Here is a 57671-nt window from a genome sequence, read left to right as displayed (position 1 = left end):
CTGTGTTTGCGCGATCAGTACGCCCTCGCGCAGAGAATATTGTACCGGTGTCTGGCGGCGCACCGCGTCGAAACCACTTTGTGCTGGCAGGATCACCAGGCTGGCAGCATAGCCACTTTCCAGACCGTAACCTTGCAGATTCATAGTGCGGGCGCTGTAGGTGGTGATGAGCTTCAGCCCGTCATTAATTTGCTGATATCCCATCAGCTGACAGACATGCAGCCCCATGTGCAGTACCTGCAACATATTGGCGGTGCCGAGCGGATACCACGGGTCAAACACATCATCATGGCCGAAACAGACGTTGATCCCCGCCTCCAGCATTTCTTTCACACGCGTAATACCGCGGCGTTTCGGATAGGTGTCAAACCGTCCCTGCAGGTGGATATTGACCAGCGGATTGGCGACAAAGTTGATACCTGACATTTTCAGCAAGCGGAATAAACGCGAAGTGTACGCGCCGTTATAGGAATGCATCGCGGTGGTATGGCTGGCGGTAACGCGAGCGCCCATGTTTTCACGCAGGGCCAGCGCGGCCACAGTTTCGACAAAACGCGACTGCTCATCGTCAATTTCATCGCAATGGACGTCGATCAGCTTGTCGTATTTTTTCGCCAGTTCGAAGGTTTTATGCAGCGATTCCACACCGTATTCGCGGGTGAACTCGAAATGGGGAATCGCACCGACGACGTCAGCGCCCAGCTTCAGCGCCTCTTCCAGCAAGGCTTCGCCGTTCGGGTACGACATGATGCCTTCCTGCGGAAACGCCACAATTTGCAGCGTGACCCACGGCGCGACTTCAGCTTTCACTTCCAGCATGGCTTTGAGTGCCGTCAGCGTCGGATCAGACACATCCACATGGGTGCGCACATGCTGGATGCCGTTGGCTATCTGCCACTTTAGCGTCTGCCAGGCGCGCTGTTTGACGTCTTCATGCGACAACAGCGCCTTGCGTTCTGCCCAGCGTTCAATGCCTTCAAATAACGTACCGGACTGATTCCAGGCTGGCTGACCGGCGGTTTGAGTGGTATCGAGATGAATGTGCGGCTCGATAAAAGGAGGGATTGCCAACCCCCCTTCAGCATCCAGGATATGCTCGCCATAGTCGGCATTATCCCATTGAGGGACAATCTGGCGTATCACGCCGCCTTCGATATCTATCTGCCACAACCCTTCCCGGTCAGGCAACCGTACATTTTTCACGGTACGCAAAAGAGTTTTCGTCACGCGTTACCTCATCATTTTTAGTAAGACTGCGTTGTCGGTGATGTTAAAGCCAATCTTAGAACAATAGCCTGAAAGTGTTTATAAATCGAAAGGTTACGCAAAAACCCAATAAAATCAGTCAAATACCCCCTAAGGAGTATATTGGAACTGGCTTGATTTGCATCAATACCCCCTGTTACGCGCGGGTTATGTTTAGCCTCAGAAAATCAATATTGAGGCAATTATGAGCAAAGTCAGAATCGCGATTATTGGCAACGGCATGGTCGGCCATCGCTTTATCGAAGATTTACTGGATAAAGCAGAACCGGGCCAGTTCGATATCACGGTATTTTGTGAAGAGCCGCGCGTGGCCTATGACCGCGTCCATCTTTCCTCTTATTTTTCACATCATACTGCCGAAGAACTGTCGCTGGTTCGCGAAGGATTCTACGAAAAACATAACGTCAATGTGCTGATTGGCGAACGGGCGATTACGCTCAACCGCAGTGAAAAAGTCATTCATTCCAGCAGCGGCCGCACGGTGTATTACGACAAACTGATTATCGCCACCGGCTCCTACCCGTGGGTGCCGCCGATCGCGGGTTCTGACAGTCAGGATTGCTTCGTTTACCGCACCATTGAAGACTTACATGCCATCGAATCCTGCGCCCGTCGTAGCAAACGCGGTGCCGTGGTCGGCGGCGGTTTACTCGGCCTTGAAGCCGCCGGTGCATTGAAAAACCTCGGGGTTGAAACCCACGTGGTAGAATTCGCCCCCGGCCTGATGGCGGAACAACTCGATACGCAGGGCGGCAGCCAGCTACGCCAGAAAATCGAAAGCATGGGCGTACGCGTCCACACCGCCAAAAATACTCAACAGATTGTTCAGGGCGGCACGTCTGCCCGTAAAACGATGGAGTTCGCCGATGGCACCTTCCTTGAAGTCGATTTCATCGTATTCTCCACCGGTATCCGTCCGCAGGACAAACTGGCGCGCCAGTGTGATTTAGAGATCGCTCCGCGCGGTGGCATTGTGATTAACGACCAGTGCCAGACCAGTGACCCGGATGTGTACGCCATCGGCGAATGTGCTTCGTGGAATCAGCGTACTTTCGGTCTGGTGGCACCGGGCTACAAAATGGCGCAGGTCACCGCTGATCATTTACTCGGTCGCGATAACGCCTTCACCGGCGCAGACATGAGCGCCAAACTGAAACTGTTAGGCGTGGATGTGGCCGGTATCGGCGACGCGCATGCCCGCACGCCGGGCGCACGCAGCTACGTTTATCTGGATGAAACCAAAGCGTTGTACAAACGCCTGGTGGTCAGCGAAGACAATAAAACGCTGCTCGGTGCCGTGCTGGTCGGTGATACCAGCGATTACGGCAATCTGCTGCAACTGGTGCTGAACAGTATTCCACTGCCGGAAAATCCCGATGCGCTGATCCTGCCCGCTCACGCAGGCAGCGGTGGCGCGGTGATTGGCACCGATGCCCTGCCGGAAAGCGCGCAAATCTGTTCGTGTTTTGACGTCACCAAAGGCGATATCATCAAAGCGGTTCAGGGCGGTTGTCACACCGTGGCGGCACTGAAATCGGCGACCAAAGCCGGTACCGGTTGCGGCGGCTGTATCCCGCTGGTAACGCAGGTGCTAAATGCTGAACTCAGCAAACAAGGCATCGAAGTTAACCATCATCTGTGCGAACACTTCGCCTATTCGCGCCAGGAGCTTTATCACCTGATCCGCGTGGAAGGTATCCGCTCATTCGACGACTTGCTGAATAAATACGGCAAAGGCTACGGTTGTGAAGTCTGTAAACCGACCGTCGGATCGCTGCTGGCTTCCTGCTGGAACGATTACGTGCTGAAACCGCAGCACACGCCATTGCAGGATACCAACGATGTGTTCCTTGCTAACATGCAAAAAGACGGTACCTATTCCGTTATACCGCGCTCGCCGGGCGGTGAAATCACACCGCAAGGCTTGCAGGCAATTGGTGAAATCGCAGCTGAATACAATCTCTACACCAAAATTACCGGCTCGCAGCGTATCGGCATGTTCGGCGCGCAAAAGGACGATTTACCCGCCATCTGGCAGAAACTGATTAACGCCGGCTTCGAAACCGGTCAGGCCTATGCCAAAGCCCTGCGTATGGCAAAAACCTGCGTCGGCAGCACCTGGTGCCGTTACGGCGTGGGCGACAGCCTCGGTTTCGGCATCAGCCTGGAAAACCGCTACAAAGGCATCCGCACGCCCCACAAAATGAAATTTGGCGTGTCCGGTTGTACCCGTGAATGCTCGGAAGCACAGGGCAAAGACGTGGGGATTATCGCCACGGAAAACGGCTGGAACCTGTATGTCTGCGGCAACGGCGGCATGAAACCACGGCACGGTGATTTACTGGCCGCCGATCTGGATAACGACACCCTGCTGCGTTATCTCGACCGTTTCATGATGTTCTACATCCGCACTGCCGATAAACTGCAACGTACCTCGGTCTGGATGGACAATCTCGAAGGCGGTATCGACTACCTGCGTAAAGTCATCATCGATAACAAACTGGGACTTAACGACCAGCTTGAAGCCGAACTGACACGCCTGCGCGACTCAGCGGTTTGTGAATGGCAGGAAACGCTGAACGATCCGGCGGCGCAAACCCGCTTCAGTCACTTTATCAACAGCAGCCAGCGTGACCCGAACGTGCAGTTCGTCGGTGAGCGTCAGCAACATCGTCCGGCGCGTCCTGACGAACGTATCCCGGTAAGACAAATCGCCGACGGGGAGGAAGTATTATGAGCCAATGGTTAACGCTTTGTTCTGTCGACCAGATCCTGCCTGCATGCGGTGTTTGCGCACTGGCAGGCGATCAGCAGGTCGCGCTGTTTCGTCCTTATGCTGATGAGCAGATTTTTGCGCTGTCGAACATCGACCCTTTCGCACAGGCCAGCGTGCTGTCACGCGGGATTATCGCTGAACATCAGGGCGAGCTTTGGGTAGCCAGTCCGCTGAAAAAACAGCATTTCCGCCTGACCGACGGTGTCTGCATGGAAGACGAGCAGTATTCGATTCCGGCTTACGAGGTCCGCGTACAGGACGGAAATGTGGAAATCAACACCGCCAGGCTTCGGGCTGAAATCGGCTAAACGCCGCGCCTTCCACGCCGCCTCCGGGCGGCGTTATTATTCATTCCAAAGAACGCTATTTCAAAGAACGCCGCCTCAGAGAATATTATCTATGGATTACCTGCCCCTTTTTTGTCAGTTAAAAAACAGAGCCTGCTTACTGGTCGGTGCCGGTGATGTTGCAGAGCGTAAAGCGCGTTTGCTGCTGGAAGCTGGCGCAAAACTAACGGTGAACGCCCTCACCTTTACGCCGCAATTTCAGATCTGGGCAGATGAAGGCAAAGTCCGCCTGTTACGCGGTGAATTTTCACCGCTGCTGGTGGATGAAAAATGGCTGGTGATCGCTGCGACCGATTCCGATCTGGTGAATCAGGAAGTCAGCGAAGCCGCAGATCACCGCCGCGTGTTCTGCAACGTGGTCGATGCGCCGGAAAGTGCCAGCGTGATCATGCCGTCGATCATTGACCGTTCTCCGCTGATGATCGCGGTGTCTTCCGGCGGTAATGCGCCGGTACTCGCGCGTTTGCTGCGCGAACGTCTGGAATCCATTCTGCCGCAGCATCTGGGCAAACTGGCACAGGTCGCGGGCGGATTGCGGGCGCGGGTAAAAACACATTTTCCTGATGCTTCTGAGCGCCGTCGCTGGTGGGAAAAACTGTTTAATCATCATCGCCTGGCGCAGTCGCTGGCGAACAATGACAACGCGCAAAGCCACGAATATCTTGAAGGGTTATTCCGCGAGCCCGTGGATAAACATGGCGAAGTGATTCTGGTCGGCGCCGGACCGGGCGATGCCGGATTACTGACGCTCAAAGGCTTGCAACAGATGCAACTGGCCGACGTGGTGGTTTACGACCGGCTGGTTTCTGACAGCGTGCTTAATCTGGCACGTCGCGACGCGGAGCGGATTTTCGTGGGCAAACGTGCCGGACACCATTGTGTGCCGCAGGAGCGCATCAATGAAATCCTGCTGGAACAGGCGCAGATGGGCAAACGCGTTGTCCGTCTCAAAGGGGGCGATCCGTTTATCTTTGGTCGTGGCGGCGAAGAACTGGAAGCACTGAAAGCCGCAGGCATCGCGTTCTCCGTGGTGCCGGGCATCACGGCGGCCTCCGGTTGTTCCGCTTACAGCGGTATTCCGCTGACCCACCGCGACCACGCGCAAAGCGTGCGGCTGATCACCGGCCATGCGAAGCAGGATGGAGTTTTAGACTGGGCCTGCATGGCGCAAACTCAGCAAACACTGGTGTTTTATATGGGGCTTACGCAGGCCGGAGAGATCCAGCGCCGGTTGCTGGAGAATGGCCTGGCAGCAGAAACGCCTGTCGCACTGGTAGAAAACGGCACCAGCCAGCAACAACGAGTGGTGACAGGGAAGCTCACAGAGCTCGAAAATCTGGCGAAAAAGGTGCAAAGCCCCAGTCTGATTATTGTCGGCAGCGTGGTGAGCTTACGTCAGAAACTCAACTGGTTTGCCAGCGAAACCGTAGCGATGCCATCGGATTGAGCACAGCGGTTTACTGAGGATCTGAAAGCAAAAAACCACGTCCAAAGACGTGGTTTTGATTTAACGGCCAAAGCAGAAATTAGGGAAGAGTAACGAAGCCAATAGCTTCGTAGGCCTTCTTCAGCGTCACGCTGGCACGGGCACGGGCTTTCTCAGCCCCTTCTTTCATGACCTGTTGCAGATAAGCTTCGTCACTGCGGAAGCGGTTAAAACGTTCCTGCACTTCAGTGAGCATGCCTGAAACCGCTTCAGCAACGGCACCTTTCAGATGACCATACATCTGGCCTTCAAATTCAGCTTCCAGCTCAGGAATGGCTTTGCCCGTCACACCAGAAAGGATATCCAGCAGGTTAGAAACGCCTGGTTTGTTTTTAATATCGTAACGGATGACAGGCGGCTCTTCAGAATCCGTCATCGCGCTTTTAATTTTTTTGGTCACCGCTTTCGGATCTTCCAGCAGGCCAATCACGTTTTTACGGTTGTCATCCGACTTTGACATCTTCTTGGTCGGTTCCTGCAATGACATCACGCGTGCACCGGATTTCGGAATGAACGGCTCCGGCACGGTAAACACATCGCCATAAAGCGCGTTGAAACGTGCGGCGATATCGCGGCTCAGTTCCAGATGTTGTTTCTGGTCTTCACCAACCGGCACCTGATTGGTCTGGTACAGCAGAATATCCGCCGCCATCAGCACCGGATAATCAAACAGGCCAGCAGTGATGCTTTCGCTGTTGGAGGTTTCATAGCGCGCTGATTTGTCTTTAAACTGCGTCATACGACCCAGCTCACCGAAATAGGTGTAGCAATTCAGCGCCCAGCTTAGCTGACTATGTTCAGGAACATGAGACTGCACGAAGATGGTACTTTTCTTCGGATCAATGCCGACCGCCAGATACAGCGCCAGCGTGTCCAGCGTCGCTTTGCGCAGCTTTTCCGCATCCTGACGCACGGTGATCGCGTGCAAATCGACGATGCAGTAAATGCATTCGTAATCGTCCTGCATTTTGACCCATTGACGCAGCGCACCCATGTAGTTGCCAATGGTCAATTCGCCTGAGGGCTGTGCGCCACTAAATACGATGGGTTTACTCATTTTATGCTTCCTGATCTTTTAAAGATAACAGCCCTAAAGTGGGCAAAAGGTCGGCGAAATTATCCAGTACGCGATCGGGTTTGGTCAGCGCGATAGTTTCACCGTAGTTATAGCCGTAAGTCATGCCCACACACGGACAACCAGCGGCCTGCGCAGCATGAATATCATTGCGAGAATCACCGACAAAAACCATTTCACTGGCGCGCAATCCGAGCAGTGCCAGGGTCATGTAGACCGGTGCCGGATGCGGTTTTTTCGCCACGACATCGTCGCCGCCAATCACGACCGTGAAATAGCTGTCGATACCCAACGATTGCAACAAAGGCGCGATGAAAGGCGTGGGTTTGTTGGTCACCAGCCCCATTGGCAGCCCGGCTGCGGCCAGTGCAGCCAGCGTCTCTTTGACTTGCGGGTATAAACGGCTGCCACCTGCGGCAGTATCGGCATAATAGTGATCGAATTTATCGCGCACTTTCTGCAGAAACTCTGGCGACAAATCACCTTCGGCCCAGCGAACGGCACGTTCAACCATCACGTCAGCACCATTGCCAATCCAGGTACTGAGACGCTCAACGCCTGCGACAGGTAAATTGAAATCACGCAGCGCCATATCCATGGCTTCAGAGAGACCCGGCGCGCTGTCGACCAGCGTACCGTCGAGGTCAAAACCTAAACCGCGGGCGGCGAGAATTTCAGTCATGTGAGACCTTAGCCAGTTCACTGCGCATATGGTCAATCACCGTGCGGTAATCCGGCTGATTGAAGATAGCGGAACCGGCGACAAACATATCTGCACCGGCAGCGGCGATTTCGCCGATATTGTCGGCTTTCACACCACCGTCTACTTCCAGACGAATGTCATAACCGCTGGCATCAATAATCTTGCGAACCTGACGCAGTTTATCCAGTGTGCCCGGAATAAACGACTGCCCGCCGAAGCCAGGATTCACCGACATCAGCAGGATCACGTCGAGTTTATCCATCACGTATTCGAGATAGCTCAGGGAGGTTGCCGGGTTAAACACCAGACCGGCTTTACAGCCATGGCTTTTAATCAGCTGCAGGGAGCGGTCAACATGCTCGGACGCTTCGGGATGGAAAGTAATGTAAGAGGCACCGGCTTCGGCAAAATCCGGGATCAGACGATCAACCGGTTTGACCATCAGGTGAACATCGATCGGCGCGGTAATGCCGTAGTTACGCAGTGATTTAAGAATGGCTGGCCCCATCGTCAGATTGGGGACGTAGTGGTTGTCCATCACATCAAAATGGACCACATCTCCGCCCGCTTCCAGAGCTTTCGCTGTGTCTTCGCCCAAACGGGCAAAGTCAGCAGACAGAATGGACGGTGCAATCAAAAACTGTTTCATCCGCTTCTCCAAACGATAGGTTTATCCGATGATCACCGCTTGGCCGGTAATCAGCGATATAGCGCTAAAAGTTCATTCACCATGCTGCGCTGGGCAACTTTACTGCTGATAGTGCGACGCGCTGACACGCGGTGCAGCTGTTTCGCCTGTGCATACCATTCCAGCGTAAGTGGTGTTTCGTGGTTGGAAATCAGCACCGGCACATCGTTCTCATTGGAAAGCTGATACGCCAGACGAGCCAGATTACGCTGATCATCCATGCTAAAACTGTTGGTGTGGTACGCCGTAAAATTTGCTGTCGCAGAAAGCGGGGCATAAGGCGGATCACAATAAACCACCGAGCCAGACTGCGCTTTCAGCAACGTGTCCTGATAATGCTCACACACGAATACTGCATTCTTCGCTTTTTCAGCAAACCAGTAGAGTTCTTCTTCAGGAAAATAAGGCTTTTTATAACGCCCGAAAGGCACATTAAACGCGCCACTGAGATTATAACGACACAGGCCGTTGTAACAATGGCGGTTAAGATAGAGGAAAAGTACCGAGCGACGATAAGTATCGCTGCTGGCATTAAACTCAGCCCTCAGGCCGTAAAAACGATCTGATTCGTTAAACTCTGGCGTAAAAAGCACGTGAGCATCACGCACAAATTCTTCAGTGCGTGTCTTCACAATGTTGTAGAGATTGATCAGGTCGCTATTGATGTCCGCCAGAATATAAGCGTCATACTCGGTATTCAAAAATACGGAGCCCGCGCCAACAAAAGGCTCAATCAGACAATCTCCCACCGGAAGATGACGTTTGATGTCATCAATCAGCGGGTATTTGCCGCCAGCCCACTTCAAAAACGCGCGGTTCTTCTTCATGCCGTCAGTTAGCTACTTATATACAATTCACAGCCGCGGATTGTATCCTGTTTTTAGACAGCAAATCGCGTTGAGATCAGTTTCATTTTTTCAGGTCTTGCTGTACCTGATGTACAGGCTTGACCCACGGTTTTTTCGCCTGAACTTCCGCAGGCAAGCTGGAAATAGCACGTTTGGCTTCTGCAGAAGAAGCGTAGTTACCACTCACCAGTACAAACCACGGCTTCCCGTCGCGGGCGGTCTGATAAACCAGATAATTTTTCAGGCCCTGCTGTTTTGCAAACGCATTCAGTGTATTGGACTGAGAAGCGCCGCTCAGTTGCAGGGTAAAGTGCGTACCTGGCGCAGACTTAATGGCAGATGTGCTGCCAGAAGCTGTTGCCGGTGCAGAGGCAACCGGAGCAGGTGACGCGGAGGATTTGGTTGCCGGCGTTTTCGCGGTATGCGACGCCGTTGCTGATGTCTTATGCTCAGCCTGTTTCGAGGTATGAGCAGGCTGCGCATTACGCGAAGACTGTGCCGGACGTACATGGGTGGCTGACGGCTGAGAACCTGCCGGCGCCTGAGTATGAGCTGAACCGTTGACGGTCGCTGGTGCGGTCGGCAAAGAAGTCAGTGACTGAGCCGCAGGTGCCATACTGCCTTGTGCCACGCCATCGACCTGATTTTGCTGGGAAGAAAGCGCATCGCTCATATCACCCGGCAAATCGACACGTTCTTTCGCCTGACCATTATTGGGAACAGGCTCGGCTTCGGTTGGTGTCGGGGAAACTGGCGGTAAACCGATACTCTTCGGTTGCTGGCCATCAGCTGGCTGTTGACCGTCTACGGCTTGCGCCGTATTAGCCTGAGCCTGAGCAGAAGGTTGAGCAGGTGCCGCAGCATCGTTACCTGAGAGACTGATGTCTTTCGGACCATTGGTCTGCTGAGCAGGCTGGCTGGAGGAAGGTGACTTCATGGCTGAGCCGATACCGACAATCAGCAATACCAGCACCACAATCCCGATGCCGATCATCACGTACTGACGGGATACAGCGACTTTTGGAATGGAAGGAGACGGTTTGCGCGCGCGCGGTGGGCGGCGATCGCTGGTGTCTGGTTTGAGATCGTCTTCCGGTGTTAAATCATCCATCTAAAACCTCCAACCCGGCAAAAGCCTCAAGAGGCTTTACGCGGAGCAACTATCCTGACTAAAAATATAAAGCTTTGCTGGCAAACGTAAAATCGGTCGTTATCTGGCCATCATTATGGCCACAGTCTTAACGGCAATCTTCAATCGAAGCCAGCACCATTTCATGCGATACGCCGGAGCGTACTTCAGACTGACCAATTGCTTTCGGTAAAACCAGACGCAGCTCGCCAGCCAGTACTTTCTTATCACGCATCATGTGCGGCAGATAAGACTGCGCGTCCATAACTTCGGGGCCCGTCACAGGCAAACCTGCGCGGGTCAGCAGGGCTTTCACCCGGGCGATATCACCCAGACTGAACTGCCCCAGGCGATGAGCTGTATAACACGCCATCACCATTCCAGCTGCCACAGCTTCGCCATGTAACCAGTTACCGTAACCCATTTCTGCTTCAATAGCATGGCCGTAAGTATGGCCCAGATTCAGCAAGGCGCGCAGTCCGTTTTCACGTTCATCGGCAGCCACAACCTCGGCTTTCAGCTCGCAGCAACGACGGATGCAATACGCCAGCGCATTCATATCCAGCGCCAGTAAAGCATCCATGTTGTCTTCAAGCCACACAAAGAAATCAGCATCCAAAATAATGCCGTATTTGATAACTTCCGCAAGACCCGATGACATTTCACGGGCAGGCAGAGTTCGCAGACAGTCGAGATCAACCACCACCGACGCAGGCTGATAAAAAGCGCCGATCATGTTTTTTCCGAGCGGATGGTTTACCGCTGTTTTACCGCCAACGGAGGAATCAACCTGAGAAAGCAGCGTGGTTGGCACCTGAACAAAGCGTACACCGCGCTGATAACTGGCTGCAGCGAAGCCGGTTAAATCACCGACTACGCCACCACCAAGAGCGATCAGAGTCGTATCACGTCCGTGCGGCTTTTCGAGTAGCGCGGAGAACACGTCATTTAGAACAGTCAGGGATTTGTATTGTTCACCATCAGGCAAAATGACCTGATCAACACGAACGCCTGCCTGCTCCAGCACTGAACGAATTGCATCCAGATAGAGAGGGGCAAGGGTTTCATTGGTCACTATCATGACCTGATCGCCTGCCTTTACCGGCATAAAAGAAGCCGGATCGTGGAACAATCCGGCAGCAATCGTAATGGGGTAGCTACGCTCCCCTAACGTTACGGTAATCCTCTCCATGTCGTGCTCTGTGACCTTCTTTAACTGACACCCTCAGGCAATGATGGACACCAATAATCAGTTACTTTCCAGCATATTGATAATCTGGTTAGCAACGACTTTGGCACTTTGATCATCGGTACGAATAGTGACGTCGGCAATCTCTTCATACAAAGGATTGCGCTCTCTCGCCAGTGCTTCAAGCACTTCACGCGGCGGAGCACTCACTTGTAATAATGGACGTTTTTTGTCGCGTTGTGTACGCGCCAGTTGTTTTTCGATGGTAGTTTCAAGATAGACGACAACGCCACGCGCTGACAAACGGTTACGGGTTTCACGTGATTTCACGGAACCGCCACCTGTCGCCAGAACAATGCCTTGTTTTTCGGTCAGTTCGTTGATCACTTTTTCTTCGCGGTCGCGGAATCCGTCTTCGCCTTCCAAATCAAATACCCAGCCCACATCAGCTCCGGTACGTCGCTCAATTTCGTGATCGGAGTCGAAAAACTCCATATTGAGTTGCTGAGCTAACTGTCGACCAATAGTGCTTTTGCCGGCACCCATAGGCCCAACCAGAAAGATATTGCGTTTCTCTGCCATGTTTTTCGGTATTACTAAGACAATTCGTTGATGATAACCCGCCCCGCCAATCAAATTAGCGGCGGGACCTAAACTGAAACCTCATGAGCGATATAGTGCGAGATCAGAAAAAAATTATCTCAACACTCTTGGTAGTTTGGCAACCGAATAAATCACTTTGCACGCCGCAGGAGGGAAACCGTACGTTTTTATCGGCGTGTCTGTCGTAATAAAAAGATCACGGTGCTCAATTCGGTAACCCTTGTAAGCTAAATCGACGGCAGCGTCAAACTCAGAAGCCTCTTGCAACACAAAAAGTTGCATGCGCTCAACGTTATTAAGTCATTTACAAGGGTTAAGAATACCCATTTAACGGGTGAGGATTAAGGTCGGAGTGATGAAAATCACCAACTCACGCCGCTGTTCATTGGTGTATTGGTGTTTAAACAAAGAACCGACCACCGGAATGTCACCCAGGACAGGGACTTTCGTATCCGTTTTTTGGTTTTTACGCTGGAATATCCCGCCGAGTACGATCGTTTCCCCGTTTTTTACCGTCACCTGGGTTTTTATTTCCTGCTTATCGATCGCCAGCGCCTCGCCTTCGGACTGTTTGATACTTCGCCCCGGCATGTTCTGGCTAATCTGCAACGCCAGTTGAATACGCCCGTCACGCTGAATTTTCGGCATGACTTCCATTCCCAGCACCGCTTCTTTGAATTCGATCGACGTGCTGCCACTCGCCCCGCTGGAAACCTGATACGGGATTTCCGTTCCCTGTTTAATACTGGCAGTCTGCATATGCGCCGTCAGCAGCCGCGGGCTGGCAATAATATCGACCTTATCTTCCTGCTCAAGCGCCGTCAGTTCGAGATCAAGGATCCGCCCGCTGATGTGTGCAAGATTGAAGCCGGCAGTAAATATCGGATTTTCGACCGGCATTCCCATACTGAAATTGTTCATGCGCACCGCTTTTGTAATGGGTTCCTCCCCGGTAAATCCCCAGCGCACTCCAAGTTCGCGCAGGCTTTCGCTGTTCATGGTGACGATATGCGCCGCCAGCTGGACCTGCTGGAGGGGTAAATCCATCTCCTTTACCCACGGTGCCACCACATCCAGCGCCGCCTGCGTGTCACGTAACAATAGCGTATTGGTGCGGGTATCTGCAGAAGCATTGCCTTTTTGCGACAACAGCGATCCTTTCTGAGCGTTCAGGCTAAGCGCCGTCTCTTTCGCATCCGCATATTGCAAAGGGACGGTGAGGCTGATCAGCGGGCTTTGCAGCGCCTGCTGATCGGCGGCATCTTTTATCCGCTGTTGTACAACCTGCGGGTCTTCTTCAGGCGACACCAATAAAACGTTGCCCTGCAACTGACTGGTGAGATGGTTCATTTGCAGAATGATGTCGAGCGCCTGCTGCCACGACACATCTTTGAGTTTCACACTCATCTGCCCGTCCAAACCCGGTGCGGTGACCAGATTCAGTTGCCGGGCATCCGCCAGCGCCTGCAATACCAAGCCGACCGGCGAGGACTGAAACTCCAGCGAAATCAGCGGTGGCGTACCGGCTTTCACCGGGCTAAGACATAAACACAGCAAAAACAGCACAATCCGTTTATTTACGTATTTCATTATTTTCCTTTCCCTGGAGAATCATTACCTTTACCCAGCCTGATAATCTGACGCTGTAAGCCGCAACGTGCGTCACTGAGGCTAAGTTCAACCTGCACACTGCTGAGCACTTCAACCGTCCATTGCGGCATCCCAACGAGTGAACCTGTTTCGACTTTATTCCAGCGCCCCTGCGGAGAAAGCAGCCAGCCATAACGTTGCCCTCCGACATCTGAAATCCCGCTTAACAGCCATTCAGATAACGGAGAAACACCAGCACAGTCGGGTGTCTGTGGCGTATTAAACGGATCACGCACGGCTTTCGATGCGACGACACTGCTAACAAACTCCGCCGCTGGCGCGGTTTGTGTCAGTAACACTGATGCTTTCATCCCACCACCACCGGTGGTATGCAGATTCAGCTCGCTAAACGCAGGCTGTTCGGGACGTTGCAACAGCGCATGAAGAAAATGCATCAGTTCGGTAAAAGTCACCTGCAACTGCAACTCACCCTGCGGTTCTTGTTTCGGTTGCGAAACGGGTTGCCAGCGAATCAGCACCGCCTGAGAGTCTTTCAGTGGCCGGGAAAACGCTTGCTCAAGAGGCAGGCTTTTGCGCAGTGATGTCGCATTACCGGCCAGTTCCTGCTCCAGTCTTTCCAGTGGAATCATGCGCATTAGCGTCACCTGAGCCAGGGAAAGGGTCTGTTGTGCGATGTCAATCTCCCGTTTCAGGGTTTCCTGTTGCTGCCATAATCCGCGCAATCCGAACTGATACAGCGTTAAAACCATCATCACTAAACATGCGGTCAGAATGAATACCCGCTGCCAGCCGGGTTTTTCCATCAGCGGTTCAATACGCTCTGATAGAAAACCGGTCATTGCGGTACTTCCGGCGCAGGCAGTGGCCTTTCAGCGCGAAACTGCGTTTTCATCACGAAGCTCAGATTCTGGTTGGGCTGTTGCTGTACATCAGAAAGACTGACCTTGCTGAGCAAGTCTCCTGCCGACAGCATGTCGCTCAATGCCAGAATGTCGTGGTACAACCGCCCTTCACCTTTTAACGTCAGCATTCCCTGATGTTCTGTCAGCTCAGTCAGCCACAGTTCTTCGGGCATTTTTAACGCCAGCAGCTCCAATAATTGCAGATAGTCCCGGCTCCGCTGCACACGCTGGTGGCTCAAAAGACGTGCTTCAGTCAGAACCTTTACCTGTGCTGATGCGGCCTCCACACGACGCTGCTGAAGCATAATCTTTTGAATGCCTGAATTTAGCGCTGACAGCTTCACCTGCAATAACGTCCGCTCCTGCACAATGAAAGCGGCCAGAAGCCAGGCACAGACCACCACAGAGACCGGAAACGAAACGAAAATCTTCAGCCAGCAACGCATCCGCTTTTGACGGCGCAGCTTTCGCCACGGTAATAAATTGACCTGGAGCATCAGTAATCCGCCTGACGAATAGCCAGCCCGACGGCGGGCGCAAATGCACCGGGATTCGCAGGCAAAGGCGCGGACAATTGCGCGATTGCGCTTAATGGCGACCAGCATTGCATTACCGCAGATGGCGATTCGCCACTGAAATAGTCCTCCGCGTGGCATAATGCGGCCGCGCGATACTGTGTGCGGATCTTCTGAGAAATTGAGGTTTCAGTCATGGCCTCTGCGTGATCCAGCAAGCCAAACTGGAACGGCAAGCTGTGCGGCGAAGCCCAGAGAAAGGCATCGTCAAGGGGATGAATCAGCAATGCATCACCCGGAACGCCGGCAGCACAGGCCGCCATCTGAAGTGCGCAAGGGGCCAGTTCAATAGCATCCGGGAACAACCGTGCCTGCGCCATGCATCGCACCCACTGTTCAATTTCCTGCTGCCTTGCGGCTGTAACCACCAACTGATTATCACCATGAGGATCAGCCCGGTAGTCCATCACCAGATGTTCCATGCCGAGGGGGAATTGTTTCGCGGCGTTAGCGAAAATAAACGCACTGCGCTGCGGCTCACCCAACCGGGCATCGGGCGCGGCCATTCGCTGTTGCATAATACGTTGTGCAGGAAGGCTTATTCGTAATGAAAAAGACGTCGGCAGCGTTTTTCGCCAGCACGATAAAAGGGCGATCAGCGGCGCGGTCTCATGTAATATCCCCTCCCGCAATGTGAAAGGAGGCAAAGGATGCTGCCACCAGTGACGTAATTGCCAGCCATGACGCCGCCGCTGAACGGCGATCGCACGGGCAAAACCGGCTTGAATATCCAGACCTACCTGCCATGCTTGTAGTCGCATTTTCGCCCAATCTCCATATCGTCAGGTAAATAAAAGAACGTATCCATGTTGCTGGCTTGCCTTTATACTACCGCGCGGTTGTTTATAAACTGCCCAATTGACACTTAATGGGAAATCTCAGGTGAAGTTCGTAAAGTATTTATTGATTCTTGCAGTGTGTTGCATTTTGCTGGGAGCCGCCTCGATCTTCGGTTTGTATAAATATATCGAGCCACAGCTACCCGATGTCGCCACGCTTAAAGACGTGCGCTTGCAAACACCGATGCAAGTTTTCAGTGCCGAGGGTGATTTAATCGCTCAATATGGTGAAAAGCGCCGTATCCCACTGAAACTCGACCAGATCCCACCGGAACTGGTGCATGCGTTTATCGCGACAGAAGACAGTCGTTTCTATGAACATCACGGCGTGGACCCGATCGGTATTTTCCGTGCGGCTTCCGTTGCGCTGGTGTCCGGCCACGCCTCACAGGGCGCGAGTACCATTACTCAGCAACTGGCCCGTAACTTCTTCCTGAGTCCTGAACGCACGCTGACCCGTAAAATCAAGGAAGCATTTCTGGCCATCCGCATTGAGCAGATGATGTCCAAAGATGAAATCCTTGAGCTGTATCTGAATAAAATCTATCTCGGTTATCGCGCTTATGGCGTGGGTGCCGCTGCACAGGTTTACTTCGGGAAAAATGTCAACCAACTGACGCTCAGTGAAATGGCGGTGATTGCCGGTCTGCCAAAAGCACCGTCAACCTTCAATCCGCTGTATTCTCACGATCGTTCTCTGGCGCGTCGCAACACCGTACTGGCGCGTATGCTGGATGAGAAATACATCACGCAGGCCCAGTACGATCAGGCGCGTGCTGAGCCGCTGGTGGCGAATTATCATGCTCCACATATCGAGTTTTCTGCGCCGTATCTGACCGAAATGGTGCGTCAGGAGATGGTGAAACGTTATGGCGACAACGCTTATAACGATGGCTACATGGTTTACACCACCATTACCAAGAAAACCCAGCTGGCCGCGCAGGAAGCCCTGCGCACCAACGTGCTCAATTACGATATGCGCCACGGTTACCGTGGCCCGTCAAATCAGTTATGGAAAGTGGGTGAACCTGCGTGGGATCAGGACAAGATTGTTCAGTCGCTGAAAACCCTGCCGGTGTATGGCCCGCTGTTCCCGGCCGTTATCACCGCAACGGACGACGCTCAGGCGACGGCAACGATGTCCAACCGCGCGGTCATCAGCCTGCCATTCAGCGGCATGCGCTGGGCGCGACCTTACCGTAATGACAATGCTCAGGGCCCGACACCGAAAAAAGTCACTGACGTGGTGCGCCCTGGTCAGCAAGTTTGGGTACGTAAAGTGGGTGATGACTGGTGGCTGGCGCAGGTGCCTGATGTCAACTCAGCCATCGTTTCACTCAATCCAAACGACGGTGCCATTGAAGCACTGGTCGGCGGCTTTGACTTCAACCAGAGTAAGTTTAACCGCGCCAATCAGGCGGTTCGTCAGCTCGGTTCGAACATCAAACCTTTCCTGTATACCGCAGCAATGGATAAAGGCCTGACGCTGGCGACTATCCTGAATGACATGCCAATCACCCGCTGGGATGCCGGTGCCGGTACCGACTGGCGGCCGAAGAACTCCCCGCCAACGTATTACGGTCCGATCCGTTTACGTCAGGGTCTGGGCGAGTCTAAAAACGTGGTGATGGTGCGTGCGATGCGTGCGATGGGTGTGGATTACGCGGCTGAATATCTGCAGCGTTTTGGCTTCCCGGCGGCGAACATTGTTCATTCCGAATCACTGGCATTGGGTTCTGCTTCATTCACTCCGTTACAGGTGGTGCGCGGTTACGCCACACTGACCAACGGCGGTTATCTGGTTGACCCGTATTTCATCACCAAAATCGTGGATGAATCCGGCCAGGTTCAGTTTGAAGCCAAACCTAAAATCGCCTGCCGTACCTGTAATATTCCGGTTATTTATGGGGATACGCAGAAATCTGCCGTGCTGTCGGATGACAACGTAGAAAATGTTGCTACGTCCACCATCAATAACAATACCAGTGTGCCAACGCCACAACTTGAGCAGGTTCCGCCGAACTCGCCACAGGTTGATGCCGCACAGCAATACGCACCGCATGTGATCAGTACTCCTCTGTCATTCCTGATCAGTGATGCACTGAACTCCAACATCTTCGGGGAACCGGGCTGGATGGGGACGGGCTGGCGCGCAGGACGCGACCTGAAACGTCACGACATTGGCGGCAAAACCGGGACAACCAACAGCTCGAAAGATGCCTGGTTCTCCGGATATGGCCCTGACGTGGTGACATCAGTCTGGATTGGCTTTGACGATCACCGTCGTGATTTGGGCCGTTCGACGGCTTCCGGTGTCATCCCGGATCAAATCTCCGGTGCCGAAGGCGGCGCGAAAAGTGCTCAGCCAGCCTGGGATGATTACATGAAAGCCGTGCTGGAAGGAGTGCCGGAACAGCCACAGACTCCGCCTCCGGGTGTGGTGACCGTCACTATCGATAAGAGTACCGGTAAGCTTTCTGACGGCGGCGGTAACAGTCGCCCGGAATACTTTATCGACGGGACTCAGCCGACAGAACATGCTGTACATGAGGTCGGAACAACCATCATGGATAACGGTCAGGAACACGAACTGTTCTGATGCCTGAGCTGTAAAGCAAAAAGCCGGTCTGCGTAATGCATGACCGGCTTTTTTAATGATGTTTTATCGCAGGCTCAGCGGGCATTGCGCATCAGAAACTCATGCGCCAGAAATAACGCACTCACGTTGCGGGCTTCGCAAAAATCGGGATGTTGCAACAGTTCCATCATGCGTGACACCGGCCAGCGCGTTTGTGGCAAAGGTTCCGGCTCATCACCTTCCAGGCTTTTCATATACAAATCTTTAGCAATGACGATATTCATGCGACTGGAGAAGTAAGAAGGTGCCATGGTCAGTTTTGCCAGCACGTCAAAGTGCCGTGCACCGTAGCCCACTTCTTCCATCAGTTCCCGGTTCGCCGCCTCAAGCACACCTTCACCCGGATCAATCAGGCCCTTGGGAAAACCCAGCTCGTAGCTTTCAATCCCAACGGCATATTCCTGAATTAACAACAGCTCATCATCAATGATCGGTACAATCATCACCGCTTCACGATCGGAAGGACGCATGCGTTCATACACGCGTTCAGCGCCATTGCTGAATGTCAGATCAACAGATTCGATGGTGAATAATCGCGAACGGGCTACGGTTTCCACCTTCGTAATTTTCGGTTTTTGCAGGTGTTGTGTCATCTCATCCCCAACTTATTATTCACCTGACCAGAGGTGTTCTAATGGGTTCGTTTGTCTGTTCAAAAGCCGCTACCGGTAGTCATTGTGCGTTAAGGAACGTCAGCATCGCAATCTTTACTGAAAAACTGTCTTTGTCCTGCCTGTTTCCCGTTCAAAATGTCACTAAATAATCGCCGTTAATCGCGCAAAAAAAACACGTTGACTCATGGCTGTCACATTTTTGCTTTAACAAAAACACTCTCACTTAAAAATAGGATTATACCGATACCCGTTAATTCCCAAATGCAGGTATCCTCTAGCGTGGTATTTTTGTGCACGCGATTCAGGTTAACAATAATAAAATTCCTATCAAAAAGCACCCATGCGCAGAATGTGCATTTCGTTATATGTATAATACTTTCACAGAGTTGACGTAAGTCACCCACGTCTGAACGGGGATCGGATGAGCACAGTAGTCGTGACACTGGTGTTGTTGTGTATCGCAATTATTGCCACAGCGTCTTATTTTTGGCTCGTATTGCGTCGCCGCCAACGCGGCGAGTCAGTCGTGCGTTTTTCCACACCCAGTCAGCGCAAACTCTCCCAGAAAGAACGCGACGCAGTAGAACGCTATCTGCGACAAAATGAAGGCCTCGGCCAGACACCGATCACCCACCGCAATAATCTGATTATCCTGCGCGATAAACTGACGCTGACCACCAAAAGCGAAAATGTTTATAGCCTGACCCGCGCGATCACCCGTTATGGGGTGGCGAGCGAAGATCCTAACAAATGGCGTTACTTCCTCGATTCTACTGAAATTCACCTGCCGCCATTCTGGGAGCAATACATTGCTCAGGAAAACCAGGTCGAGCTGATCAAAACACAGACTCTGCCGCTGGTGATTTCACTCAACGGTCATACGCTGACCGAGCACGTTTACGAAGGCCCGGCGCCGGTTTCGGCGGTGATACCTTCTCAGCCGCAAAATGCGTCTATCCGTCATGAAGAAAGCGAGCATATTGAACTGGTCAAAGTGCGTCGCGAAACACGTGAAGAGCATGCGCTGACCCGTTCGAATGGTGTAAAAGAAGCGCTGGCTGTTTCCGCTATTCTGCTTCTGCTTTTCATCACACTGCAAAGTCCGGTGATATTTCTGCCCTGGTTGCTGGTGATTTCGGCAGGATTAGCCGCCTGGGTTATCTGGCGGTTTGTGTCTGAACGTTTAGGTAAAAATCGTAAGGAAATTCATTGCCTGCGCGGCTTACCTAAACGCTGGGGTTTGTTCGGTGAATCCAAACAAGGTGATATCAGCAATATTTCGCTCGGTGCGGTAGACCTGATTTATCCGCCTCACTGGCAGCCCTATATTGGTCGTGATCTCGGACAGCCAACGGACGTGGAAGTCTATATGAACAGCCACGTTGTCCGCCAGGGAAGCTATCTGACACTGCACGAGGAAGTGAAAAGATTCCCGCTCCAGCAGTGGGGAAGAAACCTGGTGCTCGCCACCAGCGCTTTCCTCTTGCTGCTGGCGTTACTGGTTTATGTGCCGCTTGGCCTGCCGCTCAAACTCAGCGTAGCCTGGCTGCAAGGTGCACAAAGTTCGCAGGTTAACAGCGTACAGGAACTGGAAAAGGCTGCCCTGCGCGTCGGCGACACCCTGAAAGTTCAGGGTACCGGCATGTGTTATGTGCCACCGGCGGCCAGCCGTTCTGCATCCGGTTTTATGCCTTTTGATTGTTCCGCGATTTACTGGAATACCGCGACGCCGCTGCCGGTGCCGCAGTCAGAAATTATTGATGCAGCTACAGCGCTGCAAACCACGGTGAACAACCAGCTGCATCCCGGCCAGAACCAAACCCCCGAGCAAAACATTAACCCGCAACTGGCCACCGCCATCGAGAAATCCGGGATGATCCTGCTTGATGATTTCGCGGATATCGTGCTGAAAACCGAAACGCTATGCGGAAACAGTAACGATTGTGTTCGTCTGAAAAATGCGCTGGTGAATCTGGGCAATTCGAGCAACTGGAATTCGCTGGTGAAGCGGGCAAAAGCAGGCACATTGCAGGGGATTAACGTTCTGCTGCGTCCGGTCAGCGCGCAATCGCTGAGTGAACTGGTGAATAACGCAACGTCTTCTTTCTTTGTTCAGGAAACCCGTCGCGCCGCTGACAGCCTTAACAGCCCGCCACCGGGCGGATTCTTGATCAGTAACGATGAAGGACGCCAGTTGATTGAAATGCCCACGCCTCCGGTCAGCGTGTTTGCTAACCCGCCTCAGGAGCAGTGGAAGCAACTGCAACAATTATCGACACTCCTGCTACATACACCGTTCAGTGCGCAGGGCGTGATCACCAGTATCAGCATTGATGCTAACGGAACCCGTCACATTTCGTTGCACAGCGAGCCGGATATCTCAACGCTCTGGCGCTATCTGGGCACCAGCTTATTACTGTTACTGTTAATCGGTGTTCTGGCGGTCAATCTCGTGCTGTTTACCCGCCGTTTCATCAAAGATAAGCGCAGAATCGACGATATTCAGCAATATTATAACTCCTGCTTTCATCCCACGTTAATGCCAATCCCCGTGCAAAAACTGGGCTGAAAACCACCGGGTGTCCCTGCGCCACCCGGTCAGATTATGCTACCCTGACGCCCTTCCCTGCTTTCATCTGTTCGCCCCTGCGGTTTCTCACAGCCGCAAGAACCTGGAGTCTTCATGCCCCCCGATTTTGACTGGCAATGCATCGATACTGTTTTACTGGATATGGACGGCACATTGCTGGATCTGGCTTTTGACAGCCAGTTCTGGTTGCAGGATGTCCCTCTTGCCCTTAGCCAGCAGCGTGCGATCCCGCTTGAAAACGCGCGCCAGTTAATTCATGACGAATATCTCGCCGTCCAGCACACCATGAACTGGTATTGCTTCGACTACTGGAGTGAAAGGCTGAGTCTGGATATCTACCAGATGACGACGAACATCGGCAAAAATGCACGTCTTCGCGACGACACGCTGCCGTTTCTGGCTCATCTGCGTGAAAGCGGACGACAGACAATTTTGCTCACCAATGCGCATCCGCACAGTCTTTCCGTTAAAATTGAACATACCGGATTAGACCAGCACCTTGATTTATTACTTTCCACCCACACATTTGGTTATCCGAAGGAAGATCAGCGGCTGTGGTCTGCAGTTCAGCAACAAACGGGCTTTAATCCCGACAGGACATTATTTGTCGATGACGGTGAACCGATCCTGAATGCGGCAAAAACCTTCGGCATCCGCTATTGTCTGGGTGTAGAAAATCCGGACTCGACCATGGCAAATAAGTCATTTGAAGGACATCCTTCCATCAATGATTACCGCAGCCTGTTGCCTGCAATTCACCCCGTAACAGGCCCGGCTAAGTAACACCGGTACGCTCAGGGGAAGAATATGAAAGGTAAAACGGAAGACGACGATAATGCAGTGCGCCTCGATAAATGGTTGTGGGCGGCTCGTTTTTATAAGACCCGCGCGCTGGCACGCGAGATGATTGATGGCGGCAAAGTGCATTACAACGGTCAGCGGGGGAAACCCAGCAAGCTGATGGAACTGAATGCCGAAATTACATTGCGTCAGGGAAATGACTCAAAAACGATCATCGTTCTGGGGCTGACCACTCAGCGCCGTAGTGCAGAAGAAGCACAGAAACTGTATCAGGAAACTGAGGCGAGCATTGCCAGCCGGGAAAAAATCTCCGAAGCACGCAAAATGAACGCGATGCCGCATCCGGACAGACGTCCGGACAAAAAGGAACGCCGCAACCTGATCAAATTTAAATATGGCGATTCTGAATAAATCCCAAGTCCTTCCAGGAGGGATGAAGGATTTGAGTTCGCTAAACAGAGAGAAAATTATGTCTAATCACGACCAACTGCATCGCTACCTGTTCAATCATCACGCCGTTCGCGGTGAACTGGTCTCGCTCAAAGAGACTTTCCAGCAGGTTATTGCCGGTCACGACTATCCGGCAGAAGTGCGCAATCTGCTGGGTGAAATGTTGGTGGCGACCAGCCTGCTGACTGCCACCCTGAAATTTGACGGCGATATTACCGTGCAGTTGCAAGGTGATGGTCCGCTGAAACTGGCCGTGATCAACGGTAACAACAAGCAGGAACTGCGCGGCGTCGCACGTCTGCAGGGTGACATTACCGAAGGCAGCTCGCTGAAAGAGATGATTGGCAACGGCTACATGGTGATCACGATTTCTCCGACCGTCGGCGAACGCTATCAGGGCGTCGTGGGGCTGGAAGGCGAAAACCTGGCAGAGTGTCTGGAAAACTACTTCATGCAGTCAGAACAGCTGCCAACCCGCATCTTCATCCGCACGGGTGAAGTTGAAGGCCAGCCTGCTGCAGGCGGCATGTTGTTGCAGGTTCTGCCAGCGCAAGATACTGATCCGGAAGAGTTCAGCCATCTGGCACAACTGACCACCACCATCAAAGCGGAAGAGCTGCTGACCCTGCCTGCCAACGAAGTGCTTTATCGTCTGTATCATCAGGAAGAGGTCACCCTGTATGAACCGCAGAATGTCTGTTTCCGTTGCACCTGTTCCCGCGAACGTTGTGCAGCAGCGTTGCTGACGCTGCCGGATGAAGATGTGCTCGACATGCTGGAAACTGATGGAAAAATAGAGATGCACTGCGATTATTGCGGCACGGACTATGAATTTGACGCGATGGATATGGCGACACTGAAAGCTGGCGGCGACGTTCATTCCGGAGATGACCACGTTCATTGATCGTTAACACGCGCAGCCTGAGGGACTTTTCACTGAAAAGTCCCTTTTTTATTGCTATTCCATAACCTCATTTGCACACCTTTCGGGTTTTCCATCACAATTCTGGAAAAACATTCACATCTACCGTTATTCTTTGAGAGCTGTCGTGGCACAAAAGCGATATATACCTACAATAGCAACTGATTTATCCCTATTTACGGGATTCAAATTCAGCAAGGAGCAGGGAAATGCCTACCACTATCGGGATCACCGCCGAAACACTCTCCCAGTATGGGATCCACCAGAATAGCGAAATTGTCTATAACCCTGATTACGAAACTCTTTTTGCAGAAGAGACGGCCCCGGGCCTGGAAGGTTATGAGCGCGGGCAGGTGACAGAGCTCGGTGCAGTGAATGTCGATACTGGCATTTTCACCGGCCGCTCGCCGAAAGATAAATACATCGTCCGTGATGACACCACACGCGATACGCTCTGGTGGGCTGATCAGGGCAAAGGGAAAAATGATAACAAACCGCTGTCGCAGGAAATCTGGACATCACTCAAGGCGCTGGTCAGCAAGCAGCTATCCGGGAAACGTTTGTTTATCGTTGATGCCTTCTGCGGTGCCAATGCAGACTCGCGCCTGAAAGTACGCTTTATTACGGAAGTCGCCTGGCAGGCACATTTCGTCAAGAACATGTTCATTCGCCCCGAAGTCAATGAACTGGAAAATTTCGAGCCTGATTTCATCGTGATGAACGGCGCGAAATGTACCAATCCGGACTGGCAGAAACAGGGCCTGAATTCTGAAAACTTCATCGCTTTCAATCTGACCGAACGTATCCAGCTGATAGGCGGCTCGTGGTACGGCGGCGAAATGAAGAAAGGCATGTTCGCGGTCATGAACTATCTGCTGCCATTGCAGGGTATCGCCTCAATGCATTGCTCAGCGAACGTCGGCGAAAAAGGCGATGTGGCGGTGTTCTTTGGTCTCTCCGGTACCGGCAAAACCACCTTATCCACCGATCCGAAGCGTCAGCTTATCGGCGATGATGAGCACGGCTGGGACGATGACGGCGTCTTTAACTTTGAAGGTGGCTGCTATGCCAAAACCATCAAACTGAGCAAAGACGCCGAGCCGGAAATTTTCGGTGCGATAAAACGCGATGCCTTGCTGGAAAACGTGATGGTCAGCGCAGACGGCAAAATCGACTTCAATGACGGCAGCAAGACTGAGAATACCCGCGTCTCCTACCCGATTTATCACATTCAAAATATCGTGAAACCGGTATCGAAAGCCGGTCACGCCAGTAAAGTGATTTTCCTGACAGCCGATGCGTTTGGCGTATTGCCGCCGGTTTCCCGTCTCACAGCCGCGCAAACGCAATACCATTTCCTGTCCGGTTTCACTGCGAAGCTGGCCGGAACTGAGCGCGGTGTCACTGAACCCACGCCAACCTTTTCTGCCTGCTTTGGTGCAGCGTTCCTGATGCTGCACCCGACGCAATACTCCGAAGTATTGGTGAAGCGCATGGAAGCTGCAGGCGCTCAGGCCTATCTGGTGAACACTGGCTGGAATGGTACCGGCAAACGTATTTCGCTGAAAAATACCCGCGCTATTATCGACGCGATCCTCAACGGCACCATTGATGATGCGGAAACCTTCACCTTGCCGCTGTTTAATCTGGCGGTGCCGGTTGAGCTGCCGGGCGTCGACACGCATATTCTGGATCCGCGCAATACTTACGCCAGCCGTGAACAGTGGCAGGAAAAAGCTGAACATCTGGCACAGTTATTTATCGATAACTTCGACAAATACACCGATACCCCGGCTGGCGCCGCACTGGTCAGTGCCGGACCGAAACGCTAATCTGCTGGCAAACTCTTATCAGGCGCGGGCTTCCGCGCCTTTTTTATTGCAACCAGCCCAGCGGCATTTCAGAATGACAGCATTGCTGTCAGAGGAGCCTGATATGGCGACGATTACCGTTCGTAATCTGGATGATGATGTGAAGGAATTATTGCGCATTGCGGCGGCCAGAAAAGGCCATTCGATGGAAGAAGAAGCACGTTTGATACTAAAACAGGCGCTGACCACTACTGTGCCTGATTTTGGTCTGGGCAGTCAGCTGCGCCAGCGCTTTTCTTCCCTGAGCGTGGAACATCTGGAACTGCCACCGAAATGATCATCCTCAATACTGCCGTCATCCTTGAGATGATTAGCCCCTTCCCGCAAAAGAACGTGCTGCAATGGCTGGACGCGCAGGACGCCACACAACTGTATCTGACCAGCCTGAGCGTCGCGGCGCTTTTCAGCTGGGCGGATAGTCTGCCGGAGAATCAGCCGAAAGCTGCGCTTTCGGACGCTTTGCTGGAGATGATGAACCAGGATTTCGCGGGCAGGCTGTTGCCGTTTGATGCGGCCAGCGCGCTGTATTACCCGCGTGTGATGGCCTTATCGAAGGCGGCCAATATTGAGATGGCGGAGCGTGATATGCAGCTCGCGGCAATCTGCCTGAACCATCAGGCGGGGCTTGCCACAGATCACGCAGAAGTGTTTGCACACACGGGCGTGGTGTTAGTTAATCCATGGGATACGGCGGAAACACCACGATGGCGGGAAGAAGCGGCAGAGTATTATGTGATGAGCAGGAAGAATTAAGCCAGCGGCTGGGCTGTTGTTAAACCGTGGGTTGCCACCCACTCCGGTCTTAAAGGTGGCTTATCGCCACCCCCCTTAAGAATCCCGGGCTCTATTGCGCGCTCCGCGCTGGCTATGTTTCAGCTGCCGCAGCGCGATAAGTGATCGCCGAAATTGAGAAACCGAAACTTTCACCTGTCTGAATAAAAGGGATCATTAAGGCTCCCCTTAATCAAACCAGTTTTTGCTGTACCGCCACCGCTTTCAGCATCTCAACCGGTAACGGCAGATAGGCCCGAATTCGTAATCCCCCGCGGTCACTTTTCCCGATATCCAGCGTGCCTGAGTGGGCATCAATAATGCGCTGAACAATCGCCAGCCCGAGTCCGGTTCCGCTGGTAGTTCGCGCACTTTCGCCACGCACAAATGGCTGAAACAGATGCTTAAGCTGGTCAGGCTCAATGCCCGGGCCGTCGTCTTCAACCTGGAACCAGGCCCGCTGCAATTCGCGACCACTACTGACTTTAATCCAGCCGTCGCCATAACGGGCGGCATTCACCACCATATTCACCACGGCACGTTTGATAGACAGCGGATGTGCATTGACCAGCAATTCGCCGTCCGCCAGACCAGAGTCGATCTCACGTTCATAACCGCTTTCCGTCGCAATCACTTCGCCCAGAATACCGTTAAGATCGGTGATCTCGGTCGGCATCTCCTGTCCGGTGCGCAGATAATCGATGAACTGCTCAATAATCGCGTTGCACTCTTCGATATCTTTATTGATCGACTCGGCGAGATAACTGTCATCGTCACTCATCATTTCGGTCGCCAGACGAATGCGCGTCAGCGGCGTACGCAGATCATGGCTGACGCCCGCCATCAGAAGGGTACGGTCATCGGCCAGCAGTTTGACACCGGCAGCCATCTGATTAAACGCCCGCGTCACAGAACGCACTTCAGACGCACCGTATTCACGCAGCGGCGGCGGAATAATACCTTTCCCTACCTGCAACGCCGCATGCTCCAGCTCAACCAGGGGGCGGTTCTGTATACGGATAAACAGCCACGCGCCACCAATCGCCAGCAACATAATCGCCAACGTATAGCGGAACAGCGGAGAGAAATCGCCCTGATGGATTTCAGTAAGGGGAACCCGCACCCAGATGTCAGGCGACAACCAGGTTTTCAGCCACACCACCGGGGTATTTTTATTGACCTCGACGCGCACGTCAGTAGGACCACCGAGTTGCTGCGCCATCTGCTGACTGAGGAATTCGTAATGCTGCGCCCAGCGCAGGCCACTCTCCTCGGCCGCAGAGTTGGTATAAAGAGAAATGCCCAGTTCGCGGTAGATTTCGCGACGAAATGCCGGTGGAACCGCCAGCAACGTCCCATCTTCCAACTGCAGCCGGTCAGTCATCAGCATACGGACTTCGTATGCCAATACCTTATTGAACTGCTGCAGGCTGGGCAGAATGGCGAAGTTCAGCACCACCAGATAGGTCGTCACCAGGCTGACGAACAGCAAGGTGACGATTAATAACAGTGTTCGGGCAAACGAGCTACGCGGTGAAAAGCGTATTCGCTTCATGCCTTACTGCCGTCCGGTACAAATACGTAGCCCAGACCCCAGACAGTCTGAATGTAACGCGGATGCGCCGGATCTTCTTCTACCATACGACGCAGACGGGAAATCTGCACATCGATAGAGCGTTCCATCGCACTGTATTCACGGCCACGCGCCAGATTCATCAGCTTGTCACGGGACAGTGGCTCACGCGGATGGCTTACCAGCGCTTTCAGCACGGCAAACTCACCACTGGTCAGTGGCATAGGCTCATCTTCACGGAACATTTCGCGGGTGCCGAGGTTTAGTTTGAACTTACCAAATGAGATAACCGCCTCTTCCTGAGAAGGTGCGCCTGGCAGTTCATTGGCCTGACGCCGCAGGACTGCGCGGATACGCGCCAGCAGTTCACGCGGGTTAAATGGCTTAGGAATGTAGTCGTCGGCACCAATTTCCAGCCCCACGATACGGTCAACTTCTTCCCCTTTCGCCGTCACCATGATGATCGGCATCGGGTTGCTCTGACTGCGCAGACGACGGCAGATAGATAAGCCATCTTCGCCAGGCAACATCAGATCCAGAACCATCAGGTGGAATGACTCACGGGTCAGCAAACGGTCCATTTGTTCAGCATTGGCAACGCTACGCACCTGGAAGCCCTGTTCAGTCAGATAACGCTCCAAAAGTGCACGCAGGCGCATATCGTCATCGACCACCAGAATCTTGTGATTTTCTTGCATTTAAATCTCCCAAAGGCGTGAATGCCTCAAGCTTGTATTGTTAGAAAAGTCAGCCAAAACAGACAGCGTTTAATGGTATATATTCTAGTCGAAATTGTAACAATGATTATGGATTTCCTAATTTATCAACAATATCAGAGGAGTCTTCTGCAAGCGAAGGTTGGTTTGTTACAGGGTGTCCCGCTCTGCAAACCTGCTCATCCGTTTTTCTGGTCATTATCTGAGCATTTCTGCCGAAAGTATCAGGAAAATGATCATCTCAATGTGCCCGTGGGGATAAAAGTTTGGTGATTTTACTTATTCGTTTGATTAATAATAAAGTGATAAGGATAATATTTTATTTGAGAAATAGATCATTTACCCACCAACTGATCATTTTAATGAATTAACCAAACCATAAAGATCATAGACAGTGATATTTCAGATTAAAAACTCATTATCATTTAATTAGACAGGATGCCACCGACTATTCAATGTATAGAACACTTGATAGAATTCGGCGTCTGAAGGTGATGAATTCACTTTATTTAATCCGATAAAGTCATCTTTAGATTAACCACTAATTTTTATTTCTGAATGGACGCAAAAAATGAAAACCAAGTTCAAGCTCTTAGCGGGTGGGATATTTTTGGCTATGGCTGCAAATAGCTATGCGATCGATGGCGCTATTAATTTTACGGGTGCGATTGTTGAAGAGGCCTGTGAAATCAATGGGGGTGAAGAGCTCAATATACCTTTAGGGACTTATTCAGCAGCTCAATTCCAGGAAATTGGTGATCTCTCTCCGAAGATCCCTTTTACCCTGCCACTTGATAACTGTCCTGTCGTTACTGAAAGTAATCCTACTCCTCACTTCCGGATATGGCTGGAGTCAGATACCGTTGCTGATACCACTGATTTGATTGCACTTGGCAATGATTACGGTGATGAAATGGCGGATGGTGTCGGCATCAGAATCGAAGATGCAGAAACCAACGAGATAATGAAAATCAACGGATTACCTGACATCATCTATCCAATCCCCGGAAAGGTTATGAATGTCAACCTTCTCGCATACTATGAGTCGTTTAAATTGCCTGGCGATATCACTGCCGGTGCAGCAGACGCGCGCGTGAAAGTCACTCTCGATTACAGATAAGTACTTTGAGCCTTGCCCTGTAAAAATTAATTCTACAGGGCATCTCTTATACGTTTATTCAATTACCGCATGAATATATTGCTACTGTAAGGATTCATATTCGAATGGGTAAGTCAAAAATATTAACATTACTTTTCATTATAACTTCAGTAGTTACATCACAAATAACCTATGCCGGCGGAATTATTGTCGGACGGACACGCGTTATTTATGATGCAGATAAAAGGGAAGCTACCCTTTCCGTTAAAAATAATGCCGATAACAATCCTTTCCTCATACAATCGTGGGTTGATGCGGGGGGAGAAAAAACACGCGGTCCTTTTATTATCACCCCGCCACTATTTCGACTGAATGCTCAACAGGAAAGTAACCTGCGCATTTCCTATAACGGCAGCGTCCTCCCGACAGACAGAGAGTCCGTTTTCTATATCAATGTTAAAGCGATACCTTCAACGCCAAAAAATACAAAAAACGAACTTAAACTGGTGGTCAATACGCGGATAAAGCTCTTTTACCGGCCAACAAAACTGCCCGGAAAATCGTTTGAAGCACCGAAGGCGCTCACTTTCTCCAGAAATAACGGGCATCTCGTTATCAAGAATCAGAGCCCTTATCACGTTGTTTTCAGTTCACTCAGCATTGGCTCAACTTTTTTAAAAGAGGTGGCCATGATTGCGCCATTGAGCGAGCTGGATGTCATTCTTCCCGCGAAAATCTCAGGCAACAGTGTGAAATGGGAAGCGATAAATGACTATGGCGGCACGACAGAACGATATGAGCAACCTCTGTAACCGGACCAATAAAGCCACGCCATAACTCACAGCAATCGCCTAATTACGGCAACTCAGAAGCACGAGAAAACTATGCTCACGGATGAAAAATTTTTACAGAAGAGCTTGTCTGGAGACATTAAAAAGACCTCCGCGCCGCTCGTGCTAAAACTGGGTGGCCTGCTGACCAGTACGGCTTTGGGATTACTCGCCGCTCACCCGGCCCGTTCAGAAAATGTCTATTTCGATCCTCAGTTCATCGAGCGTCAAGCCGGTGATGTTGGGGATGTCGACCTCTCGTTGTTCCAGAGTAATGACCAGGCACAGTTACCAGGTAACTACGACACTGCATTGTATGTGAATAAAAAATTAAAAATACGTCATTCAATCAGCTACTTGTCCAAACCAGACGGCACGCTTGAGCCACAGATCACGCCTGATATATTGCGGTTACTGGGCGTCAATGTTGATGCGTTTCCGGCGTTAAAAAATCATCAGCCGGACGCACCTTTGGGTTCGCTTGCACAATATATCCCTGCTGCAGACGTCAAATTTGATTTCTACCTCATGCAGCTTAATTTCAGCATTCCGCAGGCAGCGATCCTTCAAAAAGCTGAAGACTATATTGATCCGGAAAAATGGGATGACGGCGCACCTGTACTTTTCTCAAATTACTCCTATTCAGGCGGCCAGAGGAGTTACCGAAATGGCAGTGATGATTCCAGCCAATACCTGAATCTGCAAAATGGCTTCAACGTAGGCCCGTGGCGCTTACGTAATTATACGACTTACAGCAACAGCGGAGGTGAGAAGCGTTGGGATACGATCTCAACCTACGCCGAACGGGATATCAAAACCTTAAAATCAAAATTCCAAATCGGTGAAAATTCGACCTCCGGAGAAATCCTCAGCAGTGTCCCGTTCTCCGGGGTTCAGCTTTTTTCTGACGATAATATGCTGCCAAACAGCCAGCGCGGTTTCGCACCCACCATACGGGGTATTGCAAACTCAAATGCAGAAGTCACTATCCGGCAAAATGATCACATTATTTATCAGTCTTTTGTCCCTCCGGGTGCCTTTGAGATTAACGATCTTTATCCCTCATCCTACAGCGGAAATCTTGAGATAACGGTGAAAGAAGCTGACGGGACTGAACGCCGGTTTAATCAGCCTTTTTCAGCGATTCCCATCATGCAACGCCCTGGTCGTTTGAAATACAGCGCAACAGCGGGGACTTATCGCGCGACAGATAACAATGAGAAAGAGCCAACCTTTGCTCAAGGTACGGCTATCTATGGTATTTCAAACACCATTACGTCCTACGGTGGCTCTGTGGTATCTGAAGATTACCTCTCAGGACTCATCGGCATGGGTTATAACCTCCGGTGGCTGGGCGGCATTTCGGCTGATGTTACCCATGCCCGTTCTACACTGGACAATAATCAAACCACCTCAGGTCAGTCATATCGCGTCCAGTATTCGAAAAATATTGAAATGACCGACACAGATTTCAGTCTGGCAAGCTATCGGTACTCAAGTGCGGGATATTACGACTTCGATGAGTCCACACAATATCTTGATGGCGACAATGTTCCGGAACTTGATTATCACAAACGCAGTAAAATCCAGTTCAATATCAATCAGACATTGTGGCAAGGCGCGAGCCTGTATCTGTCAGGATACAAACAGGACTACTGGAATAACAGCGGCAAGGAGAAGAATCTCTCACTGGGCTTAAACAACAGTCTGTTTGGTATCAGCTATAACCTGAGCTATTCCTACAGCCAGTTACAGGATCAGGATAACGATCAACAGATATCCCTGAACGTCCGTATTCCGCTCAGCCGTTGGTTGCCACAAAGCTGGGGGACATACAATGTCTCTCACCAGAAAGGCGAAGGGACACGGCATCAGGTTGGATTAAGCGGAACCGCGCTTGACGATCGTCGCCTGAGCTATTCAGTTCAGCAAAGTTATACCGCTCATAACAGTGAAAGCGGCAGCAACCTTTACTCTTCTTACCGCTCCTCCTTTGGCAATCTCAATGCAGGTTACAATTACAGCAGGGATTCTCAGCAACTCAGCTACGGCATTGCCGGCGGGATCGTGGCGCATTCCCGGGGTGCCACTTTGTCTCAACCTCTCGGTGATTCCTTTGCATTGATTGATACCAATGGAGCCAGTGGGGCACGTCTGCAAAATCTTCCTGGCGTCAGAACAGACTGGCGTGGTTTTGCTGTCGTCCCGTATCTGACTGCGTATAACGAAAACCGTATCGCCATGGACACCACCACCCTGCCTGACGACGTAGATATCGAAAATACCTCAGCCATTGTGATCCCGAATTCCGGCGCCATGGTGACGGCACATTTTGATGCCCGAGTGGGGGCCAGAGTTTTGGTGACACTTGTCAGACCAAACGGGGCCACAGTCCCGTTTGGTGCCGTGGCGGCCACTGATAAACAAAGCAATATCGTGGATGAGGGCGGCGTCGTTTATCTGTCAGGTATCCCGTTAGAAAAACCCGTTTTACTTCATGTCAAATGGGGGAATAACGCATCTCAGCAATGTCAGGCTCAACTCAACATTTCTGCCTCAACCTCTCAGGTGAATTCGCTGACGGCTCAGTGTATTTAAGGATAATTCATGCACACTAAAAAACAGGTTTTGCACAACCTGACATCACTCATAAAGCTCGCACTGTTGGGGATCGCCATAAATAGTTTTTCATCCCTCGCACAAGCGGGATCGGCAATGTGCTCGCCAGAAAATGGTGCCGCCGTGAGTTATGAAAACTTTCTTCATGAAGACATCCCCGCGTCGGACAACGAGAGAGGGAAAAAGTATGAAAAAAGCATGAATGGTGGAATGCAAAATTACACCATTGCCTGCAATTGTACCGACAACGATGCCAGCAGCCGCAGTGGAGTACTGCTGATGTACACCGTAAAAACCGCCTTACCTAAGGGAACTGAGCCGGGATATTACAAAATTAATGACCACATTGATGTCAAAGCAAGCCTTGATCTGCCTCCGGCAACTGATGTTCCGGTGCCGACGACCAAAACACTTGGCGATGCCACGCATCACACAGATGCAAATAATAACGGCGTTTGCGTGCAGCAAAATACCCGTGCCAGCCTCGACATTGGTTCTCAAGGTTCATTAACTTTTTATATCACCACCCCTTTTATCGGAGAACTGGATATACCAAGAACAGAGATCGCTGAGATTTATTTGTCATCAGGTACGGCCATAGTGACCGCCCCTCCGCTTGGCTCCCCTGTTGCCCGCGTCTACGTCAGCGGAAAACTGACCGTACCCCAAAGCTGCGAAATCAATAAAGGTGAAACGATCACGGTCAATTTCGGTGCCATCGCCACCAATAAATTCACCACGCTCAATCAGCCTCCCAGAGGGTTTATTCCTGTAACGTTCAACATTACGTATGACTGCACAGCCAATGGATTGCCGAAGATCCCGGCAGGTACACAGCTTGCCATGCTGTTGAAGGGGGACGACCTGACAGATCAGTACACGCTGGTCGCCAGACGCCGGCCTTCTGACAATAAAGCCGATATTGGCATTCGCGTTGAGAATGCCAGCGGTACAGCGATCCCTTTTGAATCTGGAAACTTACCCATGAATCAAAACGGTATGGGAAACATCTCTATGACGGCTTACCCAATTAACCTCATTGGTGGCGGGCTGGATACCGGCGAATTCAGTGGGATGGCGACCTTGAAAATAGATATCCGATAAGCCTGCCACGCTGTTCAGTTCACAATCTCAATACTCACCAACCGGCTGTCCGCGCGCCCGTGGTCGTCCACCGCGCGAATGCGATACTGGCCGTTATTGATAGGCCGCCAGTCGATAGCGGATTTGCTGGCGGAGCTGCCGAGGTAGATGTCATCGACAAACCAGTACACCGTTTTACTGTCCGCATCCGTGACCGCATTAAAGGAAATCCGGTCACGGCCTTGCTGTGACTGCCGCAGCGTGTAGGTGGTATTTTTCAGCGGTGACGTGATGCGTGGCGGATTGCCACTCACGTCAACGCCCTCATCCTTGCAGTGATTCGCCGGGGGCTTACGTTTTGGCAACCCTGCCTGTGCAAAAACATTCGCCAGATCCGATGGCCAGAACTCAAACACTTCCGTACGGGTTTCGTCCTCCTCATAAGGCGGGCATGCCACTTCACCGGTCAGTTTATCGAGGCGCACCGGGCGGTAAACCGTATCGACTTTGATCGGCGACTTGCCCGGAATAAACCAGGTTTTGCCTTTTTGCTGGCACCATGGCGTCGGCAAATCACCGCTGGCCAGGCAGATATCCACCCTTTTCAACCCTTTGGGAAACGGGCGTTTGGGTTCCTGCAAATCAGGATAACTGGCGGTAATGCTGTCGATAATATTGAAGAACAGCGGCGCGGCCGCATCGGCACCGACAAACACGTTGTTGCCTTTGCTGTCGAAATTCCCTTCCCACACCACCAGCACGTAAGGCCCGAAAACCCCCACGCTCCAGGCATCACGAAAGCCCCAGGACGTGCCGGTTTTCCAGTAAACTGGCAGTGAAGACGGTGCCTGTGCCAGCGTATCACCCGGACGGCGGTGCTGGCGCAGCATATCGAGGGTGATGAAACTGGCCTCTTCACTCAGTAACCTGACCGGCGTTGTCTGCCGCGGATCGGATTTCTGCATCCGTAACGGCTGTAAGACGCCACGGTTCGCCAGCAATGCGTACAGTTTTGCCAGTTCCTGCATCGTCACTTCGCCACCGCCCAGCACCAGCGATAAACCATAATGGTTCTCGCTGGACATATCCGCCACGCCGGAAAGACGCAGAAACTGATAGAACGTCGGCTGGCGAAGCTGTGAAGCCACATACACGGCCGGAATGTTGCGGCTGAAGTTCAGCGCATCGGTGGCAGTCACTGGTCCGAGAAATCGCCGGTCGAAATTCTCCGGCGCATATGCCCCAAATGCTGAAGGTACATCTTTGAGAATAGTCATCGGATGCAGCACGCCCTGCTCCATGCCCAGCGCGTAAATAAACGGTTTGAGCGCCGAACCGGGCGAGCGTTTCGCGTTGGTGCCGTTCACCTGCCCCTGAATCGTACGGTTGTAGTAATCGGCGGAACCGACCAGCGCACGCACACCCATATCACGGGTATCGGCCAGCACAACAGCAGCATTGTGAATCCCACGGCTTTCGTTGCGGGTGATAAACGCATTCACCTGCCGCTCGATCAGCCGCTGCAAACCGGCATCCAGCGTGGTGTCGATACGGGTATCCGTGCGGATAATTTGCGGGTTCTGCTGGCGTAACTGCTCGATGAAATGCGGCGCAATATAAGGCATCTGTTCGGGCTGGCGCAGTGCCAGCGGCAATCTGAACAATGAAGTCTGGCTGCTGTCGGTTGCATAATGGGCCTGCCAGCGCTGGAAAAGCAGGTTACGAGCCTGCGTCAGCGCCGCACCGACAACACCCGTTTTAGAGTCGATACGGTAGCTCGGCGATTGTGGCAGAACCGCCAGCGTCAGTGCTTCCGGTAACGTCAGATCCTTCGGGGCTTTGTTGAAATAAATCAGGCTGGCCGCGCCAATGCTTTCAATATTTCGCCCGTACGGCGCGGTATTCAGATAGGCTTCGAGAATGTCATGTTTGGAATAACTCAGTTCCAGTTGCACCGCGCGCAGAACCTGCATGATTTTACCCGATGGCGTGCGGGTGTTCAGATGCCAGTGCATCCGCGCCAGTTGCATCGTGATAGTGGAGCCGCCCTGCATCTTTCCACCCGTCACATAGCTGCGCCAGAACCCCCGCATCAGGCTGAACGGGTTAAAACCGGGGTTGATATAAAACCAGCGATCTTCATGCAGCAACAAGCTTTTCACCGCCAGCGGAGAAACCTGTTCAAGTGGCGTCCAGAGGCGATAACGGTCGTCGTTCGCCAGCGTGATACGCATCAGCGTACCCTGACGGTCATAATAGACGGTGGAAAAAGGCTGGCCCTGAGAAAGGAGCGGATGTGGCCAGAGGCGGCATGCCACAATAATCATCGCCAGTAAAAAAACCGCCATCGCGATGTTTTGCAGCAGACGTTTGGCTGTTTTAGAAAATGCGCGAAAGGTGATCATCTTGCTACTCAGAACAGGTTAAGCCCCGCCATCAGCAGCGGGGCTTCTGCATTGTGTTATTTTTTAGCAACAGCCGCTTCATCAGCCGGCACGACCACCAGTTTTTTATCACTGACCGACAACGCCTGAACTTCACGGTTATACATCGCTTCCCCGTAAGCCGGAGGGATCACGAAACTGCCGGTGTTGGTGGCTTTAATCTGATACACAAACTCCTGCACATCGGTGCTGGCGCTGCCGTAAATCACCACGCGATCTTCACGAATATCGCTGTAATCCGGTGCCCACGTAGAACCCGATGCCGCCAGCGGTGACTGCCAGGACGCTGAAGCTTCTGCTTCACTGTTTTCATCACTGCTGTCAGATTCCGGTTCCGGTGGCGTTTGCTGGACCACTTCGAATCCGCCCGGCAACAAATCCACAATCGCCAGATTGTCCTGCCCTTCCTGCGAGTTGGCGCGGACTTTCAGATGCACATCGATCTTCTGCCCCAGCGTCACCTGCGTGACTGCGTTGCCTTTTTCATCGGTGTAATCGCGGGTGATTTCCAGACCGCGGGAAATGGCTTTCTTCGGCGCTGCCAGATCGTAACCCGCCTGCGTCACCACGTACCAGGCGGGCGCGTTATTGCCGTTTTCAATGCGAAGTGCCTGTGCGTCAGCGGTGAAATTCGCTTTAGCAAACAGCCCCTGAACCTGTGAAATCAGCTGCGGTTCCACATTTTTGGTTTTGCTTAGTTGCGTAATTTTCAGCGCATCCGGTGCCGTGGCCTGCGCCGCCACCTGTGCGGAATAACTCTCCAGCGCCAGAATGCTCATTGCCGAGGAATACGTGGTGTAGCGTTCCTCTTTCAGTGCCTTGACCATATTTTCCAGCACCTGTGGCGGAATCGCGGAGACTTTTTCCGGGAAGTGACGGGTGATCAGATACAGCCGCGTCGCGTCCTGCACCAGCGGATCAAAGTAACTTTGCGTCCACCAGGCTTTGTCATACGCCTTGCTCAGTTGCGCCCACGTTGGTTGCAACAGCGTATTCGCCTCATCATCCATTTTCAGCAGACGGTAAGAAGACGCCAGATACATCGCGCTGAGATCGGTTTTCCAGGTGTCCGGATAGCGCTGCTGCAAGGTATCCTGCACCGAGGCCAGCGAACTGGTGGTGATTTCACCCTGACGCGTCAGCAAATAAACCGCCCATGCGCGCAGACGCAGGGTATACAAATCATCATTCTGATTCGCTGCCAGTTCGCGCAGTGCCGAATTGGCTTCTTCCAGCATACCGGCTGGCAACGCAACGCCCGCCGCTTTGGCTTCCAGCAGATATTGCACTACATACGGCGTGACGAACGGATCGGTTTGCGGCGATGAACGCCACAGGCCAATCGCGCCGCTGTCGTTCTGTCGTGAACGCAGCACCCCCAGCATATCTTTCAGTTGCTTGCTGCTGTCCGCCGGGCTGAGATTGCCACGCATTTCCGGATGCACGGTTTCGAGGATCAGCGGCACCGAGCGGCTGACAATCTGCTCAGAACAGTAATACGGATAATCCGCCAGATACTGGGATAACCCGCTGGTCAGTACCAGCGGCGAGTTGGACACCGCCGCGTTACGCACCGCGTAAGCATCAAACATCTGACGCAGATTATCGACGTTCTGGCTGCTGCCGTTCATGCGTCCCATCACCGACTGCGTGCGGAACGGCATTGCCGGGCGCACCGACGTACTGATCGTGCGGCGGCTGGTTTTATCGCCATACGTCGCCTCAAACACCAGCGGCGCATCACCCGGCAAGGCTTTGGCGCGTAAGCGGAAATTAATCACGCCCTCGCGTTTTTCAGCCAGCGACAGGTTCTGATCGGCCTGGCCCACCACTTCAAGCTGCGGCGGTACAGTCAGGTGGATAGCAACAGGAATGCTTTTGCCGTTCAGCCCTTCGAGGTTGTTACTGACACCTACGCTGACATCAAACTCATCACCCGGTGCCACCATCGACGGCACGTTTGGCGTCATGATGAAGTTGTCGCGCACGGTTGCCGAGGTCTGCGCTTTACCGATTTTGTCCGGCGTCACGGAAATCGCCATCACGCGGATTTTACCGTTGAAATAATCCGGCACCGGATAATCAAACTGCTTCTCGCCGTTCACTTCGGTAATGCCCGACCAGTACGCCACCGGCTTGTCGCGCTTACGTTTAAACGGATTGACGTTCAGATCCAGCCCTTCACCGGCGTCACCGCCCGGCGCGGCGGCGAGCTGCATCAGCTTGCTGAATTCCGGCAGGATAAGATCCAGAATCTGCGAGCTTTCCACGCCCAGTTCACGTTTACGGAAGAAGTACTCCAGCGGATCTTTCAGGCGATAACGCGCCACCTGCAAAATTCCCTCATCGACGGCAAACAGCGCCACCTGTTGCGGGCCGTCGGTCTTCACCGTCATGACCAGGTTTTCCCCCGGTTTAATCACCTCAGGCGCGTTGACGTCGAGAGTGTTCTGGCGGGCTTTAGTGCTGATTTTGAACGGCATCACGCCGTAGCTCAGCGGGCTCATAAAGATTTCATTGGAATTCACATCACGCACGAACTGCACGTTGATGTAGCCGTTGCCTTCCATGCCTGCAGGAACACGGATTTTCTGCACCGAACTGGTGGTGTCGGTATGGAACCACTGCCAGCTGTAGACTTTATCTTTCTCGATGGTAATCAGCCCGCTGCCGGTGTACGGCGCGTTAACGGATACCTCGATTTCCTCACCCGGCTGGTACTCCGCCTGATTGAGTTTCAGCTTCAGTTCGGCATTCCTGTCCAGCGAACGGCTGAGGTTGGCGTTACCGGCCACGGTATAGCCAATGCGGTTCAGCACATTGCCTTTCGCATCTTCAATAACCAGCACGAAATCACCCGGTTTATCCGTCGCCAGCGTCAGGTCGTTGCCCTGCGCCGTCAGCGACAGCGGCTGTTCCGACAACTGCACTTCCTTCATTTTCGACTGATATTTGTAAACGCCGGAATCCTGTTTGGTGAGCACTGAAATGTATTTCTGTTCAATCAGCGCGACTTTCAGATCCGGCAACGCAATCTGCTTCAGCGACGGGTCGACCGCAATAATGTTCAGATGGCGCGCTGCATCGCGGTTGATATAGCCTAAATCGCCGTCGGCTTTTACGCCGACCAGAGAGTCATACGGCGATACCAGCACCCGAGCCGTTGCGGCCACGGAACGTCCGCCACCGGCCACGAACGCCTCGGACAGCAGTTGCAACTGATAGGTCGCGTCAGCGTAAGATTTCAGATCCAGCGGGATATTCGCCGCGCCTTTTTCATCCGTCGTGCGCTCTTCCAGTTCCGTTTCGAAACCGTCGCTGTTCTGGCGGTTCTCATAGAAAGCGTAATCCGGGAACTGATCGAAGCTCGGATACATCGGGCGCAGCGTCAGTTTCGAGGTCACGCGCCGGTCCTGCGCAGGCGTACCGAACAGGTTCTGTACGTCAATATTGGCCTGCAATTCTGAGGGTTTCACCCAGCCTTGTTTACGCTCCGGCGTCAGTTGTAATTTCACCTTCAGCTGATCCGGCTCGAACTCTTTGACGTTAACCGAGGTATGTCCCAGCAAAGTGGAAGACTCATTGTCTTTGCCGATCAGATACAGATAGACATTCCATTCACCGGTAGGTGAATTATCGTCAGTGGTATAACTCAGCTCATTGAAACCGCTGGCACCGAGCGTCAGCGGGATAGTGCTCATCAGCTTGTCGCGCGGGTCGTGAATTTCCGCACGCACCGGCACACCCGCCAGCCCGTTGCTCCAGTCGGCAGCGCGGGTGATCCACCCGATATTGAAGGTATCCCCCGGACGATAAACGCCGCGATCGGAGAACAGATAACTGCTCAGCGTACGCGGGTCATTGGGGGTGATTTCGCCATCGACATCAAAACGGGAGAAGTCGAGGCCGCGATCGTTATTCCGGTCCGCTGGCAGGAAGGAGACATCGCCCTCTTTTTCCACCAGGAACATCACCGGCTGACGCTCGCTGGTATAAACGTCCAGCGCCGGGAAACGTACATGCCCGTCAGCACCGGTGGTTTGAGTCAGCAGCGTGACGCCGTTTTTAGCAATAACCGAGACTTTCGCATTTGCCACCGGTGTGCCGCTGTGAATTGACTGCACAAATACGTCGCGTGTTTTATCCTGCGAACGCTTGGCAATAATCCCCAAATCGGTGACAACAACGAATCGCGAATCGCCAACCGGCGCTTCATCTCCGCTCTGGTCTTCATCCTGATACACATTGCCGTCGTCATCCGCTTCCGGTTTCACTTCTTTCTTTTTCGGATCCCATTCCGACAGCGTCAGCAGGAATACGCCGCGATGCGAGGTCGGATCGGTGGAGAGATAACGCGAAAGATCGACGCCCTGATAATTCACTTCACCCGGCTTGTCGTTATTCACCGCCGTCTGATATTTGAAGTGCTCGGTGAAATACTCGTCATTCAGGCGGTTAAATTCCGCCGATGAATATTCACGACTTTTGAACGACACGATGTGTTGCAGCTGGCCCGGGATCACCCGTTTGATGTCCAGGCGCAGCCCCGGTACGTTACCCGCCGCGACGCTGATTTGCTTGTCACCGTTGACCGACAGCAACGAGCCTTGCGACATAAATTGCAGGGATTTCGGATAATCCGGAACCTGAACGATGCGGTAGACTTTTTCCGGCATTTTATAGCCGCCGGAAGATGTCAGAATATTGTCAATCTCCACCAGCATGGCACGGTGGGCTGGCGCATCGAAACGGAAGCTGAACTGCGGCTGATAATCACTTTCCGCGTCATTAAGCTGGATATTCAGCGGGGTGGCCTGCGCGAGCACATTATTCTCGACGCTGTCGACTGCCCAGCTTGCGTAATCATCCGGGCCTTTGGCTTCGTCCTGATCGTTTGGATTATGCTGTGGCAGTAACCAGACTTTGACCGCCTGGCGGATATCTTTGTCTTTGACCGCGTCGCTGAACCCGACGATCAGCGCACGCTGGCCTTTCGCGCCATCGGCATCCACTACCTGCGCGCTGGCTTCGTTCACCGTCAGGCTATAGAGCGTCGGCACGGACACCACGCCATTCTTCGCCTGCGCGGTGGCATTTGAGGGTACAGAGGCTTTCACGCCTTCGCCAATGATGACACGCACGGAACCACCGTGATCCAGCGATTTCAGCGGTTCGGAATGTACCCAGGCATTGAGTTTCTTCTGGTCATAGACCACAGAATAATTGAGTTTCGTCCCGGTTTTGGCTTTCCCTTCGGTCAGGCCAAGCGAAATCTGTTTTTCGAAACTGGCGACATCCACCGGTGCGTTGAATTTAACGTTAAAAATCGCGCTGCGTTTTTGGGGATCCTGCGGGTCCTGATAATACTCGGCCTGACCCAACTGATAACTGAAAGCCGGGGCAGAAAATTCATAGCGAGTTTTCGCCAGTTTAATTTGTGGCGCAAGCAGCACATCAGGGGTGAAGTTCACATCATATTTGTTGCCCATCGGCAGCGGATTTTTAGGCGTGAACACTAAGGTGTAACCACTTACCCATTTCCATTCACCTTCCGTGGCAGGTTTCAGGGAAATCCCTTTTTCGACCACTTTGCCCACTTCCGTCACGGGCGCGGCAGAATGACGGAAACTGAAAATGACTTGCTGCGGTGCAGGCTTTTGCGCGGCGTAATTGACGGACTCGGGGCCGCTGACGCTCACGCTGGTGTTCTGATAAACCATTGGTGCAGGTTCTATCGGCTGCGGGCGATTGAGCCACCAGTGCCAGCCGTAAACGCCAGCACCTGCGGCGCACAGCAAAACCAGAATCGCCAGACTGATGGCTTTCGGGTATTTATCTACGCCATTTTCCATCCGTGTAAAGCTGCGCTTCAGCCAGCCGGAAGTGGCCGTCCACCAGGCAGGCGCCCGCCAGTCAATATTCCCGACCAGCGGTTTGAAGACACGCCCCAGCAGGCCCAGAACAAAAGCCAGCACGCGGAAAACACCTTTTATCAATGTAAAAGGCAGACGAAGTAAGAATTTTAATAAATCCATTTGTTGCTGTACCCCTAATCCCTGTGAACCATCGCCAGAAGTGATATTTTTATGCGAATCAGGACTTTTATTAAATTCAACGCATTGCGCCGCAGGATAATGATTATTCGCCTAAAAAGCCATCAGATAAAGCGTAGCAGCAACCGGGGATTTCCGGCTGATTTCTGCGCTGCCAGCGACACGATTGTGTGAAACAATAGCGCGAGGATTTTGCGCAAAGCGACAGGTGACATGAAGACGAAACTGATTACCCGTGAAGGCTACGACAAGCTCAAAACTGAACTGGATTTCCTGTGGCGCGATGAACGCCCCGAAGTGACCAAAAAGGTCACCTGGGCTGCAAGCCTGGGCGACCGCAGTGAAAATGCCGATTACCAGTACAATAAGAAACGGCTGCGTGAAATCGACCGCCGCATCCGCTATCTGACCAAATGCATGGAACAGCTGCGCATCGTCGATTATTCACCGCAACAGGACGGCAAAGTGTTCTTTGGTGCCTGGGTGGAAGTCGAAAATGACGACGGCGACATCAAGCGTTTCCGCATTGTCGGATATGACGAAATTTTTGGCCGCAAAGACTACATTTCTATCGACTCGCCGATGGCGCGCGCGCTGTTGAAAAAAGAAGTCGGCGACAGTCTGGTGGTCACCACACCGGTTGGCGACGCGACCTGGTACGTCAATGAGATTGACTACGGGAAATGATCAGCTAACTCTCAAAACACGCAGGCGGACAGCCTGATGACTGGCATTTTATGTCTTCAAACCGTATAACTGTGCCCTGCTTTTTAAACGAAAAAAACTGATATCAGACCTATGAATGATCAACTGAGCCGCATTATCGCAAGTGAATTGCAGGTTCGCCCGGAGCAGGTTGCTTCCGTGGTGCGTCTGCTGGATGAAGGTAATACCGTGCCGTTTATTGCGCGGTATCGTAAGGAAGTCACCGGTGGGTTGGACGATACCCAACTGCGTCAGTTGGACACCCGTCTGGGTTATCTGCGGGAGCTGGAAGACCGTCGCCAGACCATCCTCAAATCTATCGAAGAACAGGGCAAACTCAGCGACGACCTGGCAAATGCCATTAATACCACGCTGAGCAAAACCGAGCTGGAAGACCTTTACCTGCCGTTCAAACCCAAGCGCCGCACGCGCGGACAAATCGCTATCGAAGCCGGTCTGGAGCCGCTGGCCGAATTGCTGTGGAACGATCCGCAAAACGAGCCGGACGCTGCTGCCGCAAAATTCATTGATGCCGATAAAGGCGTGGCCGACACCAAAGCTGCCCTTGATGGCGCACGTTACATTCTGATGGAACGCTTTGCAGAAGATGCCGCGCTGCTGGCGAAAGTCCGCGATTACCTGTGGAAAAACGCCCATCTGACGTCCCGGATGGTGGAAGGTAAAGAGCAGGAAGGCGCGAAATTCCGCGACTATTTCGACCATCACGAACCGATTTCTCAGGTGCCTTCGCACCGCGCGCTGGCGATGTTCCGCGGCCGCAACGAAGGTATCTTACAACTGGCGCTGAATGCCGATCCGCAGCATGACGAGCCGCCAAAAGAAAGCTATGCCGAACAACTGATCGTCGACCATCTGGGCCTGCGCCTGAACAACGCGCCTGCTGACGTCTGGCGTCGTGCCGTGGTCAACTGGACATGGCGTATCAAAGTGCTGCTGCACCTCGAAACCGAGCTGATGGGCACCGTGCGCGAACGCGCCGAAGATGAAGCGATCAACGTTTTTGCCCGCAACATGCACGATTTGCTGATGGCCGCCCCCGCCGGTATGCGCGCCACTATGGGTCTCGATCCGGGTTTACGTACCGGTGTAAAAGTCGCCGTTGTGGATAACACCGGCAAACTGGTGGATATCGATACGGTTTATCCCCACACCGGTCAGGCTGCAAAAGCCGCACAACAGGTTGCCGCGCTGTGCATCAAACATAATGTCGAACTGGTGGCGATCGGTAATGGCACCGCATCCCGCGAGACCGAGCGTTTCTTCCTTGAGCTGCAAAAACAGTTCCCGGCGGTAAAAGCGCAGAAAGTGATTGTCAGTGAAGCTGGTGCATCGGTGTATTCCGCCTCCGAACTGGCGGCGCTGGAATTCCCGGATCTGGACGTTTCGATTCGTGGTGCTGTTTCCATTGCGCGACGTCTGCAAGATCCGCTGGCTGAACTGGTGAAAATCGACCCGAAATCCATCGGTGTTGGTCAGTATCAGCACGACGTCAGCCAGTCTCAGCTGGCGAAAAAACTCGATACCGTCGTCGAAGACTGCGTGAACGCCGTGGGTGTCGATCTCAATACTGCATCCGTTCCCCTGCTGACCCGCGTGGCCGGTCTGACACGCATGATGGCGCAGAATATCGTTAACTGGCGCGACGAAAACGGTCAGTTCCGTAACCGCGAACAGTTGCTGAAAGTCAGCCGTCTGGGGCCAAAAGCCTTTGAGCAATGCGCGGGCTTCCTGCGTATCAACCACGGCGACAACCCGCTTGATGCCTCGACAGTTCACCCGGAAACCTATCCGGTAGTGGAACGCATTCTGGCGGCGACACAGCTGGCGCTGAAAGAACTGATGGGCGATTCCAATGTGCTGCGTGGCCTGAAAGCCAGCGAATTCACCGATGAGCAGTTCGGTGTGCCGACGGTCACCGACATTATCAAAGAGCTGGAAAAACCGGGGCACGATCCGCGTCCAGAGTTTAAAACCGCGACCTTTGCCGAGGGCGTTGAAACCATGAACGACCTGATGCCGGGCATGATCCTCGAAGGCTCTGTCACTAACGTCACCAACTTTGGTGCGTTCGTCGATATTGGTGTCCATCAGGACGGCCTGGTTCACATCTCGTCACTGGCGAACAAATTCGTCGAAGATCCCCACACGGTGGTGAAAGCGGGCGACATCGTCAAAGTCAAAGTGATGGAAGTCGATTTGCAACGCAAACGTATCGCGCTGACCATGCGACTGGACGAGCAACCGGGCGAAGCACCCGCGCGCCGTTCTTCCGCGCCAGCGTCAGATTCACGAGACAATCAGAAACGCCACGCGCCAAACAAACCGTCGGGCCGCAATGCCGCGCCAGCAGGCAATAACGCGATGGCCGATGCTCTGGCCGCCGCGCTCGGCAAAAAACGTTAATTCTTCGTTTTTCCCCGCCACACCAAAGCCGCTGATATCCAGCGGCTTTTTTTATGTATCTTTTTTCGACACTTTTTAAACTCTGTCTTAATGAATCAATCACTGAGGTAAATCAATAAATCGGCCATCCGGCAGGCATACGATAGCGACGCGGTGGAGATTCCCGTGAAGAGGCACCCCCTCTTTTCTTTTGTCTCTATACGCGTACTAATTATGATAACTATTCTCGTTTGTACTTCTTTGCGTATTCAATACGCCGTCAGCCACAGGCTGACAATTTCGCACCATGGACAATTTCTGAGCAATATTTCGCAGTTAAGTGAGATCACCGGGCACGGAAGCGCGGCGTAACCTTTGTCACGCTGCCCCCAAAATGCCTGAATGCTTCGCGAGGAACTATGCAACTTCAATCAAAACGTGCTTATAAAATTACCGGCTTTTCACACGAAATCAGCCCGGCTTACCGGCAGAAACTGTTGTCACTCGGGATGTTACCGGGGTCATTTTTCAACATTATCCGCGTTGCGCCCATGGGTGATCCGGTACAAATCGAAACCCGCCGTACCAGCCTCGTCGTCCGCAGAAAAGACCTCGATCTCCTCCAGCTCGAGATGATGGCCTGATCCCAACATCAGGCCTTTGACAGTTCATTTTTCGCGGCGGCCCCGGGCTTGCATGTTTACCTTTTCTGACACGTAGATTTTATCGAATGAAACCATTAACGATCGGCCTGATTGGTAACCCAAACTCAGGTAAGACCACGCTTTTCAATCAGTTAACCGGTTCACGCCAGCGTGTCGGTAACTGGGCAGGCGTGACCGTCGAGCGCAAAGAAGGTCAGTTTGCCACCGCAGCGCACCAGATTACGCTGGTGGATTTACCGGGTACCTATTCCCTGACCACCATTTCCGAGCAAACTTCGCTCGATGAACAAATTGCCTGCCATTACATTCTGAGCGGCGACGCGGATCTGATGATCAACGTCGTCGATGCCTCAAACCTCGAGCGCAATTTATACCTGACACTGCAACTGCTGGAACTGGGCGTGCCATGCATCGTGGCGCTGAACATGCTGGATATCGCCAAAATCCAGAACATCAATATTGATATCCCTGCGCTGTCTGCTCGTCTGGGTTGCCCGGTGGTGGCGCTGGTTTCTACCCGTGCCAGCGGCATCAAAGAACTGAAAGCCGCCATCGACGAATTGCCACAAGTGGCTGTGCTGGAACGTGTGCAATATCATCCGGTTTTACAACAGGAAGTCGATGTGCTGGCCGCCGAAATGCCGCCAGCCATGGCGCTGCAACAACGCCGCTGGCTGGCACTGCAAATTCTTGAAGGGGATATTTATAGCCAGACGCACGCAGGCAACGCACAGGCATTATTGCCGCAGGTAAGAGCCCGGCTGGCTGAGCAGAAACTGGACGATCCGGCACTGCTGATCGCCGATGCGCGTTATCAGAGCATCGCGGCGCTTTGCGCAGAGATCAGCAACTCCCACCTTACGGCACCGAATAAACTGACGCAGGTGCTCGATCGCGTGATCCTCAACCGCTTTCTGGGCGTACCGATTTTCCTGCTGGTGATGTATCTGATGTTCGTGCTGGCCATCAACATCGGTGGTGCGCTGCAGCCGATTTTCGATATCGGCTCCGCCGCGATTTTCATTCAGGGTACGCAGTGGATTGGCTTTACCCTGCATTTCCCGCAATGGCTGACCATTTTTCTGGCACAGGGGCTGGGTGGCGGTATCAATACCGTGCTGCCTCTGGTGCCACAAATCGGCATGATGTATCTGTTCCTGTCGTTCCTTGAAGACTCCGGTTATATGGCGCGTGCCGCGTTCGTCATGGACAGGCTGATGCAGTCGCTCGGCCTGCCGGGTAAATCCTTCGTGCCACTGATTGTCGGTTTCGGCTGTAACGTGCCGTCTATTATGGGTGCCCGCACGCTGGATGCGCCGCGTGAAAGGCTGATCACCGTGATGATGGCGCCGTTCATGTCATGCGGCGCACGTCTGGCGATTTTTGCGGTGTTCTCTGCGGCCTTTTTCGGGCAGGACGGCGCATCCGTGGTGTTCTCGCTGTATCTGTTGGGCATCGTGGTCGCTATCCTGACCGGACTGCTGCTGAAATACACCATCATGCGCGGCGAAGCCTCGCCGTTTGTGATGGAACTGCCGGTGTATCACGTTCCGCACCTGAAAAGCCTGCTGCTGCAAACGTGGCAACGTCTGAAAGGTTTCGTACTGCGCGCCGGTAAGGTGATCGTGATTGCCAGTATTTTCATCGGCGCACTGAACAGTTTCTCGTTCAGCGGCAAGGCGGTGGATAACATCAATGACTCGGCGCTGGCGTCAGTCAGTAAAGTGCTGACACCGGTGCTCTCGCCGATGGGCGTACATCCTGACAACTGGCAGGCGACCGTGGGTCTGGTCACCGGTGCGATGGCAAAAGAGGTGGTGGTCGGTACGCTGAACACGCTATATACCGCCGAACACATCACCAATGAAGCCTTCGATGCGGCCAGCTTCAACCTGTTCGATGAACTGGGCGGCGCGGTGAAAGAAACCTGGCAGGGTCTGAAAGATACCTTCAGCATCAGCGTGCTGTCGAACCCGATCGAAGCCAGCAAAGGCGACGGCGAAATGGGCGTCAGCTCAATGGGCGTCATGAGCACCAAATTTGGTTCGGCGATTTCGGCTTACAGCTACCTGATCTTTGTATTGCTTTACGTGCCTTGCGTCTCGGTGATGGGGGCGATTGCCCGTGAAACCAGCCGTAGCTGGATGACGTTCTCGATCTTCTGGGGGCTGAACGTGGCGTACTCACTGGCAACCCTGTTCTATCAGGCGGCAACGTTCAGCACGCATCCGGCACACAGCGCGGGCATTATCCTGATCGTACTGATCTTCAATGCCCTCGTCTTAACCGCCCTGCGCAAAGCCCGCAGCCGGGTCAGCGTTCATCTGCAACCGCGCAATGTGGCGGCCTGTTGTAAACCCGCTACCGGCAGCGATTGCCACTAGGAGATGAGATGACCAGTCTGATTCAGGTTCGCGACAGTCTCGCACTGGCCGGGCGGGCAGATGCCCGCCAGCTCAGCCATCAGCTTAATGCACCACAACCGCTGGTGCAGGCGATGCTTGAACGGCTGGTCGCCATGCGCAAAGCAGAAGTGGTCGAAGCTGATGACAGTTGTCTGAGCGGCAGTTGTAAAAGCTGCGCCGACGGCAAGAAATGCCTCACGGTGAGCTATCAGCTAACCCGACACTGATTCAAAGCCTTTCCTGATAGCCGCGTCGCGGCTATCATCACTCCTCGTTTACGCCCGCAGGAGCCTGCATGATCGACAGTGAAATCACCTTCCGTAAACTCGAAATCTTCCTCGCTTATATGGAAAAGCAAAACATCACGCGTACTGCTGAACAACTCGGTCTGAGCAGCGTCAGCGTGCATCGCGCCCTGCATTCACTGGAAGAAGGTTTACGTTGCCCGCTGTTTATCCATCGTGGCCGCAATCTGCTGCCGCTGCCTGCGGCTGAAGCGCTGCTGGAGCACGCGACGCAGGTCATCGAGCAAATGGAACACGGTATCCTGGCGACCCGGCGCGCCGCCGGTTTTGGCGATAAGCGGCTGAAAGTCGGCACGTTATATTCGCTGACGCTGGAAACCATTCCGCGCCTGATCATGGGGCTGAAACTGCGCCGTCCGGAGCTTGAACTGGAACTGGTGATGGGGTCCAACAATGATTTACTGCACAAGCTGGAAGACGGTCAGCTGGATGCCATCCTGATTTCGACCAGTGATTCCAATGTCGATGCCCAGCGTTACGATCAGTTGCCGCTGTTTCAGGACGATATCTTCCTCGCCGCACCGGCCAGCGCAGAACTGATTTCAGAAGGCACAGCGGATTTACGCGATTACAAACAGAAGAAATTCGTGTCGCTGGCTGAAGGGTTCGCCACCTATCACGGCTTTCAGGAAGCCTTCCAGGTCGCCGGTTTCGAACCGGATATCGTGACGCGGGTGAATGATATTTTCTCGATGCTGAGTCTGGTGCAGGCGGGTGTCGGTTACACACTGATTCCCGGCAGGATGAAAGGCGTGTATGAGAATACGGTAAAATTACTGCCACTGGCTGAAGCCTACCAGATGCGCCAGACCATTTCGCTGGTCTTTCCGCACAGCCGCGAGCACGACCCGAATCTGCTCGCCCTCGCCGCTGAAAGCCGGATGTATGCGCTAGCGAGCAGAAAGCGCTGACGCATTCGTATGGGTCGCCGGTTTAGCGATCGGCTTTCCCACGATTAAGCCCTCAATGGAAATATCTTCATCCAGAGCATCCCAATGCAAACCATAAGCACTGATTTCGCAATCCTGACGCTGTGCGGGTGTTGCGTTCAGCAGAACAGGAAATTGCGCCAGCGGCACTGTCAGGATCTGGCCATCTTCAAGAGTCACCCACATTGTACTTTCATCAAAACGAACACTTTTAGGCGAAATATTCATTCCATGCTCCTTGAAATAGTGTCTGATAAACGTTAGTTAACGTTATAATTTCCCTGATCTCTTTGGCAGAAAAACCTGTCTGGCGACATAGGGCAACAGGTGAAAGCCATAGTTTGGCTTCTTTCTGACCAGATCTTACATGAATATGATGCGGTTCAAGAGGATTTCCTTCATTGGAATAGAAGAAAAAACGGTAATTTTTAAAGCGTAGTATCACTGGCATGGCGGTGACTTCCCTGTATAAACAGTCCGATAAAAACAAAAAACCTTTCACTCAGGAAAGGCTTTTATTCCGTAGCATCACCAACCTATCACGCCTTTAATCAGCGTTCGTTTTGCCGTAACCGTGTTGCGAGACGTCGCGCAACCTGCATACCCGACTGGCATAACGACAGCGCTTCGCCCTGCTCCATCGCGCGGCGTGTCAGGCCGCTCAGCACCGCGCCCGGCGGCATTTCAATCGCCAGCCGCACATCGCGCTGATACGCGGCAACCATGGCGTCACGCCAGTTGACAGTACGGGCCATGTTCATCGCCAGGTCGTCAGCGATTTTTTCCGGTTGCCAGTACACACGCCCGGTTGTTCCGCTGAGATAACCACTGATCGGGCGGGAAATATGAATCTGTTTAAACGCCTCCACCAGTTTCGCCGCAGGCTGATCAAGCAGCGCACAGTGTGACGGCACACTGACCGCCAGCTGATGGGTTTTCTGTGCGCCCTGCGCTTTAGCGAGTTGCATCACCTGCGCCATCGCGGCATCGCTGCCGGCAATCACCAGTTGATCTTCCGCGTTAATATTCGCCAGATATACCGGCGATTCTGCACTGTTGACCTGCGCCACCAGATCTTCAACCTGCATCTGACGCAGACCGGTGATCGCCGAGAGGCCAAAGCCCTGCGGATAAGCCTGTTGCATCAGCTCACCGCGCAGCGCGACCAGACGTACAGCATCGCAATAGTCGAGCGCACCGGCAATCACCGCCGCCGGAAACGCGCCAATCGACAGCCCGCTGCAAAAATCGGCTTCGATTCCTTCGGCCTGACATTGTTTCGCCCAGACCACACCGGCAATCAGTAAACACAGTTGTACCGCGCGGGTGGAACGCAGAGCATCGGCGCTGTCGAGCAGCAGAACGTCTTCATCCAGCGCGAGGCTGGCCTGTTCGATGAGGGAATGCGTGAGCGGGTTATCCGGCAGGCGATGCAGCATTTGCGGCACCTGCGGCCCTTGCCCGGGGAAGGTAAATAAGATTTTCATCGTGCTCCTTGCTTCTTTTTGCGGGCCTTAGCCTGCCGGCGATTGCCACGGGTCACGCACCAGCAACGGGCCGGACGCCGTTTTCAGCATGATGTCACCGCCACGCAACCATTCGCTGAGGGCAAATCCCCCCTGCGGCGTATTGATCTGAACATCGGCGCGGCAGGGAAGCCGCTGAAGCTGGTCGTAAAAATCGGAAAACTGAGAAGGTTCTGCCGATGTGTCGCAACGGACCAGTAAATCGAGATCGCTGTCGGCATGCATCACCGGGAGGTCACTGACCAGCGCGTAGGCGCAACTGCCCGTCACGCCCCACGCGAAAGGCAGTTGCAGACTGCATAACGTGATCAGCGCCTGCACCGGTTGCTGAGACACAAACGGCGAGTGCAGTAATGCATTCACGTCGCTGACCAGTGATTCGGGCGTGACGACCCGCACCACCGCCGCCGGGTCAATCCAGGCGGCGGCTCGCTGAATACGGGTCAGCCCGCGAATACCCACCGGAACCGCACCGTCAGCACGCTTATCGCGACGCACTACCAGCGGCAGCGCAGTGCGCCAGCCGGTGTTTACCCATTCGGGTAAAGTGTCGTCGCTTTGCAGCGCTGAACGGTCGCTTATCCAGACAAAATCATGGGCACGCGGGTCACACATATTCAATCCTTCTTAAATCAATGCAATGCAGCGGTCAGTGAGATAAACAGCGGCAAAGTCACGATACACAATACGGAACTGATCAGCAGTGATGCTTCTGCATCCGGGGACTGCACACCGAAACGGTTACCGAACACGATACCGAAGAAACCGGCAGACAGCGCAATCATCAGTATTGCGGTCACAGCAACCTGACCGCTCAGGCCAAATGCCAGAACCAGACCCCAGGCGATGAACGGCTGGATCAGGTTTTTCGCCACACAAGACAACAACACCGGACCGTTAATTTTCAGTTTACGGGCTGACAGGATCACACCGGTCAGGAACAGCGCAGATGCGGTCGCTGACAACCCCAGCGGCTTGATCGAAGCCAGGAAAATTTCCGGCATTTTAATGCCAATCGCTGACAGGATCACGCCCAGCAATGGTGCCCAGACGATCGGTTTTTTCACTGAACGCCACATCAGAACCGGCAGTAATGCCAGGGAAGATCCCTGATTTTCACCACTGAGACGCGCTTTTTCACGTTCAAGGATCAGCAGACAGAACGGCGTCATCAGCACGGAACCGCAGGCGATAGATACCGCGACGGACAGTGATGTTGACGGCGCATCACCCAGCACGCTGCCCAGAATAGGCAAACCCAGTGCCGCATAGTTTGGCAGTGCGACAGTCAGCGTCAGCACCGCCGCGTCCTGCGCAGACTTTTTGAAGACTTTGGTGCAAATAAAGTAAATCGCCGCGTAGGTTATCCACATCGCCAGAACCAGCACCAGAATCAGCGGTGACTGTTCCACAATGCCCGCCCACGGGGTTTGTACGGTGGCTGCAAACAGCGCAGCAGGTAAAGCAAAATCCATCACGAAAATATTCAGTAAAGAGACATTCTGGTTATCCACCATTTTCGCTTTCCCGGCGTAAAAACCGAGGATCATGATGACGAAAATAGGGGCAAGCGCGTGCAATATTACGTAAGTCATAGCGTTTTTCCTGAGGCAAAAAATGATTGCTCAGTCGGCGCCGGTGCGATGGTTTTTTTAGTATGACAGTCCAGTTGCAGACAACAGCAGGCCCTCGCCCGGACGGTATGTCAGGGCGGGAACCCGCAATGCGGCTGCGTCACGCTGTTTGCAGGTGCGTTACCGGTTGAGACTGAAAGTTGTTAACGAATTACCATTCCTGGCGCATCTGCTGGCGAACGCGCTGCGAACTTGCGCGGTTTTCTGCACCCAGACGGTTGCTGAGGCTAACGCCTTCTTTGCGTGCGTCCTGGATGTTTTGCCAGACAACGTTTTGCACGTTGCTGATGTCGTCGGGTGTGGCCTTATCCGGGTCAGCGATGTCGAGTAATTGCGACAGCAGGCCCAGCGTGGCGTAGTTTTCGATGTCGTAAGCCATCGGCGGAATGGTGGCAGCCAGTTTTTCCAGCGCGTCCACAGAACGTAAGGTGATACGTGCGGCAGATTCTTTACCCATCGCGTGGATCATCACGCCGTCGTTTTTGAAGGCGATCAGTTTGTTAGCCTGATAACCGTGCGCCAGAAACGCACCGGACATCGCTTTACCGACAATCAGCCCGACCACCGGATGCCCGGCCAGACGCGCTTTGGCGTAAGCGCCTGCGGCACCGGCCAGCGCCTGATGGATACCGAACGCTTCTTCGCGGCGACCATAAGCCTGACTTGGTACGTCGATGACCGCCACGATGGCGCGTTTGGTGCTGGCATCCGCGTCGGCGTCAATCACGTCGTTAACGACTTTTGCCAGATTCCAGCCTTCGAGCAAACCGACTTCGCCGCCCGCTGCACGCGGATACTGGTTATTTTTGTCCGGCACCACGGCGATGAAACGTACCGGCTGGTCATTCATTTTGCCGTCAGCCGCTTTCACGGAAGGGCAAAGACCGGTTACCGGAGTGGCGTCTTTGGTCAGTTCAGCGAACCAGTAATCACCCCGGCTGGCTGCATTATTTGCTACGTTGCTCATGCGCGATCCTCCCGGTTAAACAAGGCTTCCGTCACTTCACGGCTGGCCTGCTGCGCGGTGTCAAAACCGGTCAGTTTTGGCAGGTAATAATCATAATTATCAGAACGATGTGTCGCAGGTACGCCCGCTTTAATAAAGGCCAGCACGCTGTCTTTCACTTCATTCAGGGAATCTTTCACCAGCGCATCAACAAACCCGCTGTGATAACGCACTTCGCCACCGGTCATGCTCCAGATAAACGGACGGTCGCGGGAATCGTATTCATCGATACCGGCTTCCTGTTCGATAACCTGCGGACCGTTCAGTCCCAGACGGGCTTCACGGGTGACAATCAGATAGCTGCACAGCGCGGCGGCAATCGACATCCCGCCAAAGCAACCAACAGTACCGGCAACGACGCCGATCACCGGCGTATAGCGGCGCAAATCAACAATGGCGGCGTGAATATCCGCGATCGCCGCCAGACCCAGATTGGCTTCCTGCAAACGCACACCGCCGGTTTCCAGCAGCAGAACGGCCTGCGTCGGGATGCCGTTACGGTTATCTTCTGCAGCCATTTCCAGCGCAGCGGCCATTTTGGCACCGGACACTTCGCCCATGCTGCCGCCCTGGAAGCTGCCTTCAATCGCCACAACGACAGCAGGCTGGCCGTTAATCTGACCTTTGGCGACGACCATGCCGTCATCGGCCTGCGGCACGATGCCCTGCGGTTCCAGCCACGGCGACATAATGCGTTCGAACGGCCCGAGCAGTTCACGGAAAGTCCCGGCGTCCAGCAATTTGCGGGCGCGCTGACGGGCGCTCAGTTCGATAAAGCTCTGATCAGTATCAGTTGGCATTTTCAGCCTCCTCAAAGACCTGTTCGATACGCAGACGGGCAACCCCGGGTGTGGCGCCAAAATCATTGATGTCGAGACGACCGGCCGGTAATTCACGCAGCGCACTCAGACGGTTAAAAAAGTTCTGCCATAAGGTATGGCTGCCGTCGACCGAGGTGGTGACGATAATGTTCAGTTCATTGACTGTTTTTGGTTCATACAGCGCTTCTAAATCGCCGGAACCTACCACGCCTGCTTCGGCACGGCCTGCCAGCGGTTTTGCCGCCGGGTAGTTAAATTCAAAACGTTCCATAACACCTCTTTGTACTGATGTTAGTTAATGCGTATCCGGTTCAGACCACGCTGACGCGGTCAAGAAACAGCGTCGCAGCCAGTAAATCAGCGGCACCGCCGGGCGATGTGTTGTCCGCCAGCATCCGGTGTTCGAGATGGCGCAACCGTTGTTTGCCCGCCATCGTGCTGGTGCCACCGGCTTCCAGCACGGCCTGCGCGCCCTGATGCATGGCTTCCAGCGCCGGTAAGCCACCGCGTGACAGCACGCAGGTGTCAGCCAGTGTGGACATCACCGCCAGTAAGGCATCGACCTGCGCTTCGCTTTCGCTGGCGCCGTGTGCCCGGCTGTGATGAAGCTGCGGCAGTGCACAACCGATAATGTGCGGGAAACCGCTTTGTGCCTCTTCGCGTGCACCCGGCACCTGATAACGCTGCACGGCGTGCGAACCTTTACTGAATTTTTTCGGGCTGAAAGCATCGGGCAACACCGCAATTTTCGCGGCGCGCTGCGCAATATGCAGCGGCAGTAAACTTTCCGGCTGCATGGCAACGGCGCTGACCAGCAACCCCATCGCCCAGATAGCGCCCCGGTGAGTATTCACGCCGCCGGTTTCCGCCATCATCTGCGCTTCGCCAGCACGACCTAAACGGCCCACTTCCTGACGCAGGGCGATATCCGCCGGGCGCTGCCAGCTGTGTAAAGCCAGCAAATAGAACGTGGACGTCAGGCTGCGCGCCGAACGCACCATCAGATCTAAACTTAAATCCTGATGGGCTCCGGCACTCCGGCTGTCTACCAGCCCCGGTTTCGGGCTAAGCCGCGCTTCGTCGATCAGCGCCTGCGTCGCCGTTTCTGCCAGCCTTTCGGCCAGTTCTTCCGCTGTGAGCAGAGCGCCAGTCGTTAAAGTCTGCGGCATAGTGATCACCAGCTACGGAATTTGGCTGGCGGGTTATACAAGCCGCCGGACCAGTCAACCAGCTCGCTCACGCTGCCCGCCGCCAGTAATGAACGGGTGGCGTCGGTGCGGCGGATGCCCATATCTTCCGGGAAGACCACCAGTTCCTGACGGCGCAGGTCGGCGACGCGTTTGGCGTCAACGCCCAGACCGATGTCAGTGATACCGGCAACTGCCGCCACCATCGCACGGCGTTCTTCGAGAGAACGGGCGCGGTAAAGATAGGCGATACCTTCTTCGGTCAGCACGTGGGTCACGTCGTCGCCGTAAATCATCACCGGCGCCAGCGGCATACCGGATTCTTTACCCACATCGACGGCTTCGAGTTTCTCAACGAATGTCGGTTTGCCACCGGCCTGGAAGGTTTCCACCATCTGTACGACCAGTTTTTTACCGCGAGCCATCGGGTCCGGCTCTTCAATCATGTCGAGCCAGGCTGGCGTGGAGTGACGGCGACCGTGCGGATCATGCCCCATGTTAGGCGCGCCCCCGAAACCGGCCAGACGACCGCGGGTCACGGTTGACGAGTTCGCCAGCCCGTCAACCTGCAAGGTCGAACCGATGAACATGTCTACCGCGTACTGGCCTGCCATCTGGCAGAACGCACGGTTGGAGCGCATAGAACCGTCGGAGCCGGTGAAGAACACGTCAGGACGGGTGCGGATATATTCTTCCATCCCCATTTCGCCGCCGAAGCAGTGAACGGTTTCCACCCAGCCGCTTTCAATCGCCGGGATCAGCGTCGGATGCGGGTTCAGTGTCCAGTATTTACAGATTTTGCCGCGCAGGCCGAGCTGTTCGCCGTAAGTGGGCAACAGCAGTTCGATAGCGGCGGTGTTAAAACCGATGCCGTGGTTGAGCGACTGCACGTTGTGTTTGGCGTAGATACCTTTAATGGCCATCATGGCCATCAGCACGTGAACCGGTTTGATCAGGCGCGGGTCACGGGTGAA

48 protein-coding genes (2 of these 48 running past the window's edge) are annotated in these 57671 nt (G+C 53.4%); 21 read left to right on the top strand and 27 right to left on the bottom strand.

The genetic code is table 11. The annotated features are described in order from the left end of the window. On the bottom strand, positions 1-1227 hold the 5' portion of the coding sequence (locus tag HGO41_RS10250) for a cytosine deaminase (protein WP_013573625.1). It extends 57 nt beyond the left edge of the window; the window shows 1227 of its 1284 coding nt (coding positions 1-1227); it begins with the start codon at positions 1225-1227; its stop codon lies beyond the left edge, outside the window. 223 nt (positions 1228-1450) lie between these two features. Between HGO41_RS10250 and nirB the strand changes: the two genes are divergently transcribed. The 3 genes from nirB (at position 1451) to cysG (ending at position 5836) form a co-directional block, all read left to right on the top strand. Then, a complete protein-coding gene (gene nirB, locus HGO41_RS10245) occupies positions 1451-4003 on the top strand; it encodes a nitrite reductase large subunit NirB (protein ID WP_013573624.1) in 2553 nt (850 codons plus the stop codon). Further along, a complete protein-coding gene (gene nirD, locus HGO41_RS10240; RefSeq protein ID WP_119261122.1) occupies positions 4000-4350 on the top strand; it encodes a nitrite reductase small subunit NirD in 351 nt (116 codons plus the stop codon). The genes nirB and nirD overlap by 4 nt, the downstream gene beginning before the upstream one ends. A 91-nt stretch (positions 4351-4441) precedes the next feature. Then, the gene (cysG, locus tag HGO41_RS10235; RefSeq protein ID WP_112151927.1) at positions 4442-5836 is read left to right on the top strand and encodes a siroheme synthase CysG; all 1395 of its coding nucleotides are present in this window, start codon (positions 4442-4444) and stop codon (positions 5834-5836) included. A 79-nt stretch (positions 5837-5915) separates the two neighbouring features. On the opposite strand, the gene trpS is transcribed toward cysG, so the two are convergent. The 11 genes from trpS to pilM form a co-directional block, all read right to left on the bottom strand. Then, on the bottom strand, positions 5916-6932 hold the full coding sequence (gene trpS / locus HGO41_RS10230) for a tryptophan--tRNA ligase (protein WP_013573621.1): 1017 nt from the start codon (positions 6930-6932) through the stop codon (positions 5916-5918). Between the two features lies 1 nt (position 6933). Next, positions 6934-7632, bottom strand: coding sequence for a phosphoglycolate phosphatase (locus tag HGO41_RS10225; RefSeq protein WP_013573620.1), 699 nt, complete (start codon positions 7630-7632; stop codon positions 6934-6936). Beyond that, positions 7625-8302: a ribulose-phosphate 3-epimerase gene (rpe, locus tag HGO41_RS10220; RefSeq protein ID WP_013573619.1), complete on the bottom strand. Its 678-nt coding sequence runs from the start codon at positions 8300-8302 to the stop codon at positions 7625-7627. The genes HGO41_RS10225 and rpe overlap by 8 nt, the downstream gene beginning before the upstream one ends. A 50-nt stretch (positions 8303-8352) precedes the next feature. After that, positions 8353-9168 (bottom strand): adenine-specific DNA-methyltransferase, encoded by an 816-nt coding sequence (dam, locus tag HGO41_RS10215; RefSeq protein ID WP_013573618.1) that lies wholly within the window; start codon positions 9166-9168, stop codon positions 8353-8355. Between the two features lie 82 nt (positions 9169-9250). After that, a complete protein-coding gene (locus HGO41_RS10210; RefSeq protein WP_112151928.1) occupies positions 9251-10300 on the bottom strand; it encodes an SPOR domain-containing protein in 1050 nt (349 codons plus the stop codon). Positions 10301-10427: 127 nt separating this feature from the next. Then, the gene (gene aroB, locus HGO41_RS10205; protein ID WP_013573616.1) at positions 10428-11510 is read right to left on the bottom strand and encodes a 3-dehydroquinate synthase; all 1083 of its coding nucleotides are present in this window, start codon (positions 11508-11510) and stop codon (positions 10428-10430) included. Between the two features lie 57 nt (positions 11511-11567). Continuing rightward, complete coding sequence (gene aroK / locus HGO41_RS10200; RefSeq protein WP_014333540.1) at positions 11568-12089, bottom strand: shikimate kinase AroK; 522 nt, start codon at positions 12087-12089, stop codon at positions 11568-11570. A 348-nt stretch (positions 12090-12437) separates the two neighbouring features. Further along, positions 12438-13700: a DNA uptake porin HofQ gene (gene hofQ, locus HGO41_RS10195; RefSeq protein WP_250981004.1), complete on the bottom strand. Its 1263-nt coding sequence runs from the start codon at positions 13698-13700 to the stop codon at positions 12438-12440. Further along, positions 13700-14560, bottom strand: coding sequence for a hypothetical protein (locus tag HGO41_RS10190; protein WP_013573613.1), 861 nt, complete (start codon positions 14558-14560; stop codon positions 13700-13702). The genes hofQ and HGO41_RS10190 overlap by 1 nt, the downstream gene beginning before the upstream one ends. Beyond that, on the bottom strand, positions 14557-15120 hold the full coding sequence (locus HGO41_RS10185; RefSeq protein ID WP_013573612.1) for a PilN domain-containing protein: 564 nt from the start codon (positions 15118-15120) through the stop codon (positions 14557-14559). The genes HGO41_RS10190 and HGO41_RS10185 overlap by 4 nt, the downstream gene beginning before the upstream one ends. Beyond that, positions 15120-15959, bottom strand: a complete 840-nt coding sequence (pilM, locus tag HGO41_RS10180; RefSeq protein WP_013573611.1) for a pilus assembly protein PilM — start codon at positions 15957-15959, stop codon at positions 15120-15122. The genes HGO41_RS10185 and pilM overlap by 1 nt, the downstream gene beginning before the upstream one ends. 121 nt (positions 15960-16080) lie before the next feature. On the opposite strand from pilM, the gene mrcA reads away from it, so the two are divergent. Next, on the top strand, positions 16081-18636 hold the full coding sequence (mrcA, locus tag HGO41_RS10175; protein ID WP_013573610.1) for a peptidoglycan glycosyltransferase/peptidoglycan DD-transpeptidase MrcA: 2556 nt from the start codon (positions 16081-16083) through the stop codon (positions 18634-18636). A gap of 74 nt (positions 18637-18710) precedes the next feature. Here the strand turns inward: mrcA and nudE are convergent, their stop codons facing one another. Further along, positions 18711-19268 (bottom strand): ADP compounds hydrolase NudE, encoded by a 558-nt coding sequence (nudE, locus tag HGO41_RS10170; protein WP_013573609.1) that lies wholly within the window; start codon positions 19266-19268, stop codon positions 18711-18713. A 442-nt stretch (positions 19269-19710) separates the two neighbouring features. On the opposite strand from nudE, the gene HGO41_RS10165 reads away from it, so the two are divergent. From HGO41_RS10165 to HGO41_RS10135, 7 genes are all read left to right on the top strand, one after another. Further along, complete coding sequence (locus HGO41_RS10165; RefSeq protein ID WP_014411507.1) at positions 19711-21858, top strand: intracellular growth attenuator family protein; 2148 nt, start codon at positions 19711-19713, stop codon at positions 21856-21858. Positions 21859-21972: 114 nt separating this feature from the next. Beyond that, positions 21973-22662 (top strand): GMP/IMP nucleotidase, encoded by a 690-nt coding sequence (gene yrfG / locus HGO41_RS10160; protein WP_013573606.1) that lies wholly within the window; start codon positions 21973-21975, stop codon positions 22660-22662. Positions 22663-22686: 24 nt separating this feature from the next. Next, positions 22687-23091: a ribosome-associated heat shock protein Hsp15 gene (gene hslR, locus HGO41_RS10155; protein ID WP_013573605.1), complete on the top strand. Its 405-nt coding sequence runs from the start codon at positions 22687-22689 to the stop codon at positions 23089-23091. Positions 23092-23149: 58 nt separating this feature from the next. Next, positions 23150-24034 carry an Hsp33 family molecular chaperone HslO gene (hslO, locus tag HGO41_RS10150; protein WP_014411506.1) on the top strand — a complete coding sequence of 295 codons (885 nt, stop codon included), beginning with the start codon at positions 23150-23152 and terminating at the stop codon, positions 24032-24034. A gap of 227 nt (positions 24035-24261) precedes the next feature. Further along, positions 24262-25884: a phosphoenolpyruvate carboxykinase (ATP) gene (pckA, locus tag HGO41_RS10145; RefSeq protein ID WP_013573603.1), complete on the top strand. Its 1623-nt coding sequence runs from the start codon at positions 24262-24264 to the stop codon at positions 25882-25884. Positions 25885-25987: 103 nt separating this feature from the next. Next, on the top strand, positions 25988-26200 hold the full coding sequence (locus HGO41_RS10140) for a FitA-like ribbon-helix-helix domain-containing protein (RefSeq protein ID WP_013573602.1): 213 nt from the start codon (positions 25988-25990) through the stop codon (positions 26198-26200). Continuing rightward, entirely contained in the window at positions 26197-26676 is a 480-nt protein-coding gene (locus HGO41_RS10135) for a PIN domain-containing protein (protein WP_013573601.1), read from the top strand. The genes HGO41_RS10140 and HGO41_RS10135 overlap by 4 nt, the downstream gene beginning before the upstream one ends. Positions 26677-26887: 211 nt before the next feature. Here the strand turns inward: HGO41_RS10135 and envZ are convergent, their stop codons facing one another. Beyond that, positions 26888-28249 carry a two-component system sensor histidine kinase EnvZ gene (envZ, locus tag HGO41_RS10130; RefSeq protein WP_013573600.1) on the bottom strand — a complete coding sequence of 454 codons (1362 nt, stop codon included), beginning with the start codon at positions 28247-28249 and terminating at the stop codon, positions 26888-26890. Then, entirely contained in the window at positions 28246-28965 is a 720-nt protein-coding gene (gene ompR, locus HGO41_RS10125) for an osmolarity response regulator transcription factor OmpR (protein ID WP_009635740.1), read from the bottom strand. Before ompR ends, envZ begins: the two co-directional genes overlap by 4 nt. A 589-nt stretch (positions 28966-29554) precedes the next feature. On the opposite strand from ompR, the gene HGO41_RS10120 reads away from it, so the two are divergent. The 4 genes from HGO41_RS10120 (at position 29555) to HGO41_RS10105 (ending at position 34635) form a co-directional block, all read left to right on the top strand. After that, a complete protein-coding gene (locus HGO41_RS10120) occupies positions 29555-30103 on the top strand; it encodes a fimbrial protein (protein ID WP_013573598.1) in 549 nt (182 codons plus the stop codon). Between the two features lie 104 nt (positions 30104-30207). Further along, positions 30208-30894, top strand: coding sequence for a fimbrial biogenesis chaperone (locus HGO41_RS10115; RefSeq protein WP_013573597.1), 687 nt, complete (start codon positions 30208-30210; stop codon positions 30892-30894). A gap of 105 nt (positions 30895-30999) precedes the next feature. Further along, the gene (locus tag HGO41_RS10110) at positions 31000-33510 is read left to right on the top strand and encodes a fimbria/pilus outer membrane usher protein (RefSeq protein ID WP_250981003.1); all 2511 of its coding nucleotides are present in this window, start codon (positions 31000-31002) and stop codon (positions 33508-33510) included. Positions 33511-33519: 9 nt separating this feature from the next. Continuing rightward, on the top strand, positions 33520-34635 hold the full coding sequence (locus tag HGO41_RS10105; RefSeq protein WP_241916779.1) for a fimbrial protein: 1116 nt from the start codon (positions 33520-33522) through the stop codon (positions 34633-34635). A 14-nt stretch (positions 34636-34649) separates the two neighbouring features. On the opposite strand, the gene pbpC is transcribed toward HGO41_RS10105, so the two are convergent. Together pbpC and HGO41_RS10095 are read right to left on the bottom strand one after the other, a co-directional pair. Further along, on the bottom strand, positions 34650-37019 hold the full coding sequence (gene pbpC, locus HGO41_RS10100; protein WP_250981002.1) for a penicillin-binding protein 1C: 2370 nt from the start codon (positions 37017-37019) through the stop codon (positions 34650-34652). A gap of 56 nt (positions 37020-37075) precedes the next feature. Continuing rightward, positions 37076-43093: an alpha-2-macroglobulin family protein gene (locus HGO41_RS10095; protein WP_250981001.1), complete on the bottom strand. Its 6018-nt coding sequence runs from the start codon at positions 43091-43093 to the stop codon at positions 37076-37078. 231 nt (positions 43094-43324) lie between these two features. Between HGO41_RS10095 and greB the strand changes: the two genes are divergently transcribed. The 6 genes from greB (at position 43325) to HGO41_RS10065 (ending at position 50505) form a co-directional block, all read left to right on the top strand. Beyond that, the gene (gene greB / locus HGO41_RS10090) at positions 43325-43798 is read left to right on the top strand and encodes a transcription elongation factor GreB (protein ID WP_013573592.1); all 474 of its coding nucleotides are present in this window, start codon (positions 43325-43327) and stop codon (positions 43796-43798) included. 111 nt (positions 43799-43909) lie between these two features. Continuing rightward, positions 43910-46240, top strand: a complete 2331-nt coding sequence (locus HGO41_RS10085) for a Tex family protein (RefSeq protein ID WP_250981000.1) — start codon at positions 43910-43912, stop codon at positions 46238-46240. 398 nt (positions 46241-46638) lie between these two features. Next, positions 46639-46863: a ferrous iron transporter A gene (gene feoA, locus HGO41_RS10080; protein ID WP_013573590.1), complete on the top strand. Its 225-nt coding sequence runs from the start codon at positions 46639-46641 to the stop codon at positions 46861-46863. An 86-nt stretch (positions 46864-46949) separates the two neighbouring features. Continuing rightward, positions 46950-49268 carry a Fe(2+) transporter permease subunit FeoB gene (gene feoB, locus HGO41_RS10075; protein ID WP_013573589.1) on the top strand — a complete coding sequence of 773 codons (2319 nt, stop codon included), beginning with the start codon at positions 46950-46952 and terminating at the stop codon, positions 49266-49268. Positions 49269-49276: 8 nt separating this feature from the next. Then, complete coding sequence (locus HGO41_RS10070; RefSeq protein WP_013573588.1) at positions 49277-49516, top strand: FeoC-like transcriptional regulator; 240 nt, start codon at positions 49277-49279, stop codon at positions 49514-49516. Between the two features lie 68 nt (positions 49517-49584). After that, the gene (locus HGO41_RS10065) at positions 49585-50505 is read left to right on the top strand and encodes a LysR family transcriptional regulator (protein ID WP_013573587.1); all 921 of its coding nucleotides are present in this window, start codon (positions 49585-49587) and stop codon (positions 50503-50505) included. Here the strand turns inward: HGO41_RS10065 and HGO41_RS10060 are convergent. From HGO41_RS10060 to mdcA, 10 genes are all read right to left on the bottom strand, one after another. Then, complete coding sequence (locus HGO41_RS10060; protein WP_131638460.1) at positions 50485-50751, bottom strand: DUF2442 domain-containing protein; 267 nt, start codon at positions 50749-50751, stop codon at positions 50485-50487. The two genes, HGO41_RS10065 and HGO41_RS10060, sit on opposite strands and share 21 nt — an antisense overlap. Beyond that, the gene (locus HGO41_RS10055) at positions 50735-50974 is read right to left on the bottom strand and encodes a DUF4160 domain-containing protein (protein WP_014411499.1); all 240 of its coding nucleotides are present in this window, start codon (positions 50972-50974) and stop codon (positions 50735-50737) included. The genes HGO41_RS10060 and HGO41_RS10055 overlap by 17 nt, the downstream gene beginning before the upstream one ends. Positions 50975-51074: 100 nt before the next feature. Next, positions 51075-52010 (bottom strand): malonate decarboxylase subunit epsilon, encoded by a 936-nt coding sequence (gene mdcH / locus HGO41_RS10050; RefSeq protein ID WP_013573584.1) that lies wholly within the window; start codon positions 52008-52010, stop codon positions 51075-51077. A 27-nt stretch (positions 52011-52037) separates the two neighbouring features. Further along, on the bottom strand, positions 52038-52664 hold the full coding sequence (locus tag HGO41_RS10045; RefSeq protein ID WP_250980999.1) for a malonate decarboxylase holo-ACP synthase: 627 nt from the start codon (positions 52662-52664) through the stop codon (positions 52038-52040). Positions 52665-52681: 17 nt separating this feature from the next. Next, positions 52682-53644 carry an AEC family transporter gene (locus HGO41_RS10040; protein ID WP_013573582.1) on the bottom strand — a complete coding sequence of 321 codons (963 nt, stop codon included), beginning with the start codon at positions 53642-53644 and terminating at the stop codon, positions 52682-52684. Between the two features lie 190 nt (positions 53645-53834). Next, positions 53835-54650: a biotin-independent malonate decarboxylase subunit gamma gene (gene mdcE / locus HGO41_RS10035; RefSeq protein WP_112151934.1), complete on the bottom strand. Its 816-nt coding sequence runs from the start codon at positions 54648-54650 to the stop codon at positions 53835-53837. After that, complete coding sequence (locus HGO41_RS10030; RefSeq protein ID WP_013573580.1) at positions 54647-55489, bottom strand: biotin-independent malonate decarboxylase subunit beta; 843 nt, start codon at positions 55487-55489, stop codon at positions 54647-54649. Before HGO41_RS10030 ends, mdcE begins: the two co-directional genes overlap by 4 nt. Continuing rightward, complete coding sequence (locus HGO41_RS10025; RefSeq protein WP_013573579.1) at positions 55479-55781, bottom strand: malonate decarboxylase subunit delta; 303 nt, start codon at positions 55779-55781, stop codon at positions 55479-55481. The genes HGO41_RS10030 and HGO41_RS10025 overlap by 11 nt, the downstream gene beginning before the upstream one ends. Positions 55782-55821: 40 nt before the next feature. Next, positions 55822-56679, bottom strand: coding sequence for a triphosphoribosyl-dephospho-CoA synthase (locus HGO41_RS10020; RefSeq protein WP_037033698.1), 858 nt, complete (start codon positions 56677-56679; stop codon positions 55822-55824). Between the two features lie 5 nt (positions 56680-56684). Then, positions 56685-57671 carry the 3' portion of a malonate decarboxylase subunit alpha gene (gene mdcA / locus HGO41_RS10015; RefSeq protein ID WP_250980998.1) on the bottom strand. Its footprint extends 675 nt past the window's final position, so 987 of the gene's 1662 nt are visible here — the last part of the coding sequence; its start codon lies beyond the right edge, outside the window; it ends in the stop codon at positions 56685-56687.

The organism is Rahnella sp. CG8 (genome assembly GCF_023701875.1).
GTDB classification, from domain to species: domain Bacteria; phylum Pseudomonadota; class Gammaproteobacteria; order Enterobacterales; family Enterobacteriaceae; genus Rahnella; species Rahnella aceris.
Note: the sequence above shows the minus strand (reverse complement) of the source record. Positions and strands in the feature narration are given on the sequence as shown.

Coding starts and splice junctions, on each gene's coding strand:
- HGO41_RS10065 (WP_013573587.1), top strand. CDS start 49,585: ATGATCGACAGTGAAATCACCTTCCGTAAACTCGAAATCTTCCTCGCT.
- yrfG (WP_013573606.1), top strand. CDS start 21,973: ATGCCCCCCGATTTTGACTGGCAATGCATCGATACTGTTTTACTGGAT.
- feoB (WP_013573589.1), top strand. CDS start 46,950: ATGAAACCATTAACGATCGGCCTGATTGGTAACCCAAACTCAGGTAAG.
- nirD (WP_119261122.1), top strand. CDS start 4,000: ATGAGCCAATGGTTAACGCTTTGTTCTGTCGACCAGATCCTGCCTGCA.
- HGO41_RS10225 (WP_013573620.1), bottom strand. CDS start 7,632: ATGACTGAAATTCTCGCCGCCCGCGGTTTAGGTTTTGACCTCGACGGT.
- HGO41_RS10210 (WP_112151928.1), bottom strand. CDS start 10,300: ATGGATGATTTAACACCGGAAGACGATCTCAAACCAGACACCAGCGAT.
- HGO41_RS10045 (WP_250980999.1), bottom strand. CDS start 52,664: ATGTGTGACCCGCGTGCCCATGATTTTGTCTGGATAAGCGACCGTTCA.
- trpS (WP_013573621.1), bottom strand. CDS start 6,932: ATGAGTAAACCCATCGTATTTAGTGGCGCACAGCCCTCAGGCGAATTG.
- HGO41_RS10190 (WP_013573613.1), bottom strand. CDS start 14,560: ATGACCGGTTTTCTATCAGAGCGTATTGAACCGCTGATGGAAAAACCC.
- HGO41_RS10120 (WP_013573598.1), top strand. CDS start 29,555: ATGAAAACCAAGTTCAAGCTCTTAGCGGGTGGGATATTTTTGGCTATG.
- dam (WP_013573618.1), bottom strand. CDS start 9,168: ATGAAGAAGAACCGCGCGTTTTTGAAGTGGGCTGGCGGCAAATACCCG.
- HGO41_RS10070 (WP_013573588.1), top strand. CDS start 49,277: ATGACCAGTCTGATTCAGGTTCGCGACAGTCTCGCACTGGCCGGGCGG.
- HGO41_RS10055 (WP_014411499.1), bottom strand. CDS start 50,974: ATGCCAGTGATACTACGCTTTAAAAATTACCGTTTTTTCTTCTATTCC.
- nudE (WP_013573609.1), bottom strand. CDS start 19,268: ATGACACAACACCTGCAAAAACCGAAAATTACGAAGGTGGAAACCGTA.
- cysG (WP_112151927.1), top strand. CDS start 4,442: ATGGATTACCTGCCCCTTTTTTGTCAGTTAAAAAACAGAGCCTGCTTA.
- HGO41_RS10025 (WP_013573579.1), bottom strand. CDS start 55,781: ATGGAACGTTTTGAATTTAACTACCCGGCGGCAAAACCGCTGGCAGGC.
- aroK (WP_014333540.1), bottom strand. CDS start 12,089: ATGGCAGAGAAACGCAATATCTTTCTGGTTGGGCCTATGGGTGCCGGC.
- HGO41_RS10085 (WP_250981000.1), top strand. CDS start 43,910: ATGAATGATCAACTGAGCCGCATTATCGCAAGTGAATTGCAGGTTCGC.
- HGO41_RS10095 (WP_250981001.1), bottom strand. CDS start 43,093: ATGGATTTATTAAAATTCTTACTTCGTCTGCCTTTTACATTGATAAAA.
- HGO41_RS10105 (WP_241916779.1), top strand. CDS start 33,520: ATGCACACTAAAAAACAGGTTTTGCACAACCTGACATCACTCATAAAG.
- ompR (WP_009635740.1), bottom strand. CDS start 28,965: ATGCAAGAAAATCACAAGATTCTGGTGGTCGATGACGATATGCGCCTG.
- pbpC (WP_250981002.1), bottom strand. CDS start 37,019: ATGATCACCTTTCGCGCATTTTCTAAAACAGCCAAACGTCTGCTGCAA.
- HGO41_RS10020 (WP_037033698.1), bottom strand. CDS start 56,679: ATGCCGCAGACTTTAACGACTGGCGCTCTGCTCACAGCGGAAGAACTG.
- rpe (WP_013573619.1), bottom strand. CDS start 8,302: ATGAAACAGTTTTTGATTGCACCGTCCATTCTGTCTGCTGACTTTGCC.
- pckA (WP_013573603.1), top strand. CDS start 24,262: ATGCCTACCACTATCGGGATCACCGCCGAAACACTCTCCCAGTATGGG.
- HGO41_RS10185 (WP_013573612.1), bottom strand. CDS start 15,120: ATGCTCCAGGTCAATTTATTACCGTGGCGAAAGCTGCGCCGTCAAAAG.
- hofQ (WP_250981004.1), bottom strand. CDS start 13,700: ATGAAATACGTAAATAAACGGATTGTGCTGTTTTTGCTGTGTTTATGT.
- HGO41_RS10030 (WP_013573580.1), bottom strand. CDS start 55,489: ATGCCAACTGATACTGATCAGAGCTTTATCGAACTGAGCGCCCGTCAG.
- HGO41_RS10040 (WP_013573582.1), bottom strand. CDS start 53,644: ATGACTTACGTAATATTGCACGCGCTTGCCCCTATTTTCGTCATCATG.
- HGO41_RS10115 (WP_013573597.1), top strand. CDS start 30,208: ATGGGTAAGTCAAAAATATTAACATTACTTTTCATTATAACTTCAGTA.
- hslR (WP_013573605.1), top strand. CDS start 22,687: ATGAAAGGTAAAACGGAAGACGACGATAATGCAGTGCGCCTCGATAAA.
- mdcE (WP_112151934.1), bottom strand. CDS start 54,650: ATGAGCAACGTAGCAAATAATGCAGCCAGCCGGGGTGATTACTGGTTC.
- HGO41_RS10165 (WP_014411507.1), top strand. CDS start 19,711: ATGAGCACAGTAGTCGTGACACTGGTGTTGTTGTGTATCGCAATTATT.
- hslO (WP_014411506.1), top strand. CDS start 23,150: ATGTCTAATCACGACCAACTGCATCGCTACCTGTTCAATCATCACGCC.
- greB (WP_013573592.1), top strand. CDS start 43,325: ATGAAGACGAAACTGATTACCCGTGAAGGCTACGACAAGCTCAAAACT.
- feoA (WP_013573590.1), top strand. CDS start 46,639: ATGCAACTTCAATCAAAACGTGCTTATAAAATTACCGGCTTTTCACAC.
- envZ (WP_013573600.1), bottom strand. CDS start 28,249: ATGAAGCGAATACGCTTTTCACCGCGTAGCTCGTTTGCCCGAACACTG.
- nirB (WP_013573624.1), top strand. CDS start 1,451: ATGAGCAAAGTCAGAATCGCGATTATTGGCAACGGCATGGTCGGCCAT.
- mdcH (WP_013573584.1), bottom strand. CDS start 52,010: ATGAAAATCTTATTTACCTTCCCCGGGCAAGGGCCGCAGGTGCCGCAA.
- HGO41_RS10140 (WP_013573602.1), top strand. CDS start 25,988: ATGGCGACGATTACCGTTCGTAATCTGGATGATGATGTGAAGGAATTA.
- HGO41_RS10060 (WP_131638460.1), bottom strand. CDS start 50,751: ATGAATATTTCGCCTAAAAGTGTTCGTTTTGATGAAAGTACAATGTGG.
- aroB (WP_013573616.1), bottom strand. CDS start 11,510: ATGGAGAGGATTACCGTAACGTTAGGGGAGCGTAGCTACCCCATTACG.
- HGO41_RS10135 (WP_013573601.1), top strand. CDS start 26,197: ATGATCATCCTCAATACTGCCGTCATCCTTGAGATGATTAGCCCCTTC.
- pilM (WP_013573611.1), bottom strand. CDS start 15,959: ATGCGACTACAAGCATGGCAGGTAGGTCTGGATATTCAAGCCGGTTTT.